Source organism: Streptomyces sp. NPDC049040 (genome assembly GCF_043197715.1).
Taxonomy (GTDB): Bacteria; Actinomycetota; Actinomycetes; order Streptomycetales; family Streptomycetaceae; genus Actinacidiphila.
This window is the reverse complement of record NZ_JBICTO010000028.1, coordinates 1-57,671: the sequence shown is the minus strand read 5'-3', so window position 1 is coordinate 57,671 and position 57,671 is coordinate 1. Positions and strand designations below refer to the sequence as shown.

39 protein-coding genes, 1 tRNA gene, 4 pseudogenes and 1 riboswitch (1 of these 45 running past the window's edge) are annotated in these 57,671 nt (G+C 72.3%); of the genes and pseudogenes, 23 read left to right on the top strand and 21 right to left on the bottom strand.

Annotated features, from left to right (window positions below; all coding sequences use genetic code 11):
• Window positions 1–949, top strand: partial view of a glycoside hydrolase family 19 protein gene (locus ACGFMP_RS35255; protein ID WP_393677868.1) — the 3' portion only. The gene continues 167 nt to the left of window position 1, outside the view; only the last 949 of its 1,116 coding nucleotides appear in the window; the start codon falls outside the window, past its left edge; the stop codon is at window positions 947–949.
• Window positions 950–1,051: 102 nt separating this feature from the next.
• Here ACGFMP_RS35255 and ACGFMP_RS35250 read toward each other — a convergent pair whose 3' ends face one another.
• A complete protein-coding gene (locus tag ACGFMP_RS35250) occupies window positions 1,052–1,507 on the bottom strand; it encodes a MarR family winged helix-turn-helix transcriptional regulator (RefSeq protein ID WP_393677866.1) in 456 nt (151 codons plus the stop codon).
• Between the two features lie 85 nt (window positions 1,508–1,592).
• Between ACGFMP_RS35250 and ACGFMP_RS35245 the strand changes: the two genes are divergently transcribed.
• Window positions 1,593–3,146: a DHA2 family efflux MFS transporter permease subunit gene (locus tag ACGFMP_RS35245; RefSeq protein ID WP_393677864.1), complete on the top strand. Its 1,554-nt coding sequence runs from the start codon at window positions 1,593–1,595 to the stop codon at window positions 3,144–3,146.
• Between the two features lie 21 nt (window positions 3,147–3,167).
• Here the strand turns inward: ACGFMP_RS35245 and ACGFMP_RS35240 are convergent, their stop codons facing one another.
• Window positions 3,168–3,854 (bottom strand): DUF4232 domain-containing protein, encoded by a 687-nt coding sequence (locus tag ACGFMP_RS35240; RefSeq protein WP_393677863.1) that lies wholly within the window; start codon window positions 3,852–3,854, stop codon window positions 3,168–3,170.
• A gap of 177 nt (window positions 3,855–4,031) precedes the next feature.
• Between ACGFMP_RS35240 and ACGFMP_RS35235 the strand changes: the two genes are divergently transcribed.
• The 4 genes from ACGFMP_RS35235 to ACGFMP_RS35220 all read left to right on the top strand — a co-directional run bounded on the left by ACGFMP_RS35235 (window position 4,032) and on the right by ACGFMP_RS35220 (window position 6,558).
• Window positions 4,032–4,397 (top strand): hypothetical protein, encoded by a 366-nt coding sequence (locus ACGFMP_RS35235; protein WP_393677861.1) that lies wholly within the window; start codon window positions 4,032–4,034, stop codon window positions 4,395–4,397.
• A gap of 64 nt (window positions 4,398–4,461) precedes the next feature.
• Window positions 4,462–4,686, top strand: a complete 225-nt coding sequence (locus ACGFMP_RS35230) for a DUF4287 domain-containing protein (protein ID WP_393677860.1) — start codon at window positions 4,462–4,464, stop codon at window positions 4,684–4,686.
• Entirely contained in the window at window positions 4,683–5,303 is a 621-nt protein-coding gene (locus tag ACGFMP_RS35225; protein WP_393677858.1) for a hypothetical protein, read from the top strand. The genes ACGFMP_RS35230 and ACGFMP_RS35225 overlap by 4 nt, the downstream gene beginning before the upstream one ends.
• A 229-nt stretch (window positions 5,304–5,532) precedes the next feature.
• Window positions 5,533–6,558, top strand: a complete 1,026-nt coding sequence (locus tag ACGFMP_RS35220; RefSeq protein ID WP_393677856.1) for an aldo/keto reductase — start codon at window positions 5,533–5,535, stop codon at window positions 6,556–6,558.
• A gap of 70 nt (window positions 6,559–6,628) precedes the next feature.
• Here the strand turns inward: ACGFMP_RS35220 and ACGFMP_RS35215 are convergent, their stop codons facing one another.
• Window positions 6,629–9,469, bottom strand: a complete 2,841-nt coding sequence (locus ACGFMP_RS35215) for a hypothetical protein (protein ID WP_393677855.1) — start codon at window positions 9,467–9,469, stop codon at window positions 6,629–6,631.
• A 358-nt stretch (window positions 9,470–9,827) separates the two neighbouring features.
• On the opposite strand from ACGFMP_RS35215, the gene ACGFMP_RS35210 reads away from it, so the two are divergent.
• Window positions 9,828–10,544: a TetR/AcrR family transcriptional regulator gene (locus ACGFMP_RS35210; RefSeq protein ID WP_393677853.1), complete on the top strand. Its 717-nt coding sequence runs from the start codon at window positions 9,828–9,830 to the stop codon at window positions 10,542–10,544.
• Window positions 10,545–10,658: 114 nt separating this feature from the next.
• Window positions 10,659–10,958, top strand: coding sequence for a putative quinol monooxygenase (locus ACGFMP_RS35205; protein ID WP_393677852.1), 300 nt, complete (start codon window positions 10,659–10,661; stop codon window positions 10,956–10,958).
• 97 nt (window positions 10,959–11,055) lie between these two features.
• On the opposite strand, the gene ACGFMP_RS35200 is transcribed toward ACGFMP_RS35205, so the two are convergent.
• The gene (locus tag ACGFMP_RS35200; RefSeq protein WP_393677850.1) at window positions 11,056–13,656 is read right to left on the bottom strand and encodes a hypothetical protein; all 2,601 of its coding nucleotides are present in this window, start codon (window positions 13,654–13,656) and stop codon (window positions 11,056–11,058) included.
• A 578-nt stretch (window positions 13,657–14,234) separates the two neighbouring features.
• On the opposite strand from ACGFMP_RS35200, the gene ACGFMP_RS35195 reads away from it, so the two are divergent.
• Entirely contained in the window at window positions 14,235–14,900 is a 666-nt protein-coding gene (locus ACGFMP_RS35195) for a DUF4240 domain-containing protein (protein ID WP_393677849.1), read from the top strand.
• A 24-nt stretch (window positions 14,901–14,924) separates the two neighbouring features.
• On the opposite strand, the gene ACGFMP_RS35190 is transcribed toward ACGFMP_RS35195, so the two are convergent.
• Window positions 14,925–15,554 (bottom strand): N-acetylmuramoyl-L-alanine amidase, encoded by a 630-nt coding sequence (locus ACGFMP_RS35190; protein ID WP_393677848.1) that lies wholly within the window; start codon window positions 15,552–15,554, stop codon window positions 14,925–14,927.
• 456 nt (window positions 15,555–16,010) lie between these two features.
• Window positions 16,011–16,170: riboswitch (cyclic di-AMP (ydaO/yuaA leader) on the top strand.
• A gap of 11 nt (window positions 16,171–16,181) precedes the next feature.
• On the opposite strand from ACGFMP_RS35190, the gene ACGFMP_RS35185 reads away from it, so the two are divergent.
• A complete protein-coding gene (locus ACGFMP_RS35185) occupies window positions 16,182–17,303 on the top strand; it encodes a M23 family metallopeptidase (RefSeq protein WP_393677846.1) in 1,122 nt (373 codons plus the stop codon).
• 231 nt (window positions 17,304–17,534) lie between these two features.
• Here ACGFMP_RS35185 and ACGFMP_RS35180 read toward each other — a convergent pair whose 3' ends face one another.
• The 8 genes from ACGFMP_RS35180 to ACGFMP_RS35145 all read right to left on the bottom strand — a co-directional run bounded on the left by ACGFMP_RS35180 (window position 17,535) and on the right by ACGFMP_RS35145 (window position 26,716).
• Window positions 17,535–18,650, bottom strand: a complete 1,116-nt coding sequence (locus ACGFMP_RS35180; RefSeq protein ID WP_393677844.1) for an MBL fold metallo-hydrolase — start codon at window positions 18,648–18,650, stop codon at window positions 17,535–17,537.
• The gene (locus tag ACGFMP_RS35175) at window positions 18,647–19,570 is read right to left on the bottom strand and encodes a hypothetical protein (protein ID WP_393677842.1); all 924 of its coding nucleotides are present in this window, start codon (window positions 19,568–19,570) and stop codon (window positions 18,647–18,649) included. The genes ACGFMP_RS35180 and ACGFMP_RS35175 overlap by 4 nt, the downstream gene beginning before the upstream one ends.
• 81 nt (window positions 19,571–19,651) lie before the next feature.
• The gene (locus ACGFMP_RS35170; RefSeq protein WP_393677841.1) at window positions 19,652–20,386 is read right to left on the bottom strand and encodes a LuxR C-terminal-related transcriptional regulator; all 735 of its coding nucleotides are present in this window, start codon (window positions 20,384–20,386) and stop codon (window positions 19,652–19,654) included.
• 345 nt (window positions 20,387–20,731) lie between these two features.
• Window positions 20,732–21,214, bottom strand: coding sequence for a nuclear transport factor 2 family protein (locus ACGFMP_RS35165; protein ID WP_393677839.1), 483 nt, complete (start codon window positions 21,212–21,214; stop codon window positions 20,732–20,734).
• 38 nt (window positions 21,215–21,252) lie between these two features.
• Window positions 21,253–22,653: a PrsW family intramembrane metalloprotease gene (locus ACGFMP_RS35160; protein ID WP_393677837.1), complete on the bottom strand. Its 1,401-nt coding sequence runs from the start codon at window positions 22,651–22,653 to the stop codon at window positions 21,253–21,255.
• A 199-nt stretch (window positions 22,654–22,852) separates the two neighbouring features.
• Window positions 22,853–23,674: a tRNA (guanosine(46)-N7)-methyltransferase TrmB gene (trmB, locus tag ACGFMP_RS35155; RefSeq protein WP_393677835.1), complete on the bottom strand. Its 822-nt coding sequence runs from the start codon at window positions 23,672–23,674 to the stop codon at window positions 22,853–22,855.
• A gap of 45 nt (window positions 23,675–23,719) precedes the next feature.
• Window positions 23,720–24,976, bottom strand: coding sequence for an L-2-hydroxyglutarate oxidase (gene lhgO / locus ACGFMP_RS35150; protein WP_393677833.1), 1,257 nt, complete (start codon window positions 24,974–24,976; stop codon window positions 23,720–23,722).
• A 324-nt stretch (window positions 24,977–25,300) separates the two neighbouring features.
• Window positions 25,301–26,716 carry an MFS transporter gene (locus tag ACGFMP_RS35145; RefSeq protein WP_393677831.1) on the bottom strand — a complete coding sequence of 472 codons (1,416 nt, stop codon included), beginning with the start codon at window positions 26,714–26,716 and terminating at the stop codon, window positions 25,301–25,303.
• 1,120 nt (window positions 26,717–27,836) lie between these two features.
• Here ACGFMP_RS35145 and ACGFMP_RS35140 point away from each other — a divergent pair.
• The 5 genes from ACGFMP_RS35140 to ACGFMP_RS35120 all read left to right on the top strand — a co-directional run bounded on the left by ACGFMP_RS35140 (window position 27,837) and on the right by ACGFMP_RS35120 (window position 35,175).
• Window positions 27,837–30,158 (top strand): asparagine synthase, encoded by a 2,322-nt coding sequence (locus tag ACGFMP_RS35140; protein ID WP_393677830.1) that lies wholly within the window; start codon window positions 27,837–27,839, stop codon window positions 30,156–30,158.
• Between the two features lie 228 nt (window positions 30,159–30,386).
• On the top strand, window positions 30,387–31,580 hold the full coding sequence (locus tag ACGFMP_RS35135; protein WP_393677829.1) for a DNA polymerase III subunit delta': 1,194 nt from the start codon (window positions 30,387–30,389) through the stop codon (window positions 31,578–31,580).
• A 530-nt stretch (window positions 31,581–32,110) separates the two neighbouring features.
• Window positions 32,111–33,262, top strand: coding sequence for a hypothetical protein (locus ACGFMP_RS35130; protein WP_393677827.1), 1,152 nt, complete (start codon window positions 32,111–32,113; stop codon window positions 33,260–33,262).
• An 87-nt stretch (window positions 33,263–33,349) separates the two neighbouring features.
• A complete protein-coding gene (locus ACGFMP_RS35125; protein ID WP_393677825.1) occupies window positions 33,350–34,996 on the top strand; it encodes an alpha/beta hydrolase in 1,647 nt (548 codons plus the stop codon).
• A gap of 102 nt (window positions 34,997–35,098) precedes the next feature.
• A tRNA-Thr gene (locus ACGFMP_RS35120) sits at window positions 35,099–35,175 on the top strand.
• A 42-nt stretch (window positions 35,176–35,217) separates the two neighbouring features.
• Here the strand turns inward: ACGFMP_RS35120 and ACGFMP_RS35115 are convergent.
• The 8 genes and pseudogenes from ACGFMP_RS35115 to ACGFMP_RS35080 all read right to left on the bottom strand — a co-directional run bounded on the left by ACGFMP_RS35115 (window position 35,218) and on the right by ACGFMP_RS35080 (window position 40,533).
• Window positions 35,218–36,603 carry a tyrosine-type recombinase/integrase gene (locus ACGFMP_RS35115; protein WP_393677823.1) on the bottom strand — a complete coding sequence of 462 codons (1,386 nt, stop codon included), beginning with the start codon at window positions 36,601–36,603 and terminating at the stop codon, window positions 35,218–35,220.
• A 58-nt stretch (window positions 36,604–36,661) separates the two neighbouring features.
• Window positions 36,662–36,862: a helix-turn-helix domain-containing protein gene (locus ACGFMP_RS35110; RefSeq protein WP_393677822.1), complete on the bottom strand. Its 201-nt coding sequence runs from the start codon at window positions 36,860–36,862 to the stop codon at window positions 36,662–36,664.
• Window positions 36,863–37,108: 246 nt separating this feature from the next.
• Window positions 37,109–38,380, bottom strand: a complete 1,272-nt coding sequence (locus ACGFMP_RS35105; RefSeq protein ID WP_393677820.1) for a DUF3631 domain-containing protein — start codon at window positions 38,378–38,380, stop codon at window positions 37,109–37,111.
• Complete coding sequence (locus ACGFMP_RS35100; RefSeq protein ID WP_393677917.1) at window positions 38,377–38,658, bottom strand: hypothetical protein; 282 nt, start codon at window positions 38,656–38,658, stop codon at window positions 38,377–38,379. Before ACGFMP_RS35100 ends, ACGFMP_RS35105 begins: the two co-directional genes overlap by 4 nt.
• A gap of 114 nt (window positions 38,659–38,772) precedes the next feature.
• Window positions 38,773–39,033 (bottom strand): annotated as a pseudogene (locus ACGFMP_RS35095) (bifunctional DNA primase/polymerase); the annotation flags it as partial.
• Window positions 38,955–39,206 (bottom strand): annotated as a pseudogene (locus ACGFMP_RS35090) (lanthionine synthetase); the annotation flags it as partial. The pseudogenes ACGFMP_RS35090 and ACGFMP_RS35095, both read right to left, overlap by 79 nt.
• Window positions 39,203–39,484, bottom strand: a pseudogene (locus ACGFMP_RS35085) (hypothetical protein); the annotation flags it as partial. The pseudogenes ACGFMP_RS35085 and ACGFMP_RS35090, both read right to left, overlap by 4 nt.
• Before the next feature lie 173 nt (window positions 39,485–39,657).
• Window positions 39,658–40,533 (bottom strand): hypothetical protein, encoded by an 876-nt coding sequence (locus ACGFMP_RS35080; protein WP_393677818.1) that lies wholly within the window; start codon window positions 40,531–40,533, stop codon window positions 39,658–39,660.
• Between the two features lie 110 nt (window positions 40,534–40,643).
• Here ACGFMP_RS35080 and ACGFMP_RS35075 point away from each other — a divergent pair, with 110 nt between their 5' ends.
• The 8 genes and pseudogenes from ACGFMP_RS35075 (at window position 40,644) to ACGFMP_RS35040 (ending at window position 57,310) form a co-directional block, all read left to right on the top strand.
• Complete coding sequence (locus ACGFMP_RS35075; RefSeq protein WP_393677816.1) at window positions 40,644–45,119, top strand: AAA family ATPase; 4,476 nt, start codon at window positions 40,644–40,646, stop codon at window positions 45,117–45,119.
• A 353-nt stretch (window positions 45,120–45,472) separates the two neighbouring features.
• Complete coding sequence (locus tag ACGFMP_RS35070; protein ID WP_393677814.1) at window positions 45,473–47,491, top strand: hypothetical protein; 2,019 nt, start codon at window positions 45,473–45,475, stop codon at window positions 47,489–47,491.
• Between the two features lie 22 nt (window positions 47,492–47,513).
• Window positions 47,514–48,443, top strand: coding sequence for a hypothetical protein (locus ACGFMP_RS35065; RefSeq protein WP_393677812.1), 930 nt, complete (start codon window positions 47,514–47,516; stop codon window positions 48,441–48,443).
• On the top strand, window positions 48,440–53,812 hold the full coding sequence (locus ACGFMP_RS35060) for a DEAD/DEAH box helicase (RefSeq protein WP_393677810.1): 5,373 nt from the start codon (window positions 48,440–48,442) through the stop codon (window positions 53,810–53,812). Before ACGFMP_RS35065 ends, ACGFMP_RS35060 begins: the two co-directional genes overlap by 4 nt.
• A 757-nt stretch (window positions 53,813–54,569) precedes the next feature.
• Entirely contained in the window at window positions 54,570–55,205 is a 636-nt protein-coding gene (locus ACGFMP_RS35055; RefSeq protein ID WP_393677809.1) for an RNA polymerase sigma factor, read from the top strand.
• Window positions 55,202–55,936, top strand: coding sequence for a hypothetical protein (locus ACGFMP_RS35050; protein ID WP_393677808.1), 735 nt, complete (start codon window positions 55,202–55,204; stop codon window positions 55,934–55,936). Before ACGFMP_RS35055 ends, ACGFMP_RS35050 begins: the two co-directional genes overlap by 4 nt.
• A gap of 433 nt (window positions 55,937–56,369) precedes the next feature.
• Window positions 56,370–56,531, top strand: a pseudogene (locus tag ACGFMP_RS35045) (cation transporter); the annotation flags it as partial.
• A 17-nt stretch (window positions 56,532–56,548) separates the two neighbouring features.
• Window positions 56,549–57,310, top strand: coding sequence for a DNA cytosine methyltransferase (locus tag ACGFMP_RS35040; protein WP_393677807.1), 762 nt, complete (start codon window positions 56,549–56,551; stop codon window positions 57,308–57,310).
• Window positions 57,311–57,671 lie beyond the last annotated feature (361 nt).

Below are 57,671 nucleotides of genomic sequence, written 5' to 3'. Positions count from 1 at the left end.
CTGGTCCGCGAAGTGGTGGACCCAGGGCGAGACGCCCGGCGCCGCCGACGTGTGGGCCGACCAGGGCACGTGTACCGGAGGTTCCGGCGGCACGGGCGGCACGACCGGCGGGTCGACCGGCGGCTGCAGCTACCCGGCCTGGGTCGCGGGCCGCGCCTACGTCACCGGCAACATCGTGCAGTACACCAACGGCCGAAACTACATCGCCACCCACGACAACCCGGGCTACGACCCGACGATCAGCACCTGGTACTGGAGCCCGTACACCTGCTCCGGGTCGGGCGGCACGACCGGCGGCACCACCGGCGGCTCCACCACCCCGCCGACCGGTGGATTCGTGGTCAGCGAGGCGCAGTTCAACCAGATGTTCCCGGGCCGGAATTCCTTCTACACCTACGCCGGCCTGACCGCGGCGCTCAGCGCGTACCCCGGCTTCGCCAACACCGGCAGCGACACGGTGAAGAAGCAGGAGGCCGCGGCCTTCCTCGCCAACGTCAGCCACGAGACCGGCGGCCTGGTCTACATCGTGGAACAGAACACCGCCAACTACCCGCACTACTGCGACGCGAGCCAGTCCTACGGCTGCCCCGCGGGCCAGTCGGCGTACTACGGCCGCGGGCCCATCCAGCTCAGCTGGAACTTCAACTACAAGGCGGCCGGCGACTCGTTGGGCATCGACCTGCTGCACAACCCCAACCTGGTCCAGACCGACTCGGCGATCGCCTGGAAGACCGGCCTGTGGTACTGGAACACCCAGTCGGGACCCGGCACGATGACCCCCCACAACGCCATGGTCAACGGCGCCGGCTTCGGTGAGACCATCCGCAGCATCAACGGCAGCATCGAGTGCAACGGCGGCAACCCCGCCCAGGTCCAGAGCCGCGTCAACGCCTACCAGCAGTTCACGTCCGTATTGGGCGTGCCGGCAGGCGGCAACCTCTCCTGCTGAGGCCGCGGGCCACGATCCGCTGAGGCGTCCCGCCCCCCGCGTCCACGGGGGCGGGGCGCCTCGCGGCGTTCAGGGGCGCTCCCGGCGGCGCGCCGGCCGCCGTCATGCCCCCGGGGGGCCCGGCGGCGCGTCGGGGACGGAGCGCGACAGCACCCCGAGCAACTCCAGCAGTTGTGCCCGCTGGCCCGCGTCCAGGCCCGCGGTCGCGGTGGACAGGGCGCTCCTGTCGATCTCCTCGGCCCTGGCGTGGACGCCGCGGCCGAGCTCGGTGAGGGCGAGCAGGTAGGCCCTGCGGTCGGTGGGATGCCGTACCCGGTCCACCAGGCCCTCCCGCTCCAGCGCGTCGACCAGCGAGGTGACCGTGCGGGCCGCGACGTTCAGCGCCTCGCCCAGGTCCCGCATGCGCAGCGGCTCGGTCGAGGTGGCGAGCGCCCTCAGCAGCCGCAGCCGCGGCACGGACAGGCCGTGGCCTCGAAGTCGGGCGTCGACGTAGGTGCGCAGCCGCACCGTCGTCCTGAAGAGGTCGTCGACCAGTACGTCGCTGCTCCGGGTCTCCATCACTGGGTCCCGCCTCACTCCTTCGGTAAGCAACACCATTGTGTGTGCACTCATAGTGAGTACACTCAGCATATCTTCTCCGCCTGTGCCCGAGCCGCTTCCGGCCGCGGTGGCGCAGGCGGGCGCCCGAGAGGTACCCGACATGCACCACCCGCCGCAGACCGCCCCGGGCGCCCGGCAGAAGAGGACCATGCCCGGCCGCGGCCTCGACCAGCGCCTGGTCGTACCCGTCATGTTCGTCGCCACGTTCTTCCTCGTGGTGATGGACGGTGCCATCACCACCGTCGCGCTGCCCTCCATCGCCCGCCAGTTCGGCGTGTCGGCGGCCGGGAGCGACAGCGTGGTCGTGGTGTACCCCGTCTGCGTGGGCATCACCATCCCGCTCTCCGGCTGGCTCGGCGACCGCTTCGGCGGGAAACCGGTGCTGCTGGTGGCGATGGGCCTGTTCACCGCCTCCTCCGCGCTCTGCGGGATGGCCGGCAGCCTCGGCCAACTCGTCGTCTGCCGGGGCCTGCAGGGCCTCGCCGGCGGCCTGCTGACCCCGGTCGTCGGCGCCATGCTCTTCCGCACCTTCACCCCGGCGGAGCGCGTCAGGACCTCCCGGATCATGACCATCCCACAGCAGGTGGCGCCGTCGGTCGCGCCCATGCTGGGCGGCGCCCTGGTCGACGGCTTCTCCTGGCGCTGGGTCTTCTACGTCAACCTGCCCTTCGGCGTGGCCGCCCTGCTCTTCGGCCTGCTCTTCCTCGACAACCCGCGCCACGGGGAACCGGGCCGCTTCGACATCCCCGGCCTGCTGCTCTCGGGGGCGGCGATGTCGCTGCTGGTCTACGGCGTCTGCGAGGGCGCCCAGCAGGGCTGGTCCTCCCCGGTGATCGCCGGCAGCCTGGCCGCGGGCGCGGCGCTGGTGGCGGCGACGGTGGTGGTCGAACTCCGCACCGCCGCCCCCATCCTGCGGCTGCGCCTGTTCAAGGACGCCCTCTTCCGCGACACGAAGGTGGTCGGCCTGATCGGCATGGTGCCGTTCATGGGCGCCATGTACGCGGCCCCGCTCTTCATCCAGGAGGCCCAGGGCGGCACCGCCCTCCAGTCCGGCAGCAGCACCTTCACCGAGGCCGTCGGCGTCCTGCTGACCGTCCAGCTGGTGGCCCGGATCTACGACAGGGTGGGCCCGCGGCTGATCATCGCCGCCGGCCTCTTCTGCGTCGCCGCCGTGCTCGCGGTGATGACCACCGTGGACGCCGGCACCGGGCCGTGGGCCTTCCGGGTCTACATGTTCCTGCTGGGGCTTGGCATGGGCGCGGTCTTCATGCCGGCCACCGTCGCCTCGTTCAGCAACGTCCCCAAGGCCGACATGGGCCAGGCCTCCACCCTCAGCAGCGTGATCAGCCAGCTCTCCATGGCCATCGCCCCCGCGCTGGTCGCGACTCTGCTGATCACCGGCACCCCCGGCACCCCCGGCACCGGCGGCATCGCGCCGCCCGCCGCCTACCGCACCGTCTACCTGGTCCTCGCCGTCATCGCCCTGGCCTCGGCCCTCTTCGCCCTCACCATCGACGACACCCCCGCCCGCCGCGACCCGCGGGGCCCGGCCGCCCCGCGCCGCAGCCGCCACCTCGCCCGCCGGGTGCGGGGTTAGCGCTGCGGCCGGGGAACGGGGTCAGCGGTCGGAGTGGACCGGGCCCACCCGGAGGTTCTGCACACCGGAGCCGACGCACTCCGAGGTGTTCCACGGGATGTTCACGGACGCGGTCTGGTTCGGCGGGTAGATCCGCAGCGCCGGCACCGGGGTGAGATCGCACTGGCCGGGGTCGTAACCGCCCTGGCCGTTGACGGTCCGCACATCGGCGTACGCGTGGGCGTTCGGGATCAGCGTCACCACGGTGGTCGCGGCGCCGGTCCTGGCGGCGGCCTTGCCGAGCTGCACGTTGTGGGCCTTCACGAAGGAGACGCCCGGGTAGCCGCGCAGGGCGCAGGGGGTGCTGCCGGTGTTCTGGAAGACCAGCTGGAAGGTGGTGCTGCCGGCGCCGCTGCTCTTGTCCGCCGCGGTGACCTTCAGCCGGCTGGTCGCGCACGCGGGCGTCGTCGAGCCGCCTGCGCCGCCCGCGGTGGCGGCCGGGGTGCCCGCGGCCGCAGGGGACGAGGGCTGCGCGGTCGTGGCGGGCGTGGAGTCCGGTGTGCCCGCCGGCGCCGAGGGTGCGGCGGACGCGGACGACGACGCGTCCGAGGTGTATCCGGCCGACCCGGCCGCGCCCGAATCATCCGAGGGGCCGCACGCCGCCAGCGCGAGCCCGGCGGTGGCGAGCAGGAGTACCGGTGCGCCGCGACGGATCTTCCTGGTGCCCATGGGGTTCTCTCTTTCCTGTGTGCCGGCAGTGACGCTCTCGGTGCCCTCCGTCATCCTGCCTCCGTCCTCTGTCCCTGAGGCCTCGCGTTACCGCTCAGCGACAGAACATCCGACCCTTGCGTACATTCGTTTCAGGGAAGGGGGCATACGCACCACGACGATCACCCAGGAGGAAGCGTGGCCGAGACCGACACGTCGACCGAGGAAGGCGGCACGGGCGCCCGTACCGACGCCCCGTACCGCGCGCAGGCGGTCCGCGACGGCGACTGCTGGCACCTGGCGGTCGAGAGCCTGGACGACCACCCCGACCGCGGCGAGGTGGACGCCCTCGTGGTGACCGTGACCCCGGAGGCCCCCGACGCCGGCTTCCCCGCGTCCGAGCTCGACCGCACCCTTGGGCGGTGCGGCTTCGGCCGCGACGGCGACTGGGCCAGGGAGCCCCGGGAGGCCGCCGAGTCCCCCGAGGGCGACAAGTGGTCGGCGCCCTGCCGCCAGACCGACCCGCAGGCGGCCCCGCACAACTCCCCGCCGCGGGAGCGATGACTTCCACGCCCCGGCACGGTCCATCCCCGCGAAGGACCATGACACCCAGCCGGAGGAGACCGAAATGGCCACGGAAGTGCGGGGCCCCGCAAGCTACTTCCCTTCCATCGAGAAGAAGTACGGCCGGCCGATCGCGGAATGGCAGGACCTCATCCGCGCCTCGCCGCTGACCCGGCACATGGAGCAGGTGAACTGGCTCAAGTCCGAGTACGGCCTCGGCCACGGCCACGCCAACGCGCTGGTCGCCCACACCCGCGCGGAGGACACGGCCCGTAGCCTCGCCGAGTGAGCTTCAACAACCTTGCACGGCAGGTCCGCGACCCCGGACTGCCGCACGGACTGCGGGTGTCGTACCTGCGGTCGTGCGTGCAGCTCTACCGGCCGATCGGCTACTTCGCGACGCTGAGCCTCCTGGAGGCCAGGGCCGGCCGCTACGGCAGGGACGAGGGCGCGCTGCTCGCGGCGCTCGACGTGCTGGAGGCGAGCAGGGCCGCGTGGCACGCGGAATTGCGGGAGTTCGACACGGCCCGGCGGGCCGCCAAGGCGCGGGGCAGGCGGCGGCCGGGCCGCGCGGAGCGGAATCCGTACCTGGAGAGGTGGTGGTCGGGCGCGCCGCGGGAGGGGGCCCTGCACGCCGTGGCGTATCTCCACGGCAGGCGGTGGGCCCGGATGACCGGCGGCACCGGCGACGACCCGGTCGCCGCCGACCTGGAGCGCTGCGTGACGGCCTGCCTGGCGGCGGGCGGCGAACTGGCCGCCGACCAGCGGCTGCTGCTCGCGGACTGCGTCCGCCGGCTCAGGGAGCGCAGGACCCGCGCCCACTGGCTCCACGATGCGGTGGAGTGGTCCAGGACCGGTGACCTGCTCTGGCTCGCCCACCATGTCGAGGTCGCGGCAGGCGGGTGAGCGGACGGGGGCGGGCGCCGCCGGTCCTGGAAGCCGCGCGGCAACTCCTCGGCATTTCCGCGGCAACCGTGCGGACTCCCTGTCCGACAGCCGTCCGGCAGCCGTCCGGCAGCCGTGCGACAGGCGTACGACGGTCGTGCGGCGGGGCGGACTTGCTTCGAGCGCACTCAAAGGTTCTAGCGTGGTAGCCGACCCCACCACCGAGTGCCGGAAGGGCCGGACAGCCATCATGAGAATCGCCATCGAACAGATCCGCAAGGTCGAACTGGGCACCGGCGGCCCCCTCGTCGGCGTCCAGGGCTTCGGGGCCATGGGCATCAGCGCCGCCTACGGGCAGACGGACGACGCGGCCGCCCGCGACACTCTCGACGCCACCGTCGAGGCGGGCGTCACCCTCATCGACACCGCCGACATGTACGGCATCGGCGCGAACGAGGAATTCCTCGCGCCCTTCGTCGCCGCGCACCGCGAACAGATCACCCTGGCCACCAAGTTCGCCATCGAGCTGCGCGCGGGCGACCCGGCCTACCGGGCCATCCGCAACGATCCCGGGTACATCAGGACGGCCGTCGAGGCGAGCCTGCGGCGGCTGCGGGTGGACGTCATCGACCTCTACTACATGCACCGCCGCGACCCCGCGATCCCGCTCGCCGAATCCGTCGGCGCCATGGCCGAACTCGTCCGCGAGGGCAAGGTCAAGTACCTCGGCCTGAGCGAGGTCACCGGCGCGGAACTCCGCGAGGCGCACGCCGTACACCCCATCACCGCACTCCAGTCGGAGTGGTCGGTCTTCAGTCGCGACGTCGAACGCAGCGCGGTCGGCGCGGCCGCCGACCTCGGCGTCGCGTTCGTCCCCTACTCGCCGCTCGGCAGGGGCTTCCTGACCGGCTCGTTCACCGACGCGGCCACGGAGCTGTCCAGCGACGACTTCCGGCAGCACCAGCCCCGCTACACCGGTGACAACGCCAAGGCCAACGCCGCGCTCCTGGAGCCGCTGCGGGCCATCGCCGCGAGCCACGGCGCCACCACGGCGCAGATCGCGCTGGCCTGGGTGCAGCAGCGTTCGCAGGTGCACGGCCTGACCGTCGTACCGATCCCCGGCACCCGCAAGCGCGGCCGCCTCCTGGAGAACGCGGCGGCCACCCGCATCGTGCTGACGGCCGACGAACTGGCGCTGCTCGAGCCGATCGCGGGCCAGGTGGCGGGCGAACGCTACTCCGACATGTCGGGGACGTCCGCCGCCCGCGAGGCGTAGGGGCACCAGGACACCGGACCCCGACCGGGCGACACGGCGATGTCGCCCGGGCGGGGCCCGGACCCGTCTCCTAGCGGCAGCCGACAGCGGAGGAGCCGTTGCCTGACGCCGCCGCAGGGTCGGTGGAGACGGTCACGCCGATGTAGGGCCGATCGGGGTTGTCCTTGAAGGTGAAGTTGGACGTGAAGACATAACTCGTCGTCCCCTTGGGGAACGTCGTGCTCTGCGGGGTCATCGTCGTCGCGCCCCGGGCACTGCCGGTGGCGTTGCGCCACCAGGTCAGGTGCAGGGTGCCCGCCGCGGTGCCGTCGTACTCCACCCGCACGACGGCCTTCGCCGTGTGGTCGTGGCGCGAGCAGGTCACCACGGTGGAGACCGCCGAGACATGCGGGCCCTGGGCCGGGTCCGCCGGGGGCTTGGTGGGGTCGGCGGAGGCCGTGGTCGGCACCGCGCCGGTGGGCGTCGCGGCCGGATGCGTCGCGGGCGGTGCGGCCGGCGGCTTCGTGGTGGACGGGGCCTTCGAGGGCGTGACGGTCGGGCCGGCCGAGGGCGTGCTCGACGCGGACGGTGTGCCGGGGGCGGTGGTCGCGGCCGGGGTGGGCGAGGAGCTGGCCGTGGGGGTGGGGTCAGCGGTGGCGGCGGCGTCGTCGCTGCCGCCGGTCGCCACCGCGGTGACGGTGAGCGCGCCCGCGACGATCACCACGGCCGCGGCGACCGCGAGGATCTTGGCCCGCCGGCCGAACCGGGCCCGAGCGGGCGGCTCTTGCGCGGGCACGAAGGACGCCGGCCTCGGCGGCACCAGCAAGTCCGCCACCGGCACGACCTCATCGGCCGGCGGCAGCAGCAACGGGCCGACGAGCGCCGCCAGTTCGTCCTGACCGCGCCGCTCCCAGTCCTCGCCGTAGGCCGCGACGGCGACAGCCTCGACCTCGGCCGCGAAGCCGGCGGCGGTCCGCGGCTGGTCCTCCGGCTCCACGGGCTCCGCGGCCAATCCCCGCGCGATCAGGGGCTGTACGGCCTCGGGTACCGGGACTCGCGCCGGTGCGGAACCGGTCAGGCAGGTGTGGAAGGCCGCCGTGGCCTTGTGGACGTCGGTGTCCGCGGTGGCCGCCTCCGCGGTACGCGGCACAAGGGCGACATCGACGAGCTTGACGGTGCCCTGGGCGGTGATCAGGACGTTCGAGGGCTGGTAGCCGCCGTGCACGAGGCCGGCCGCGTGGACCGCGGCGAGGCCCAGCAGCGAGCCCTTCAGCACGGTGAGCGCCGCCTCGGGGCCGACCGCCGGGGTGCCGTTGCCGTGCGGCAGGGCGTCCAGGCCGACGCCCTCGACCGGCTCGCGCACCACCGCGGCGTTCCGGCCGTCCTCGGCGTACTCGTACAGCCGTGCCACGTAGGGCGATTCGATCCCGCCGAGGACGCCTGCCGTACCGGGGAACTCCTCGCGGAAAGCCGGGTCGGCGGCGACCGCGGCCGAAAGGTACGTGATCGCGACCGGGGTGTCGCTCGCCTCGTGGCGCGCCGCCACCACGACGTGCCGCGACGCGTCGGCGCCGGGGTCCTGCTCGTGTACGTAACCGGGCACGCGCCACGCGCCCCGCTCGGTGCCAGCGGCCTGCGCCGCCTTCGCCCCGGCAGGACCCGCCGACTGCGCCGCCTTCGCCGCCTTGGCGCCGGGGGCCGGCTTGGTGGCCCCCGCCTTCTTCGCCGCGGGCCGCTTGGCCGCCGCTGCCTTCTTCTGCGGGGCTCCCGCGGTGGGCGCCGCCGCCTTCTTGCGCGGGGCCTGGGCGGCCGTACCCGCGGCCTTCGCCGTCCGCGCCTTCGCGGCCTGCGCCGGGGCCGCCTTCCGCGACTTCGCGCCCGCTGCGGGCGGTGCGTCGGCCGCGGTCGTGGGCGGTGCGTCAGCCGTAGGCGGTGCGGGCGGTGCGTCGGCCGCGGGCGGTGCGGGCGGTGCGTCGGCGGCGGTCGTGGGCTGTGTGTCGGGCGCGGGCGGTGCGCCCGGTGCGTCGGCGGCGGGCGGTGCGGGCGGTGTGTCGGCGGCGGTCGTGGGCGGTGCGTCAGCCGTAGGCGGTGCGGGCGGTGCGGGCGGTGTGTCGGGCGCGGGCGGTGCGGTCGGTGCGTCAGGCGCGGGCGGTGCGCCCGGTGCGTCGGCGGCGGCGGCGGTGCCCTGTGCGGGTGCCGCCTCGCCGGTGGGGGCCACTGCTTCCTGCGCGGTGGGCGCGCCCTTCGCGGCCGCCTGGGCGGTCTTGGCGCCCCGAGCGGCTGTCGTACGTGTCCTTGCGGCGGCCTTCGGCGCCGGTCCGGCGCCTGCGGGTGCACTGCCTGCGGGGGGCTGCGCGGGTGCCGGGGCCGCGTCGGCGGGGGCCTGCGCGGGTTTGGCGGGGACGTTCTTCGGCGGAGTCTGGGCGGACTTGCCGCCCCGGGCCGCGGTCGCGCGCTTGGCGGCGGGCTTCGCCGCGGGTGCCGCTGGCCCCTGCGCCTGGGGGGACTTGGTGCCTCCCGCGGCGGGCTGCCCAGCGGGCGCGGCCGGTGTCGCCTGCGCGGGCGGCAGCGGGGCCTTGGCGTTCCCCGCGGCGGGCTTCGCCGCGGGTGCCGCCTGGGCGCCCGTGGGCGGTGCGGCGGGCGGCAGGGGGACCTTGGCGCTCCCCTTGGCCGGCTTCGTTGTCGGTGCAGTCGGTGCAGTCGGTGCAGTCGGTGCAGTCGGTGCCGTCGGCGCTTCGGCAGGCGCGTTGCCGGCGGCGGCCGGATCGGCACCCGCAGGGCCGGCGGCCGGAGGCGTCGCGGGCGGCTGGGCGGGCTTGCCGCCCCGCTTGGCCGCCGGCCGCTTCCTGGCCGCGGGCGCCGCGGGCGGTTGCGCCGCCGGGGCCTTCTGCTGGTCGTCGCCGGGTATGCCCGTGCCGTCGTGGTCGTCCACCTGATCCCGTCCCTCGCGCTGCCCCTTGTGGCGGAGCCGCAGTTCGTAGCCCCTCGACGCCCGGTTCCCATGCTCGGGTTCCCGCCGGCAGCCGAGCGGATCTGCCGGGGCTCACGGTGTCCGCTCGGCCTTTCCTCCGTGGAGGGACGGGCATTCAAGACGCGGTTCGGGCCCGGGAGATGCCCAGGGGCCGGAGAGGAGGTGCCGTGAGGATCAAGAGGGTACTGCCGACCGGTGCCACCCGGGCGCTCGGGGCGGTTCGTTCCGCCCCCGGTACTGCGATCGGCGCACCGGGTGAGGAGCGTGCGCCGCCTGGGACGTATGGGCTGCCCGGCCCACTCCGATCTATGCTGGGCGCATGGACACCCCAGCCGTACCGGAGCCGCCGGGTACGGCGAGCCGCGGGCCCGCCGCCGACGGTGACGCTCCCGGCGCGGCCGCGCCGGAGCGTCGGCTCACGCCCAAGGGCCGGGCGACGCGCGAGAAGATACTCGAGGCCGCGGCCGCGCTGATCCACCGCCAGGGTGCGCACCTGACGAACAACGAGAGCGTCCGGCGTGCGGCGGGTGTGAGCGGGTCCCAGCTGATGCGGCACTTCCCGACCAAGGAGAGCCTGGTCCGCGGGGTGATCGTCTGGCAGGCCGACGCGGTGGTCGGCGCGCACCGCGAACTCGGCGTGTGCGACGGCCTTCCGGCCCTGCGGCGGTGGGCGCAGTCCTATGCCGACCGGGACGAGCCGGTCGGCGGCGGCTGCTCCTTCGGGGCGCTCGCGGGGGAGGTCCTCAAGGTCTACCCGGAGGTCAGGGAGGACGTGGCCGAGGGGTTCGCGCGCTGGGAGGAGGTCTTCCGCTCCGGGCTCCAGGCGATGGTGGACCGGGGCGAGCTCGGCCCGGACGCGGACCCCGCCCGGCTCGCGCGCCTGCTGCTGGCCGCGTTCCAGGGCGGGATGCTGCTCGACCAGGCGGCGGGCGACAGCCGGGCGCTGCCCTGCGCGCTGGACGGGGCGATCTCGTACATTGCGACCTTCACGCCGCCCGCGCGGCGCGCCGCGAAAACTGGGCTTGGCAGCCCATAAGACGGTGTTAACGTGGAAGTGGATGTCCCGCGGGAGCGCCCCGCACGGACCGGCGGGCACGCCCGGAACCCGCCCGGCGGCCCTGTCCACCGGATGGAAGCAACGGAGCACGACATGAACTACCAGGTCATCGCTCACCACCACATCGCTCCCGACGAGGACCTGGACGAGGTGCTGGCCCTCTATCCGCAGCTCGCCGAGGCGGCCAGGCAGGAGCCGGGGAACGTGTCGTTCACCGTCTTCCGGGAGCTGGACGACGAGCGGTCCCTCGTCATCATCGAGCGGTACGCCTCGCGTGAGGCCTTCGCCGAGCACGAGCGGACACCGCACTTCAAGGACATCCTGCTCGGCCGGATCGTGCCCCGGCTGCGGGACAGGTGGCGCGAGGCCTACGACGTCCCGACCGCCGGGTGACCACGGCCGCACACGGCTGAGGCCCCGCCTTCCGGTGCCGTGAGCGGCGCCGGAAGGCGGGGCCGGTGGGTGGGAGGCGGTCAGGCCCGCGCCGGCGTCAGTGCCGGTTGCCGGGCGGGACGAGGATGCACAGCAGTGAGCAGGCCACGGCCGACGACGGATCCGTGGCCGTCGGGTGGGTGCCCTGCGGGGAGTTGGCGGCGGTGAAGCTCGCCGTCGCCGTGTTCTTCATCGGCAGCGCCAGCAGGAAGGAACTGCAGTAGACCTGGCGACTGGTGCCCGCCGCGAGGGTGAAGGTGCCGCCCGCTTGCGAACACGCGGGTGTGGTGGGGTCGTTGACGGTGACGCCGGTCGCGTCGACCGGCCCCGCGTTGGTGACGGTGATCCGCCAGTAGGCGGTGCCGAGCAGCTGGAGCAGGCCGACGGGGCTGGACTTGACCCAGGTGCCCGTGCCGCCCGGTCCGCAGGCGTGGGACGAGGCCGAGGCGCAGATCTCCTTGTTGACGCTGACGTGCGGCTGGCACGCCGAGCCGGGCAGCACCGGCACGGTGACCGTGTTGGAGGTCAGGGCGCCGGTGGTGTCGCTGCCGGTGGCCGTGTTCTCGACCTGGCTGGTCGCGCAGTTCGCGGTGATCACGGTGCGCAGGCAGATCTGCGGGTCGTCGCCCTGGAAGGACGCGGTCAGCGCGGGGTGCTTGCCGGCGCCGAAGTCGCTGGTGTCGGTGAGGCTGAACTGCACGCTGACGGTGATGGACGGATGCTCGGCGGCCGGGATGCCGGACAGGTCGACGGTGCCGGACGGCGAGAGCGCCGGGGTGGCGACGACGGTGCCGTCCGGGTCGGTCACCGAGACGGTCGTGGCGGCCGGGTCGGTGTGCGCGAGGTCGAGGCCGGTCAGCCGGGCCTCGGCGTAGCCGGCGACATGTCCCGTGCCGCCGTCGCAGTAGAAGTCGGCGGGCTTGAGGGTGACGGACGCGCCGGTGTGCAGGCAGGGTGAGCCGCCGGTCGCGGGGTCCATCGAGAACAGGACGCCCGCGTCGCCGAGGCCGATCAGGCAGCGGGTGGTGGAGTCGTACGCGTAGCCGTAGTCGCGGGTCGTACCGGAGTTGACCGCGGGGTGCCCGGCGACGGCGGGGAAACCGGCGCACGGCTGGGCGTGCGTCCAGCTGTAGCAGACGGTGTCGCCCGGCAGCGGTCCGCCCCACACGGCGAAGTAACTGCGCTTGTCGCCGCCGGAGTCGACCACCTCGGGGTTGAAGACCAGTGCCCCGCCGGGCAGCGCCTGCAGCCCGGTGGCGGGTGCGGCGAGCGGACCGCCGTCGAGCGCGTAGCAGGTGGTCGACGGCGCGCCCCCGGTGCTGTCGGCGGTGCAGACGCCGTTCGGCCGGCCCGCGGTGTCGTAGGCGACGAAGGCGTTGTAGGTGTACGTGTTCGCGTCGGGCCCCGCCGGGTGGGGGGTGGTCCAGCCCGCGCAGACATCGCCGGTGGCCGGATCGAAGCAGCCGAGCGCCGGCCGGCCGGGGGCCGTCGAGCCGGACGCCATCGGTGCGGAGGACGCGTAGATCCTGCCGTCCGCGACGGCCATCGCGCCCTGGTAGAGCGCGTAGGTGTTGCCCGGCAGGTCGTGGTTGGGTGGCACGATCGCGGCGAACGGCTGGCCCGGGCAGGGCGACTGTGACGCGATGTCCAGGCACAGCACCCGGCCGGTGCTGGCGACGCCGTAGAGCTTCCCGCCCTGGGCGACGAGTCCCGCGAGCCCGTTGGCGCTGCTGGGGGAGCCGGACGCGGCGGCCAGCGGGAAGAAGCCGCAGTTGGCGCGGGCGCCGAGGTCGAGGCAGCCGGCGCCGACCGAACCCGCGGCCACCGCCGGGTAGTAGACGACGCCGGGCCGGCCCGGGTCGAGGACGTACTGCGGGGTGAGCGTCGTGTAGACGTTGCCGGTGTCCCCGGAACCCAGCGGCCCCGGCGTGGTGTTGAGCGGGCGCGGCCACGGGCCGCCGGGGCACTGCTGCCCGGAGGACAGGTCGTTGCAGACCACCAGCCGGGCGGCGGGCCCGCTGTGGTGGTAGATGTTCCAGGCCTCCACGTCACCGGAGGGGGCCCGGTAGAGGATCGGCGTGAAGCCGTCGCCGCCGGTGCTCCTCACCGCGGCCTGCACGGGCGGCAGCAGGTCGCCGCTCACCTCGGTCCCGGCGCCGGTCGCCGCCGCGTCGGTGGCCCGCACGGCGGTCGTCGCCGCGCCCTGGTCGGTGCCGGTGAAGGTGCTGCCGTCGGTGGACCACGAGGGTGCCCAGCCGGGCGGCACGTGCAGGGAACCGGGTATGTAGGTCTGCCGGGCGCCCGCGGCGCTGATCGGGTCGGTGACGGTGGCCGCGCCGGGCTCACCGGTGGTCGACCTGTTGTGGTAGGTGATCGCCCAGTTGAGGGTGTCGGAGTGCTGGGCGGGGACCCGCCCCGGGCTGGTGGCGTTCTGCACGGTCTTGACCAGGCCCGTCCCTCCGCTCGGGGGGTTCGTGCCGTGCGACTGCGCGCTCTGGGCGGAGCTGCGGGCGGCGGTCCCCTGGGCCATGACCGGAGACAGCGAGCCGGCCGCCGTCGCGAGCAGGGCCGCCGCCAGGGCGACCGACGCCCGGGCGGCGAGCCTGCGCGGTCTGGGGGCCGGGGGGTGCGCGGAAAGGGAGAGTAAGAGCCGGAGCATGAATGTCCCCATCGTCGTCTCGGAGTGCGCGGGCTCGTCACCGGGCCCCGCGCCGCCGAACAAGGTAGGCGTGAAAAAGCCTGCCAGTCACCCGGACGGGCGAAAGGAAAGGGGTGTTGAAGGCAATACTCCGGATGTTTTCGCAAAGGCGCGGAATGGGGCCGGTATCGGGACGTGTTTCCGACCGTGAATGTCCGCGGATTGGATTGCCGAGCCGGGGCGTGCGACCCCGCGCGTATAGGGACGAGTATGCGCTTCTTTTCGATGTTTGGCGGTGCCAATGATGGTTTCCGGCCGAAACGGCCGGACATGACCGGCCGGGCGCGCGACGCCGCCTCGTGACCCGGACGGGCGGTCTGCGGCGCTGGACCTGTTGCCGGTGGGATGGCCGGGGCCCAAGTGGCGCCGCGCGGCGGGCGGGTCGGCGGATGCGCCACGCCATTCCTGCGCCGGGCGGTCCGCCGGGCCCGGCTCCCGCCGGCGGTCCGCGGGACCCAGGGGCCTCCGCTGTGTCCACCAACTGAGCTTTTCGGTAGGGAAATTGGAGCGGCAAGGCGCCCCTGGCATAGTCAGTACCCATGGACACCGACTCCTTCTGGGCCCTCCTTGAGGACTCCCGGCGGCACGGAATCGGCGGCGACAAGCGCGATGTCTGGCTGCGCCACGCGCTCGCCCGGCTGCCCGCCGAAGAGATCGTGGGCTTTCAGGCCTGCCTCGAACTGGCAACCGACGAGGCTTTCACCTGGAATCTCTGGGGGGCGGCGGACCGGATCCACGGCGGCTGGTGTTCCGACGACGCATTCAGATCCTTCCAGCACTGGATGATGGGCCTGGGCCGGGCCGTCTTCGAGGCCGCAGTGAACGACCCCGACGTCCTGGCCTACGCGCCCGACGTCTTCCGGCTGGCCGGTCGCCCCAGAGCCGCCTGGTCCGCCGAGGACCGGCCGGGATGGCCGACCCTCGACACCCTCGGGCTCCAGGCGTACGAGATGGCGACCGGCCCGTCGGACGACTTCGGCGACGCCTTCTACGCCGCAGTACGTGCCGCCCAGCGCCGCGCGGAGGAAGCCGCGGGCCACGGCACCCCGCCGCACGTGCCGTCCGGCGGCCGTGACCCGTCGGGGAGCCGCTGGACCGCACGCGACGAGGAGGAGGCGGCCCGCAATCTGCCCCGGCTCAGCGTCATGTTCCCGCTGGACGACCCCGGCGGGGACGGCGGCGGGGACCCCGGCGGGGGGCGGTGACCGTGAGGGGCAGGACCCGGCCGGTCAGACCCCGTTGACCAGCCGCATGTAGCGCACCCAGTCCCAGTTGGGGCCGGGGTCGGTGTGGTCGGTGCCGGGGACCTGGGAGTGGCCGATGATGTGGTTCCGGTCCTTGGGGATGCCGTACTTGTCGCAGATCTCCGCGGTCAGCGCCGCCGACGCGTGGTAGAGCGCGGTGGTGAAGTAGGACGGCTGGTCCACCCAGCCCTCGTGCTCGATGCCGATGCTGCGGGTGTTGTAGTCCCAGTTGCCCGCGTGCCAGGCGATGTCGCGCTCCCGGACGCACTGGTCGATGGCGCCGTCGGCGGACCGGACGACGTAGTGCGACGCGGCGGCGTGGGCGGGGTTCTGGAAGAGCGAGATGGTGTCGGCGAAGGTCTCCTGGGTCACGTGGATGACCACCAGGTTGACCGGGTAGGCGGACGGCCGGCTGGAGGCGGTGTAGTTGCCGGTGCTGGCCGGCGCCCAGAGGGCTGACGGGTAGTCGACGGCGGCTGCGGGTGTGGCGGCGGCCTGGACGGCGCCTGCGGGCCGGAGGCCGGCGGCCAGGCCCGCGGTGGCGGCGGCGCCGAGGCCGAGGCCGCCGCGGATCAGCGAACGGCGGCTCGGTGGCGCGGGGTTGGTGCGGTCCATCGAGGGCTCCCTGAGGCGTCATGGTGGGGCGGGTGCATGACAAGAACATCGGGCTCGCCCATCGTGCGGTGCCTGTGCGTGGCATGCCAAGCGATTCGCCAATTGGCACAGGACCAGACCACTGGCGCGCCGGTGCCTGCCCTGCGGACATCCCCGCCCGCGCGCCCGTGCGCGCCCGCGCCCTCACCCGCGCCCCCGCCCACCCGTGCCCGCGCCCGCGTCGCTGCGCCCCGCCGTCGTCGGCTCACCGCCCGTAGCCGTGCCGGTTCCGCCGATAACGACTGGCGTACGCTCACATCACCGCCTGGCCACGCCCACTGTCCGGTTCATACGTTCTCGGTACGCCCCGTCCGATTGGTTCCCGTCCCCAACTCTCCCGTTCGGCTTGGAAAACCTCTCCGGCTCTATTAACGTTCGATAACGCAGCGCGGTCGTCATCGCCGCCGTACAGGCGGCACCGTGCGCTTGCCGAATCCCGTCCGCGGGAACCGGGGACCCGCCCTTCCGCTACCGCGGAAGGGGTCCAATGGGGTGAATCGGGCAGCCGTCAGGCCCGTAGGAGACCTTCCTGCTCCGAACCCGTCAGCTAACCCGGTAGGCGAGAGGGAAGGAAAGGAGTGCGCCCCCGTGGCGTCCAACCAGCCTGCCTACGCTCCTGCCCCGGTAGCAGAACCGACCGGGGAGTGGCCCTTCGGGGAGCGGGACGAGCTTCCGCCGTCCGCCGTCCCCGCCGACGGCCCCGCCGCCTCCCCGGCCGACGCCGGATACGACTACGGATCCGAGGCCGCGGGCCTGCGCAGCCAGCTCCGACTTCCCCGGCAGCGGGCCGGATTCCCCGCCCGCGGTGCCGCGGTGGGCTCCGCCGTGCTCGGTATCGCGGCGATGGCCGCGGTCGGCGCCGGTGGAGTGGCCGCGGCCGCCGACGCGCCCCCCGCCGCCCCCATCTCGCTGCCGGACGCACCGGGTTTCCCCGACGCGCTCCCCACGCCCGCCGTCCCGGCCGCTCAGCCGGAAGTCGAGGTCGGCACCCCGTCGTACGACCCCTCCGCTGTCGGCCGGACGGCCGCCGCCGGGGAGACGGGCGAGGACGCGGCCGCGGCCCCGGCCGTGGCCACCGATCCCGGCGAGGCGCTCCGCACCCGCATCATCGACCAGGTCACCCGGCAGCGCGAAGCCGCTGCCAGGGCCGAGCGTGAGGCGGCGGCGAAGGCCGCGGCCGAGCAGGCGGCCAAGGCGGCAGCGGCCCGCAAGGTGCGCGAGCAGGCCGCCGCCGCGAAGGCCGAAGCCGAGGCGAAGGCCAAGGCGGCCGCCGAGGCCGAGGCGAAGGCAGAGGCGGAGCGGCTCGCCCGGCTCGCCGCCTCCTACGTCAAGCCCGTGGCGTCCTACACGCTCACCACCGCCTTCGGCGAGTCCGGCAACATGTGGGCGACCCACACCGGCCAGGACTTCGCCGCCCCCACCGGCACCCCGGTGCACGCCGTCCACAGCGGCACGGTCACCTCGGCGGGCTGGGCCGGCTCGTTCGGCTATCGGGTGGTCCTCCGCCTCGATGACGGCACCGAGCTGTGGTACTGCCACCTGTCGACGATGGTCGCCACGTCCGGCCAGGTCGTCACCGGCGACACGATCGGCCGGGTCGGCGCGACCGGGAACGTACCGGGGCCGCACCTGCACCTCGAAGTACGGCCCGGCGGTGGCGCGCCGGTCGACCCGGTGCCCTGGCTCCACGGTCATGACGTCGCCATCTGAGGCACCCGCGCACCCGCGAGGCGCCCGTCCCCAGGCCCGCTAGGGCCTGCGGAAGCTGTCCACCCGCACCACCCCGCAGGCCTCACGGCCGGCCGCCCCAAGAACAGCCGGCGGCCCCGGCGTACACCCCCCCCGACGCCGGGGCCGTCGGCATGCGGGCCCGAGCCGGCAGGCAGGCCCGCCGATCGCGCAAGGCGGCCGCCCCCCGGCGCTTGCCCGCGGCCGTACCGCTCACCGCGCCGCGATGCCGCTTCCGCCGTTCGAGCCGCTGCTGTCGGCCGGGCCGCCTGCCGAACCGTCGCCGCCGTGCTCGGCCTTCCCGCCGTCCGCATCCCCGCTCGCGTCCGTGTCCCCCTCCGCGTCCGTGTCCCCGTGCTGGGCGAAACCGGCCGCGAAGCCGACCAAGGCCAGCAGGTCGGCCCGATCGGTGGCGCCGTCCAGCGCCCGGTATTCGACTGCGGCGAGGATGGCCATCCGCTCGGGCAGTCCCCAGCTCGGGCGGGGGTCTTCTGCGATCAGCTCGGCGGCGAGCACCGGCAGCGGTCGGCCCGCCTCGTGGCCACGGTGCACGGCGTCCCGCAGCTCCAGCAGGTAGTCGGCGTGACGGCGCAGGTCAGCGGGCGTCATCAGCGGCCCGTGACCGGGCACGATCACCTCGGGGTCGCAGGCAAGGATGCGCTCGCAGGCGCGGTGCACCGACTCCAGGGGGCCGGCCCAGTGCACCGGGTGGTCCTCGTTGAAGACGACGTCGCCCCCGCAGACCACGCCCTCCTCCGGCAGGTGGACGATCAGGTCGCCCGCCGTGTGCGCGGGCCCCACCTCGATCAGCCGCACCGCCACCCCGTCGACATCCAGGTCGAGTTCACCGCTGAAGGTGCGGTTCGGGTGGACTGTGGTCAGCCCGCCGAAGTCGCCGTAGCGCCCGAAGTGCCGCTTCACGTAGGCGCCGAGGGCGGTGTCCGGGTCGCTCCCGGCCACGAGGCCGGCCAGCTCGGCGGGCGCCGGCTCCGCGCACAGGTGCTCGCCGTTCGCCTTGGTGGCGATGATCTCGGCGCCGGGGAAGAGGCCGTTGCCGTACGAGTGGTCGCCGTTGCCATGGGTGTTGACGACCGTGCGCACCTCGGGTCCGGCCGTCGGGCCGTCCCCGAGGGCCGCGACGAGGCGCTGGAGGTGCCGGGTCATGTCGGCGGTGTACGGGGTGTCGACCAGGAGCGCGGCGCCGGATTCCGCGCTCCGCCCGGTCACGACGGCGCAGTTGGCCATGCCCCAGGTCGCATGGCCGTCCGGCAGCCATACGTGGACGTTCGGTGTCAGCGCCCGCAGTGCGTGCGGCAGAGGGAAGCTCATGGTGCCCCATTGTGCTGTCCGATAGGGCAGTCCGCCGTGTCGGCACCCGTGCGGGGGGCGCCGGCGGGGGGTTCCGGGTCCACGGGACCGGTCGCGGGCGCCGAGAGCACGGGCCCGTGGTGCGGCCGTTCACCCTGGTCGAACAGCACGAACATCAGCCGCCCGCCCGGCACCCCGAAAGGACCCGCCGTGCACAGCGTCGCCCACCCCGGGCCGAGTTCCGCGTGCACCACCGGCAGCGCGCTCTCCGCCCGCGGCCCGATGTACTCGGCCGTCGGCGTGTGCAGATAGCGCGCCACCACCGGGTCGCGCATCGCGTCCGCCTGGAGCTGGGCCAGTGTCCTGTTGTGCGGGTTGCCGACCACCGCCGCCCGCAGCTGCGGTACGAGCAGCGGCAGCCAGCTGCGCTCCCAGTCCCCGAGGGTGACCCGGGCCTCCGGGTCGAGCAGCATCCAGCGCATCACGTTGCCCGGCACCTCGCCGCGCTGGAAGAGACGGGTGAAGGCCGAGTTGTAGGCGACCACGTCCCAGGCGGCGTCGTTCACGTAGGCCATCTCCCGCGAGCCGCGCAGCACCCGCTCCCAGGGGCTCGGCACCGCCCGCCCCAGCTGGGGGTCGAGCCGGTAGGCGGGCGGCACCCCGGTCGCGTAGAGGACCAGTGCCTCCCACTCGTGGTCCGACAGGTGCAGGATGCGGGCGATGGGTTCCAGCAGCTCGGTCTCGATGGCCGCGAGCCGGCCGCGTTCGACGTAGCCGTACTTGTGCTCGGGCCAGCCGAGCAGCCGGGTCATGTGCTCGTGCGTGAGCCCGGCGACCTTGCGCCCCCGCGGGTCGCCGCGCGGCGCGAGGCCGAACTCGCCCGGGTCGACGCGTGCGCGGGCCCTGGCGAGCAGGGTCTGCATCGCCTCGCGGTCGCGCATCCGCCCTCACGGCTCCCTTCCGGCCCCGTCCGCCCCGGGGGCCGCCCCGCCCCGTTCTGCCGCTGCGCCTGCACCACCCGCTCACAGGTCCCGCGGGTCGACCTCGCGGGCCAGTTTGTACCCGGCCTCGAAACGACTGCCGGCGTCCAGCCGTTCCATCAGCGCGCTCATCACCGCCTGCACGTCCGGCGTCGTGATGCCGAGCTTCCTGGCGATCCTGTCATCGCTGTAGCCGTTGGTCATCAGCCGGATCACCGCCTTCTCCCGCGCCCCGAGCTGGGCGTGGTGCGGGCCTGCCGACGCCCGCGACAGCGGGGTGGCCCGCTGCCAGTACGACTCGTAGATCGCCGCGAAGGACGCGGCCAGCAGTGCGCCCCTGACCCGGACCAGCGGCGCCGCCGCCCCCGTGCGGCCCGCCGCCGGCTCCGCGGTCAGGCAGGCGGTCTGCCGGTCGAAGACCATCAGGTCGTGCGGCACATGGTCGAGCACCCGGACGCTCACCCCCGCGTCCGAGACCCGCCGCAGATGCGCGGCGTGCGGCGGCACCGCGAGCAGCGAGCGCGGGTACACCGCCCGCACCCGCACGCCGCGCCTTGCCATCCCCGCGTCCAGTGTCAGCGCCACTTCGAGGGCCGCGCCCGCCCCCTCGCCGCCTTGCCGCAGGGCGTCGGCGGAGTCCCGCACGCCGTCGCTCAGTTCGCGCAGCACCTGCTCGTGCTGCTGCGGCAGTGGATACTCCTCCACGAGCACCCGCGCCCCGCACTCCGGGGCGCCCGCCGCCGCCCCCGGCCCCGCCTCGAACACGGCACCGGGCACCCGGCAGAACCATCCGGCGCCCGGCATCCTCCCGGCCCTCGCATCTGGCTGCACAGCCCCGGTCCTCCTCGCTCGCGTCGGCGTCCACCGGGCGGCCTGCCGCTCACCGCCGGGACCCGTACGAGCGCCCCCGTGCGCAGCTGTCGACCCGTCAGATACAGAGTGTTACAGGGGTGTCACGCGTTTTCCAGGTCGAATCCGTCGAGGAAATCAACCGGCGGAAACCGCCCGATTGCGGACGTCCCGCTGGTCGCCGCGCCGCCCCGACCCCTCACCCGGCCCAGGACGGCGCCACGGACAAGCCACCGGCATATGCCGGTTTTTCGCCGCCGCCGGCCCTGGGGCTCACATCTGCTCGACGAGCCGGGCCCGCCACTCCTGCGACGGCTCCCCGCCGACCGTCGTCCAGTACTCCGTGCCGCGCACGATCAGGCCGTCTCTGACCGTCCAGAACGACGCGGCCCGGAAGAGCCCCGCCTCCACGTGCGGCACCTCGACCTCGGAGACGACCTGGTCGCCTTCTCCCAGGATCCGCAGCACGCGTATCGACCAGCCCTGCGGATACTCCCGGTTCACCGCGACGTAGTTCGCCCTCCCGACGATCCGCTCCCGGGTGATCGGCCACTCCACGACGGCGTCCTCGGCGAGCAGCGCTCCGACGCCCTCCCAGTCCCGCGCCTGAACACGCGCCCACAGGGCCTCGACCACACCGACCGCGTCCAGGCCCGCCCCGTTCAGGCCCGCCGCGTCGAGCTCCACTGCACCGACCGCCACTGCATCGACGGCCACCGCATCGACAGGCACCGCGTCCACGTCCACTGCATCCATGACCACCACAGTGCCACCCCCCTCTGACACTCCCCGCCCTACAAGTGCTTCGGCCGCGGTGGGTTGTAGGAGGCGGGGGTGTACGCGGCCGGGGTGTACGCGGCGGGGGCGTACGAGCCTGGGGCGGTCTGGGCGTACTGCGGCCAGTAGGGATACGGGCGGGGGCCGGGGAAGGGCGGGGGCCAGGGGAGGGGGGCGGCCTGGAGGAGGGCGGGCTGCGCCAGCGGGCGGTCCCGCCAGAGGTGGTGCAGGAGTTCGGACTCGCGGGCCGCGAAGTCGGGCGGTGCCAGGCCGCGCGTCGCGGCGGCGCGGAGGAAGGCGAGGTGGGTGGCGTAGCCGGCGTAGTCCCGTACCGCTCGGGCGCCCGCGTCACCGTGGTGGCGGCGGGCGGTGTCGCGGGCGTCCGCGCGGGTCCCCATGGACGCCAGGGCGACCGGTTCGCGCGGGGTCAGCCAGCCTGCGGTGGCGTAGACGGCGAGGTGGGTGCGGATGGTGCGCAGCTGGCTCGACCTGGCCCAGAAGGCGAGCCAGACGACCAGGCCGAAGACCGGGATCATCACGGTGACGTAGATCGTGAGGAAGCCGGTGGGCGACAGGTTCGCGGAGCCGTTCCAGGCGCCGTGCAGGACCATCGCCAGCAGCCAGCCGCCGATGGGCGCCAGCCAGCGCCAGGGGCGGCCGGGGCGGGTGGTCGCCGCGATGGCGAAACCGATGCCGGTCATGGAGGTGAAGAGCGGGTGCGCGAAGGGTGTCATCAGCACCCGGACGAAGAAGGTCGCCGCCGTGGTCGAGTCCAGGACCCCGGCGCCCACCGCCTTGTCCTCGCCGAAGGCGGAGCCGAGGTAGAGGATGTTCTCGGTGAAGGCGAAGCCGGTGGCGACCAGGCCGCTGAGCACGATGCCGTCGAGCAGCGACTCCATGTGCCGCCGCCGGAAGAGGAAGAGCAGCAGGATCGCGGTGCCCTTCGCGGTCTCCTCGACGAGCGGTGCCACGAAGGTCGCACCCCACCGGTCGGACTGGGTCTGTGTCGCGGACAGCGTCGTGGCCAGCAGTTTGGCGCCGTACTCGTTGGCGAACAGCGCGACCAGGGTGGCGGCGCAGGCGCCCCACGAGAAGGCGAACACGACGTTCTGCCAGGGGCTGGGCGCGACCCGGTCGAGCCACAGGAAGGCCCCCAGCAGCAGCGGCACCGGCAGGACGGCGAGCGCGAGGCCGACGAGGAACGGCTCGGTGCCTATGTGCTGCCGCACCAGCGCCAGGATGACGACCCCGCACACCGCGAGCGCGGTGAACAGCGCACCGGTGCGTACCGCCCGGCTCTCCCAGAACGGCCGCCGCGGGGCGTAGTGCCAGGAGGTGGCGGGCGCCGGTACGTACATCCGCTCGTCGGACAACCGGCCGTCGGGATGGGAGTCGGGCGAGGACGAGTACGTGGCCACCAGTCGACAGTACGGGGCTTGTGCCCTGATCCGCGAGGGTGCGGGGGAGGCGGATACGTGTGCCCCAGGACGTGCGGGGGCGCACCGGGCAGGCGGTGCGGGGACGTTCGGGGGCGCACCGGGCAGGCGTTCCTGGGACGCCCGGCGGGCCGAGCGCGGTCGTGCGGGGGCGTGCCGGGCGGGCGGGAGCGGGGCGGCCTCAGACCCGGGTGAAGAGGAGGTCGCGCACCACGTGGCCCTTGGCGAGCCCCTGCCGCTCGAATTTCGTCATCGGCCGGAAGTCGGGCCTGGGCGCGAAACCCTCCGCCGGGTGGACGTTGGCCAGACCAGGCGCGGCGCCGAGCACATCGAGCATCTGCTCCGCGTACGGCTCCCAGTCCGTAGCGCAGTGCACGACCGCGCCGGGCCGCAGCAGCGGCAGGACCAGATCGAGGAACGACGACTGGATCAGCCGGCGCTTGTTGTGCTTGGCCTTGGGCCACGGGTCGGGGAAATACACCCGCAGGCCGGACAGCGACCCGGGCGGCAGCATGTCGCGCAGCAGGACGACGGCGTCGCCGTTGGCCACCCGCACGTTGGTCAGCCCCGCCCGGTCGGCGAGCGCGAGCAGATTTCCCTGGCCGGGGGTGTGGACGTCGACGGCGAGTATCCCGGTGGCCGGGTCGGCGGCGGCCATCCGCGCGGTCGCGTCGCCCATCCCGAAGCCGATCTCCAGCACCACCGGCATATCGGCCGAGCCGAAGAGCGCCGCCAGGTCCAGCGGGCTGCCGTCCAGCTCGACACCCCACGCGTCCCAGTGCCGGTCGATCGCGGCGGCCTGCGCCTGCGTGACACGGCCCCGGCGGGCGTGGAAGGAGCGGATGCGGTGCTCGCCGCGCGAACCCGCCGGGTCTGCGGCGGGCCCGTCGGGGAAGCGGGCGCCGGGGACCGGGACAGCGTCCGACCCGGCGGCGGGCACCGGGGCGGAGGCGGACGCGGGCACCTGGGCGGAGGCGGCGGCGGCAAGGGGTGGCGTGGACACAGTGCGTCCGATTCTACGGGACCTGCGCCGATGGCCCGGCGCAGGTCACAGCGCCGCCAGCGCCCGGCGGGCCACCTCGCGGCCGATCGGCAGCGCGGCCGTCGCGGCGGGGGAGGGGGCGTTGAGCACATGCACGAAAGGGGGCGAGCCGGCGAAGCGGAAGTCGTCGACGAGGGTGCCGTCGGGCAGCACCGCCTGGGCGCGCACCCCGGCGGGCGCGGGCCGCAGGTCGGCCGGGCTGAGGGCGGGCAGCAGGCGGCGGGCGTTCGCCGTGAAGGCCCGCTTCGACAGCGAGCGCAGCACCTCGCCCGACTCCTGCCGCCAGTGCCTGCGGGCGATCCGCCAGGTGCCGGGGTACGCGGCGGTGCCCGCCAGGTCGCGCGGGCGCACGGTCCACCGCCCGTACCCCTCCCTGGCCAGCGCGGGCACCGCGTTCGGGCCGAGGTGCACACCGCCGTGGACGTCGCGGGTGAGGTGCACGCCCAGGAAGGGGAAGTCGGGGTCGGGCACCGGGTAGACCAGGCCGCGCACCAGGCCCCGGCGGGCGGGCGCCAGTTCGTAGAACTCGCCGCGGAAGGGCACGATGCGCATTCCCGGGTCGTCGCCCGCGAGGCGGGCGACCCGGTCGCTGTACAGGCCGGCGCAGTTGACCAGCACCCTGGTGCGCAGGGCGGCCCTGGTGCGGGTGCTGTCGGCGGAGACCGCGGTGACGGCGACGGCGCCGTCCGCGGTGCGGCCGATCGCGGTGACCCGCGTCCCGTAGCGGATCGTGCAGCCGGCGTCCGCCGCGAGCCCGGCCAGGGCCTCGGCGACGGCCCCGAAGTCGCAGATCCCGGTCGAGCCCACGTGGATCGCCGCGAGCCCGGCGACCGCCGGCTCCCGCTCGGCGATCTGGGCGGGCCCCAGCTCGCGCACCGGGATGCCGTGCTCGCGGCCGCGCTGCACGAGGCTGTGCAGCCGGGGCAGCTCCGCCTGCTCGGTGGCGACGATGAGCTTGCCGGTGACCGCGTACGGGATGCCGTGCGCTGCGCAGAACTCCGGCGTCTCCGCGCACCCCGCCAGTGCGTAGCGGGCCTTGAGCGAGCCGGGGCGGTAGTAGATGCCGCTGTGGATGACCCCGCTGTTGCGCCCCGTCTGGTGCCGCCCGGGGCCGGACTCCTTCTCGATCACCGCCACGCGCAGGGCGGGCGCGGCCCGGGTGAGCGCGTAGGCGGTGGAGAGGCCGACGATGCCGGCGCCGACGACGGTGACGTCGTACGGCTCCGGGCGTGCGGGTGCGGCGGTGCCGCCGGTGGGGGTCATGGCGCCTCCTCCCGTGCCGGGCGCTCGTGATCAACTTAGCGGCTTCCCCTTGCGGGGGCGCCCCCTGACGGGGGGTGAGCGGACCGCTCCGGCCGGGGCGCGGGTCGCCGACGGCCGAAACTGCGCGGTCCGGTTCCTGTAGCTCGCCACCCGCCGGTGGGTGGCCGGCCGCGCGCTTCCCCGAGCCCCCTGCGGCCGGGCAGCTCCTTGCGGCGGAGGCGCGGCCGGGGACCCGGCGGTGGGGGACCCCGGCGCCGGGGCTACGCGCCGGCCTTACGTGGGGACCTGCGGCCGGGACGTCCGCCCGGGACGTCCGTCGGGCGCTTATGCGGGGGCGGCCAGCAGCGGCCTCGCCCGCTCGCGGAGGTCGAGCACGCGCGGCTCGTCGTTGTACGGCTCCAGGCGGTGCAGCAGGTCGCGGACGTATTCCGTGGTGCGGGCCGAGGAGATGCGCCCGGCGACCTCGACGGCCTTCACACCGGCGTCGCACGCGGCGTCCAGGTTGCCGGACTCCAGTTCGGCGACGGCGGACACGACGAGTCGCAGCCCGTGCGAGCGGACGAACTCCTCGGTCGGCTTGGCCAGGGCGTGCGCGGTGAAGCGCTGGACCTGGCGCGGTATGCGCAGGTCGCGGTAGCACTCGGCGGCGTCGGCGGCGAGCCGGTCGTAGGAGTAGAAGCCGAGCCAGCTGGGGTCGGTGTCGCCCTCCCTGGCCCTTTCCAGCAGCGCCTCGGCGGCGGCGAGCGAGGCCCCGCAGGCCGCCGCCTCGCCGGCCTTGGCGTGCGCGCGGGCCTCGACCAGGTGGAAGAAGCTCATGGTGCGGGCGGTTGCCAGGCCGCGGTTGCGCTCGAGGGCGGCCTGGGCGAGGTCGACGCCCTCGTCGGCGAAGTTGCGGTAGGTGGCCTGAAGCGACATCGACGCGAGGACGTACCCGCCGAGCGGCACGTCAGCGGCGGCGCGGGCGAGCCGCAGCGCCTGGATGTAATACCGCTGGGCGGCCTCCTGCTGGCCGGTGTCGAAGGCCATCCAGCCCGCCAGCCGGGTGAGTTCCGCGGTGGCGCCGAAGAGCGCGCGGCCGACGTCGTCGCTGTACGAACCGAGCAGCAGCGGCGCCGCCTCGACCCGCAGGCACTCCGGCACCATGCCGGAACGCCAGTCGCCGCCGCCGTACTTGGAGTCCCAGCGGCGGGCGTCCTCCGCGGCCTCGCGGAGCTTGGAGACATCGGTGTGCCCGACGTGCGCCATGCCCGGCGCGGGCGCGTCACGGGCCACCGTCGCGTCCGCAGGAGTGATCAGCCAGCGCGACGCGGGGGTCACGTAAGCGCTCACTGCGAAAGATCCGGCCAAACTCTGCCAGATTCCGGAACCGGTGGGGCCGCGCCGCCCTGCGAGGTCCAGCCGCCACAGATCGGTGGCCGATTTCACCGCCTCGCCGACATCCCGGGGGAAGGCGAGACCCACCTCGGGCGCGGGATCGGCGTCGGCCAGCCCTATCTCGTGCAGCGGCACCGGGCGGCCGAGCTTGCTGCCGATCGCCGCGGCGATCAGATGGGGCGCCGCGCCCTGCGGCACCATGCCCTTGGCGACCCAGCGGGCGACCGAGGTCTTGTCATAACGCAGCGTCAGACCACGTTGCGCGCCCAGGTCGTTGACCCGGCGCGCGAGTCCGGCGTTGGAGATGCCGGCCAGACCGAGAAGGGTGCCGAGTTTCTCGTTCGGCCCGCGGTGTTCTCTGTTCACTGCGGTTCACCTCGTGATGCCGCTGGGGCAGGCCGGCGGGCCTGGTCTGTCGTCGGGGGTGCGGGGGTCACCCTCCCCTTGAGCCCGATTCAGCCACAGCGGGGGCCTGTCGGCGGAGACCGCGGTGCCTGTTCCGGATATCCGAGCCGCACGTACGGGTGCGAACCGGATGCACCCAGCGTAGTTCGCCGCCTCCCGACCGTTAAGTGTCTCGTGTCGGATGGCGCGAATCCAGCCCCTTACCCGAACGCTCCCATGGCGCGGAAAGTGCCCCGGCCGAACGCCCCGCGGGGATCCGATGATTCGCGTCCCGAAGCCCTCCCGGGAGGACCTGCCGACGGCAGGCGGCGCGTGCTCCCGGTATATGTGGCCGTGCGCCCGCCTGTGCGCTCTGTGCCGAACCGGCTGCGGGCGGTTGCATGGTGAGCCGTGGGTCGGCCCGCGCTTCCGCCAGGCGGCTATGGCGGGGTGCGGCGGGCCAGCGAGTTCCGCTGCCACAATCCCCGCGGGTGGCGGACCGGCCCGGGGGGCGTTGAGCCGTCTCCCGGGCCGTGTGTCGTGCGCGGGCCGCCCACTCGGCCGGGCCCCGGCAGCCCCGATCCGGCTGCCGGGAGCGGCGGCCAGCGGCACGCAGGGTGCGCCCCGGTGCGCCGCCGCGGTCGTCGCGCGAGTCGTTCGGGGGCCCGCCGGCGGTCGATCGGCGGCGCCCCGGGCGGCGGCGGCCGGAAGATCGGCGGCGGAAAACGATCGCCGTCAAGCGACTGTGCTGCCCGGCATATCACCCCCGGCATGTGCCGCGGCCGCGCCAAAACTTTGGCGCGAACCCGACGTTTCGGCCGAGCGGCGACTTCGGTGTGATGTCGCTGTCCGCAACGCCCCGATTACGCACCACCGACGACTGCCGGCAGACGCCGATCGGGCGCCCCACGCGTACCGGTGACGGACCGTCCGGCGCGCGAACCGGCGCACCCGGGAGCACCCGTGCGCCTCCTTGCGCGCGTCCACGTGGCAGCATGGTCTTTCGGACGTCAGACGTGGTGGCACGGCGGGGCGAGGCGCGCGCGAGCAATGCGATGGGTCGAGTCTGCGCATCGGCTGTCCACAGCCTGTGGAGGCGACGATGCGGTGGTTGGTGGGGTGGAGCAGTGCCACCGCGGGTCCCGTTCCCGGCGACGGCGGCCGGACCCTGCTGCCGGTCGGTGCGCAGCTGCTGTGGGGTGACCTCGATCCGCTGTGGGCGGTCGGCGACTGGCGCCCCGACGAGGTCCGGGTGGTGCACGCGGACCCGGCGGGCGCTGGCGGCACCTACGGGGGCTCCGGCTACGGGGGTTCGGGCTACGGCGGGTCGGGGTACGGGGCCTCCGGCCACCGGGGCTCCGGCACGAACGGGAGCGCCTACGGATCCGGCTCCGCCTACGGATCGGGCGCCGGGTACGGGTCGGGCGCCGGGTACGGCTCCGGCTCGCGCGGCAACGGGACCAACGGCAGCGGATCGCAAGGGATCGCCCGGCTCGCGGTGCTCGGGCGGTGCGGGGCGAGCGACGCGGAGCTGCGGCTCGGCCTCGTCGCCGCCCGCGGCGGCGCGCTGCGCCATGTGACCGCCTGGCCTGGCAGCTACACCGCAGTCCTCCAACTGGGCCGCCGCATCACCGTGCTCGGCGACCTCGCCGGCGCCAGGCCGGTCTTCCACACCCGCTTCTCCCGCGGCACCGCCTACGCCACCGCCGCACTGCCGCTCGCCGACCTCATCGAGGCCGGACTCGACGTCACCCACCTCGCCGCGATCCTCGCCTGCCCCGACGCGCCGGAGGCGCTCGGCGACGGCACGCCCTACCTCGGGGTGCGACGGGTCCCGCCAGGACACGCCCTGACCCTCCGCGACGGCGCCCCCGAGATCACCGGCTACGAGCCCACCGCCTCGCTGGCCGTCGGCCACCAGCCCGCCACCGCGGCCGACGCGGACGCGGCGATCGCCGCCATACGCGACGCCCTCGTGGAGTCGGTACGGGCGCGCCTGTCCCAGCCGCGATTCGTCCCCGACCCGGGAGCCGGGCCTGAAGGCATGGGCGGCGGTGCGATGCCCGCGCCCGGCATCGGCGCCGACCTGTCCGGCGGCAGTGCCTCCGCCACCCTCGCGCTGCTCGCCGCGGGACTGCCCGGCATGCCCGGCACGCTCCCGGGCGCCCCCGGTTCGCTGGCCGGCGAACGCCTCCTCGCCGTCACCTTCAACGACCTCACCGCAGGCGGACTCCCGCTGCGGGAAGGCGAGCTGGCCCGCGCCGGCGAGCTGGCCGCCGACCCGCGGCTGCGGCACGTCGTCGTCGCGGGCGGTGAAGAGGCGCTGCCCTACGCCGACCTGACCGGCGGCCCGTCCGTACCGCTCACCGACGAGCCGGGCCCCTCGCTGATCGTCGCGGAACGCCACCGTCGCCGCCTCGCCGCGGGCGGCGCCGACCACCTCATCGGCTTCGGAGCCCGGCAGGTGCTCGACGCGCACCCGGCGCGGCTCGCCGACCTGCTCATGGACCGGCGCCGCCGCCATCTCGTACGCCCCGTCGCCGCCCTGACCCGGGCAGGCGGCTCCGCCGCGGCGGGCCCGGCCGTCCTGGTCCCCTTCACCGTGCCGATCACCGTCTACCGCGCCGCGCGGCGGCTGGCCCGCACCCCTTATCAACAGGGTGTGGAGGACGCGGCCGCCCGCCTGCTGCGGTACGCCTCCGGCGCCGCGGCCCCCGGCGGCTCCCTCGGCGGCTCCGACGGCCCGATCGGGGCCTCGCTTGCCGCGATGGCCTGGGTGCGGCCGGGACCCGCCGCCCGATGGCTCACCGGCGAGGCGCTCGCCGAGGTGTCGGTACGCCTCCAGGACGCGGCCAGGCGCCCCTGGCCCATCGAGCGGCCGGGGGAGCGGCGGGCCCGCGCCGCGCTCGCCCGGCACGCCGCCGACTTCCGCGTCCTGGAGCAGGCGGCCGCCGTCCCGAGCCAGCGGCTGCACGCCCCCTACCTCGACAACGCCGTCGTCCGCGCCGCCCGCGCCCTCCCCGGCGCCCTGCGGGTACGGCCCGGCGCCCGCGCCGACATCCTGCGTGACGTGCTCGGCAGCGCCGGGGTGCGCGAACTGCCTGCCGGCTGGGGCGCCGCCTCGCACTCCTCGGCGTCCGCCGCTGCCGCCAGGGTCGGGTTGCGCTCGGCGATCGACCCTCTGGTCGAGCTGTTCGAGGCGCCGCTGCTCGCGGACGCGGGCCTGGTCGACGCGCGTGTCGTGCGGGACGCGCTGCGGGTCGCGGCCACCGCACCCGGGGCCCCGCTCGACGGCCTGGGGGAACTGGTGGCCGTGGAGCTGTGGCTGCGTCGACTGCTGGCCCGGCGGGGATCCTGCTGGACCGGCACGGAATCGCCCGGCCGCCGGGCCGTCTCCGGCGGGGTGCAGCGCCTCTCCCTGTGAGGGTGCCGCTTCGTGGGTGCGGCCGTGGTGGGGCGGGTGTCCCGGTGGGGGCGGGTGTGGGGCTGCTGGTTGGGTGGTGGGCCGTCCGCGGTGCAGGGGGTGTCCCGGTGCGGGCGCGCCGGTGTGGGTGCGGTCGTGGTGGGGCGGGTGGCCTGGTGACCGCAGGTGGACGGCCGCGCTGACACTGCCATGCCGCACAATGGACGCCGGTGGCGAAGGGAGTACGCGGTGACCGTATGGGACGACGTGGTCGGCCAGACTCATGTGGTGGCCGAGCTGTCCGCGGCCGCGGCGGACGCCGACGCCCTCGTGACGTCCGGCGGCGCCGGGCTGCGTATGACCCACGCCTGGCTCTTCACCGGCCCCCCCGGCTCCGGCCGCTCGACCGCCGCCCGTGCCTTCGCCGCCGCACTCCAGTGCGTGAGCCCGGACCGGGCGCTGGGCGCCGCACCCGGATGCGGCTTCTGCGAAGGCTGCCACACGACGCTGATCGGCACGCACGCCGACGTCGAGTTCGTCCGCACCGACCTGCTGTCCATCGGCGTCAAGGACACCCGCGACCTGGTGCGGCGCGCCTCGCTGTCGCCTGCGGTCGGCCGCTGGCAGGTGATCGTCCTGGAGGACGCCGACCGGCTGACCGAGGGCGCGGCCAACGTGCTGCTCAAGGCGGTCGAGGAACCGGCGCCGCGCACGGTGTGGCTGCTCTGCACGCCCTCGGTCGAGGACGCCCTGCCGACGATCCGCTCGCGGTGCCGGCTGCTCAGCCTGCGCACACCCTCCGACGAGGCGGTCGCGGACGTGCTGACCCGCCGGGACGGCATCGACCCCGCGCTCGCCGCGGAGGTGGCGCGGGCCACCCAGGGCCACATCGGCCGGGCGCGGCGGCTGGCCACCGACGAGTCGGCGCGGGAGCGCCGGGCGGCGGTGCTGCGGCTGCCGATGCGGGTCACCGACGTCGGCGGCTGCCTGCGCGCGGCACAGGAACTGGTCGACGCGGCGGCCGAGGACGCCAAGGCCGTCGCCGAAGGCACGGACGCGAAGGAGACCGAGGAGCTTCGGGTCGCCCTCGGCGCGGCGGCGGGCGGGGGCAGCCGGATGCCACGTGGCACGGCAGGCGCCATGAAGGAACTCGCCGACCGCCAGAAGCGCCGCTCCACCCGTACCCAACGTGACTCCCTCGACCTCGCACTCACCGACCTCGCCGCCTTCTACCGCGATGTGCTCACCGTCCAATTCGGCAAGGGCGAGCGCATCGCGAACACGGAGGTCGCCGAGGGCATCCGGCAGATCGCCGCGACCTCCCGGCCCGAGCACAGCCTGCGGCGCATCGAGGCCGTGCTCGCCTGCCGCGACGCCCTCGACCGCAACGTCGCCCCCCTCCTGGCCGTCGAGGCTCTGACCCTGGCCCTCCGCACCCCCTGAACATCGCCTCCTGCGGTTTGCCTGTGTCGCCCCGGGCGACGCCGCTGCTGTGCCGCGGCCGACTCGCGGCTTGCCGCACATCGCCACCGGCCCGAGGGGCTGCTCCTCCCGTTGCGTCCGGACCATCGGCCGGTGGTCGGCTGAGCCCGCAGTTCCCCGCACCCCTGCCCGGGTGGGCACCCGGGCCGGTCCCGGCACCCCCGCCTCGGTGGGTACCCGGGTGGGCACACCCGGGCCCCGGGCGGCACCCCGGCAGGTCCCGGCACCCCCGCGCCCCCGGCCGGGTGGGCACCTCGGCCCCGGGGAGGCACCCGGGTAGGTCCCGGCCCCCGCCTCGGTGGGCAGCCGGGCCGGCTTGCCCGGGTCCTTCCACCCTCGGCCCCCGGGCCGCAATGCGGCGTTCGGGTGATCGCGGGCCCGTGAGCGCGACGGCAGCCGGGCCTGAGCCGCTCGCCGTTGCAAGGTGCAGGCAGTGGTCCTTGCCTGCCTGCGTGTCCCCGCGGGGCCGCAGTCGTCCCGAAGGGGTTGCCGTGGCTGACGTCGTGCGGTCCGTGACGATCGTGCTGGCCGGTGCCGCGGCCCTGCTGCTCGGGCACCGTGCGCTGCGGCATTGGTGGGCAGAGCGGGCCGGGCGCGCCTACGAACTGCCCGTGGACCGTACCGGTACCGCCCTGCGTGCGGGCGCCGCCGGAATCGCGGCACTGCTGGCCGCGGCGCTGGCCGTCCCGCTCATCGGCACCGGCGGACAGGCAGCCGTCGGCACCCAGGCGGCCGCACCCGTACCCGCACCCGTATCCCCGGCCGTACCGCCGCCTCCCGCCCGTACGCCCGAACCGGCCCCGCCGCCACCCGAGGTGCACACCCTCGGGCACCCGTCGGGCGGCACCCTCGACCAGTTGCGGGACGGCACCCTGGTGTGGCTTCCACCGCGCTACACCACGCCGAAGGCGTCCGGGATCGGCTACCCCGTCGTCGTCGCCCACCTGACCGCCGCCGCGAACGCGGACCTCTACGCCGGCTTCGCCCTGGCCCTGCACCGCAGGCACGCCGACCCCTTCGTCCTCGTACTGCCCGTCGGCTGCGACCACGACTCCGCCGCGATCACCGAAGCCGCACGCCGCTACCGCGTACTGGTCGCCCGCAAGGACACCGGCGTCATCGGAGTCGGTGCCGACGCCCCCTGCGCCGTACGCGAAGCACTCGCCACCAAGGGCCGCTACGCCGCCGCCGTCGGGATCTCCGGTCTGTATCCACCCCTTGCCCCCTCTCCACTGCCGCACCCCTCCTTGCTGCTCGCCACCACCCCCGGCGAGACGGCCACAGGCGCCGCCGCACTGCGACTTCGCCGCGCCCTCCACCCGCACGGCGACGAAGTGCGCGTCATCGACGGCGTCGCCGCCCACCGCGAACTCTTCGCCCTGGTCGCCGGCTACCTGACGGAGAAACTCGACGGCCCCGCGAAGACCGTCACACCGCCACCGGCCGCCGTATCCCCCAAGCCCCCCAGGCTCCCGAAGACCTCCAGGGCCCCCAAGACCTCCAAGGTCCCCCCTGCTTCCACGCCCTCCGCATCTCCCACACCCCCCGCTCGCCTGGTCGCCCGCACCCCCTCAGCGGACCCACATGCTGCCTACCCACCCCACATCGCACCTCAATCCCGCAAACCAGGTCAAAGCCCGTAATCACTCATTAGGGGACACCGTTCCCCGCTGTCGCCGCGCGCCGCCAGCTACGCTCGCATTCATCCGACGGGAGGACCTGAGCCGCCGATGCACCCGAAGCACCCCGTGCGCCCGCTCCGTTTCCCGGCCACCGTGATCGCGGTGACCGGGCTGCTGCTGTCCGCCCTGTCCGCCTGCTCCGGCGGCGCCGACCACGGGACGGCCGTCTCCGCACCGACCACGGCCGCCTCCGGCCCGGCTGCCGCGCCCGCCCCGTCCGACACGGCGTCCCCCGGCGCGAAGCCCACCACCACGGCCACCCTCGCGCCGCTGCCGGCCCGCACGCCCGCCGACCTCACGCCGTACTACAAGCAGAAGCTGTCCTGGCGCTCCTGCGGCGTACCGGAGTTCGAGTGCGCCTCCATGAAGGTCCCGCTCGACTACGCCCACCCCGTGGCCGCGGACGACCTCCAACTCGCCGTCGCCCGCAAGAAGGCCACCGGGCCCGGCAGCCGCCTCGGCTCACTGCTGGTCAACCCCGGCGGCCCCGGCGGCTCCGCCATCGACTACCTCCAGTACGCGTCCACCGGCTACCCCGCCGAGGTCACCTCCCGCTACGACATGGCCGCCGTCGACCCGCGCGGCGTCGCCCGCAGCGAGCCCGTCAAGTGCCTCAGCGACAAGCAGATGGACACGTACACGTCCGTCGACGCCACCCCGGACAACAAGTCCGAGGTGAACAAGATCGCCGCCGCCGACCGCACCTTCGCCGCCGGCTGCAAGAAGATGTCCACCGACCTCATCGGCCACGTCTCGACCGTCGACTCCGCCCGTGACATGGACGTCCTGCGCCAGCTGCTCGGCGACCCCAAGCTCAACTACGTCGGCAAGTCCTACGGCACCTTCCTCGGCGCCACCTACGCCGGCCTCTTCCCGCAGCGCGTCGGCCGCCTCGTGCTCGACGGCGCCATGGACCCCTCCGTGGACGCCGAGGAAAGCAGCCGCGCGCAGGCCGGCGGCTTCGAGATCGCCTTCGGCGCCTTCGCCCGCGACTGCGTCAAGCGCTCCGACTGCCCCCTCGGCCGCACCTCCGCCGCCGACGCGGGCAAGCGCCTCGACGCCCTCTTCGCCGGCCTCGACAAGCACCCGCTGCCCACCGGCACCGACCGCCCCCTCACCGAGGCCCTCGGCACCACGGGCGTGATCGCCGCGATGTACGACCAGGACGCCTGGCCCGCCCTGCGCGGCGCCCTGATCAGCGCCAACAAGGGCGACGGCGCCCCGCTCCTCAAACTCTCCGACAGCTACTACGAGCGCGACGACGCCGGCAAGTACAGCAACCTGATGTACGCCAACGCCGCCGTGAACTGCCTCGACCTCCCGCCGGCCTTCCGCTCCCCGGCCGACGTCACCAAGGCACTCCCGGCCTTCCGCGCCGCCTCCCCCCACTTCGGCACCGCCCTGGCCTGGTCCTCCCTGGTCTGCGGCTACTGGACCCTCCCCGCCACCGGCCACCCGGAACGCATCCAGGCCAAGGGCGCCGCCCCGATCCTGGTCGTCGGCACCATCCGCGACCCCGCCACCCCCTACGCCTGGGCCCAGTCCCTCGCCGCCCAGCTCTCCTCCGGCCACCTCCTCACCTACGACGGCGACGGCCACACCGCCTACGCCCGCGGCTCCACCTGCATCGACACCGCCGTGAACGCCTACCTGCTGTCCGGCACCGTCCCCCCGGCCCACAAGAAGTGCGCCTGACCTGCACCCTTCCAAGATCCGCGCCCGGTCATGACCACCCCCCACAACCCTGTAGACTTGGCGCCGCTGCGCCTGCCAGTCTTGGCCTTGAGCGCGCAGCACGCCGCCTTAGCTCAGTTGGCCAGAGCAACGCACTCGTAATGCGTAGGTCTCGGGTTCGAATCCCGAAGGCGGCTCCACCGAAGCCCAGCCCAGACAGTGTCTGGGCTGGGCTTTTTCGTTCAGCGGATGCGGCGTCGGCGCTGTGCGCGTGCCGATTTGCTACCGGTGGTCTCAGTCTTGGTCTCAGTAGGGGTCACGGCCGGCGGCATGAAGGTGTCGCCCATCCGGCTCATGGCGTCCTTGGACAGGTGCGAGCGCCCCTTGACGTACCGGCGCGTCTGGCTGATCTGCGTGTGCCGCAGGATCTCCATCACGGTCACGATGTCCACCCCCAGCTCATTCAGGATCGTGCCTGCCGTGTGCCTGCTCCCGTCGTACAGGCGGCGGTCATCGATCCCCGCCTCAGCTAGCAGTTCCTTAAACTCTTCCCAGTCCGCTCGCGGGTCCAGCGGGCGACCGTCCGGCCGGGTGAACACCGCACCGCACTCTTGCCAGGCATCCCCTTCCGCAGACCGCATCCGTTCCTGCTGAGCCTTGTGATCTCGCAGATGAGGGATGAACGGCGGGGGAATCGGCACGGCGTTCCGGCTCTTCTTCGTCTTCGGACGCGTGAACACGAGACCACCGCCCTTGCGCTCGGGGCAGGCACTCGCGTGCCTCGCGCACGTCTTCGGGCAGGGCTTGGGGCAGCCACGGGTGTAGCCCTTGTGCGCGATGCAGTCGGGCGGGCAGGCGTCGAATCGGTGCAGCCGCTTGCCGCATGCGTGGGGGTCAGTACAGCCGTGCCGCCAGGTGAGCCGCTGGAGCTGCCATTGCGGGTGGAACAGCTCGGCTTCGAGGTCTACGTACGGCCAGCGGAGACCGAGGCATTCCCCCTGCCGGAATCCCATGCCAACGCCGACAACCCACCGCATGAAAGTGGGCCGCCTCGCGGCGGCCGCGAGGAAGGCTTTCGCCTCTTCGATAGTGAAGGGATTCGCCTCGGTTTCATCGACGGTCGGCGGATCCACGAGGGTGGCGACGTTCTCCACGATCATCCGGCGGCGGTGCGCGATTTTCAGCGCGCGCGACAGGATGCGGTGCACCTTGAGCACGTGCGAGGGGGCGTGTCCGGCGTCGAGTAGTGCCCGGTACATGTGCTCAAGGTGCTCGGGGGCGAGCTTGTCGAGGCGGTGCTGGCCTACTCCCGGGATGATGTCGTTTCGGGTCTTGGACCAGTAGTCGTCCAGGGAACGGGGCTTGAGTTTCAGGCTGGCGATGTCGGTGAGATAGGTCTCCATCCACGTCGCCACCGTCGGCTTGCGGCCCGCTTTCGGGGCGCGTCCTCTCTCGCGCAGGGCTTCAAGGTCCTTGACCTTGCGCTTAATTTCCGTCTCGGTCCTGGCCCTGCGGTGGCGCCGGTCGGGGCTGCCGTCGCTCTTGACTCCCATGGTGACGCGGCCGTGCCACCAGCCGTCACCACCGAAGTAGATGGACGATTCCATGTTGGGTTTGCGAGGTGCCATGGTTCCTCCACGCGAAGAGGCGGGCCGATGTCATCGGCCCGCCTCAGGTGCGCTTTGCTCAGTGGGATTGGTCGGTCAGGCTCGCGGCGAAGCGCTCAAGCTCGTTGTGGTGGATGCGGCGGGAACGCCCGCGCTTGACGAACCGCAGGGTGCCTTCCGCCATGAGTTCGTAGATGGTGGATCGACCCAAGGAGAGCGCTTCGGCGGCTTCTTCGGGGCGGTAGAGGATTCGCGGGATCGGCGCGGCGGCGGTGCTCATGTAGGTGGCTCCTAGGTGAGCGGGGGCGCGGCCCCCTCTTCTGCCAGGTCCGCTACTTCCGCTACCTCCGCTACCGCCCTGGTCAGGGCCTTGATCAGGTAGCGGACAGGGGTAGCGGTAGCGGATGGATCCGCTACCGGGGTGTGTCGCGCGGTAGCGGGTGTGGGGTGTTGGTAGCGGATGGGTAGCGGATGCGCGGGGCCTATCCGCTACCGGGTTCGTGCAGCTCAGCGGGTGTTTTGAAGATCAGGTAGCGGAGGTAGCGGACTTTCCGGGGGTGAGGGGGCAGTACCGCGTCCAGGCGTCGGTCAGGTCGGCGGCGTAGTAGCCCTTGGCGACGCCGTCGCCGGTCTTGATGTTGCGGGCTTTGATCGGCTCGTTGTCGGCGGTGACGTACTCGGCGAGGCGCTTGGCCAGACCGCGGGCGTCCAGCGGCCGGCCGCCGATATCGGCCCACGGCGAGTCGTCCAGGGCGTTGAGGCTGGCCAGGATGTGCGCGGTGGGCATCCTGTGCGCGCCGTCGAGGGCGTCGCGCAGGTCGCAGAGCAGCTTGATACCGACGCTGGCCTTGTCGTCCTTCTTCGCGGCGGTGACCAGTTCCAGGCAGGCGGCGCGGGCACGCTCGGGCCACTGCCCGCCCGCCGCGTCGGCGACGGCAAGCAGGGGCTCCCACACGTCCGCGGGGCGGTCGCTGACTCCCTCGGGCATCTCGGGGATGGTCTCGGCGACACGCTCTCGCACGACAGCGGCCCACTTGGACAGCCGGTCGCGCAGGGCGTGGCCCTGACGCTCGTGGATGCGCAGGCGCCAGGCTTCGACGCTCTCGTTGGGAGCGCGGCGCCGCATGCGAACGATGACGGAGCGGGTCAAGATCGTGTCGGGCAGGCTGCCGAGTCCGGCCATGGCCACCGCGCAGAACGACGGGAATTCGGTCGGCGTCTGGATGCTGCCTTCACCAACGCACCGCAGGGTGCCCGCGCCGCGGCGGTGCCCGGCGTTGATGAACGCCCGAAGCTGCTCATCCCCGCCCGCGGCGGGTCCGAAGATGGCATCGACCTCGTCGAAGAGGATCGTCGGACGGCCCTCGGGTGCGGAGACTGCCCGGACCACCGCGTTGGTGGTGGCATTGGCGGCCATCAGCCGGTGGGGAACCAGGGTCTCCATGACCTCCAGCGCGCGGGACTTGCCCGATCCCGGTTCGGGGCTCAGGAACGCGATACGGGGAGTGGAGTCGAAGCACTCGATCAGGTGCGCGTGCGCGTCCCAGAGCGCCACGGCGACGTAGGCGGACTCCAGCGGGAAGATGTTGAAGCGCCGGTGGAACGCCTCGACTTCCGCCAGCAGTGCGGCGCCGTCGATCGCCTGCGGGCCAGGGCCAACAGCAGAAAGGGCGCCCTGTCGGGCGGCGACCTTCGGCGCACCACTGCCGGTGGGAGTGCCGGCCGGTTCGGCGAGGCCGGTCTGATCGCGGGTGGGAGTAGGGCTTTTCAGGCCGGGGCGGGGTTCGGTGCTGGTCATGCGCTCTCCCGGGTGCGGGCGGTACGGATCGACCAGTCCAGTGCGCTGCGGATCGTCGTCCGGCACTCGGCCGCCGGCAGTCCGGCCGACTCGCCCGCGGCCTGAAAAGCCATCTCCACGGCGGTGCGGTCGAGGTCTGCCCATGCCACGAACCGGCCCACTGCGCGGACCGCGTGGAGCAACTCGGCATTCCGGCCGCCCTCACCGGTCCCGGCGACCGCGGCCACTTCGCGTTCAAGCACCGCGGCGGCGAGCCGGGTGCCGTTACGTGTGGGCATGAGCCGGATTACGGCTGTACGCGATCTCTGATGGGCCGTCAGGGCGTTGTGGAGCCACCGGGGTAGGTCTGCAACGGGTGCGTCGCTCTCAACGGCGTACAGGCCCGTTCGGGTGACGCTGCCAGGGGCGACGACCTGTCCGCCCCATGCGCGCGTGTCGACCCTCGGCGCGAGGGTACCCGCGGTGTTGTGCAGCCGCACACCGGACGGTGCGGTGAAGTACAGGTGGCGCCCGCCGCTGGGGGTCCGAACCCGGTAGGTATCGGGGACGGCCTGCCCGGCGCGCTCGCAGAGCGCCAGAACGGGTGGCAGTCCGGGCCGCTGGTGAGCGGCTGCCGACTGGCGGCGGCGAGCCAGGCGTGGGCGCGGTGCCACGGGCCGAGGCCGCTCGCTGCCCGCTCGATGTGCAGGAGCGCGATTCCGGGCGGGCCGTATGCAAGGTGCTGCCGGTCCGAGGACAGCGTCCTGGAGCTGAGAGGCATGGTGTCGGGGTCGGCGAGTTGGGTGGCGATGGCGTTGACCAGGCCGAGCGCGGTGTGAGTGGTCACGAGGCACTCCTCCTGATGCGGGCGGTCCAGGCCAGGGCGGCGGCGCGCGCCAGGTAGAGGCACACCTCTTCCTCCGGGAAGTTCACGGTGACGTGGCGCACGAGGTGGACGCGCAGCAGGGAGGTGAGGATGTCGTCGACGGCGATGCCCTGGGTGGCCGGGCCGGGCAGATGCGGCCGGTACGCGGCGAGTGCCGCTTCACGGTCGGCCCATCCTGACACGATGGCGTCACGGCCCGGAACGCTGCGCAGGGCTGCCCAGTCGGTGCTCGGGTCCTCCGGAGCCCGGCGGGACGCTACAGCGGCCGGTCGTTGAGCAGGTCTGTGATTGCGCCCTCCAGACGGCGGGCGCGGTCCCCGGGTGAAGGATGGCGTCGTCCAATCGAACGAGCCACTGTGACAAATTGTCAGGTTCGCCCTTTCAGCGAACAGCGGTTGCGCCAGTCCCCCGTTCAGGCAATACCTGCCTTGGCAATGACCTCGGCGAGCGCTGGCTTGTCGAGGTAGCGGTGGACGTCGTGGGAGGGCGGGAACGCGCCGTTGTTCACCTCGATGTCTGTGACACCCGCCGCGAGGTGGGACAGGCCGACGCATCCGGTCACGAAGTCCTTCGAGGCATACAAGTTCGTCCACTCCACGCCGACGGGGACCGTGAGCCGCTCGCCCTCCGAGCGGATGCCCTTGCGGCCGGCCAGCCAGCCCAGCGGGGATCCGCACGTCACCAGCATGGTCACGTACGGGGCCTCACCGCGACTGAGCATGTCGTAGACCACCACACTGCCCAGGGAGTGGGCGACGACCATGCGCGCGCCCGTCTCGGTCAGGGCCTCGGCGACCGCTGCGCGTACGAGGACGGCCGTCTCCTCCTTGTGCAGGTAGGTATGGGCCTCGCGGACGAACCACAGGAGGCGGCCCGTCACTCCCTTGCCCATCTTCCGGTCCACGGCTTGGATCCGGCGCACGATCCGGGGTGTGAGTGGGCCTTCTCCGAGGGTCAGGCCCGCCTCGGGCGATTCCTCCTCAACGGCGGAGGGAGCGTAGGCGGCCAGTGCACTGAGGATGAAGTCCTCTTCCTCCTCATCGATGGGCCTGTCATCCGACAGGAGCCCCGCCCCCGGGCCGCCGAGTCGTACATACCGGGTGGGTGTCTGCGGGAAAACAGCTTGGTAAGACGGGACGGTGACCACGGCCCCGACCTCAGCCCCGCTGGCCGGAGCAGCAGCTAGCGTCTCGTCGATCGTCGCCTGCCAGCTGGCACTCAACCCTGCCGTCGTCGCGTCCGAGCCCTGCTTGATTCCGTGCACCCCGACGATCTGTAGCGCGCCCATGCTTCCCCCGTTCGCCGTCCTCTGACTGCCAGTTGGCTGATCGTAGCCAGCGCCCGCGACGGTCCGTACAGCCCGGGTTAGGCTGACGTCGCCGAGCGGGGGGGAACGGATTGAGCGCGGAAGAACTGGACGGCATCGTCCGCAGGCGGCTGGTTGTCATCGCGGTCGACGGCTACGAGGACGGGCAAGAAGGCTTCAAAGAGGGCATCGCCGCCCAGGTGGAACGGATCACCGGGTGGCTGGCGGATCCTGAACTCGGGGACGACCGGCGCTTCGAGGTGGTGCGGGCGGAACACTCGCTGCGGTCCGTGGACGATCTGCGCGCCTTCCTACACGGCCAGAACCTGGCAGCGGCCAGCTACAAGGAAGCCGTCGTCGTCTACATCACCGGCCACGGGATGCGCCGCCTCGCGCAGCGCCACTACCTGATGCTTCCGAAGACGGAAAAAGAACGGCTGCTGGCGACCGCGTTCCCCACGAGTGAGCTCATCAGCGCGGTCCTGGACAGCCGGTCCGAGCACGTCATGGTGCTCGTCGACTCGTGCCACTCCGGTACCCTCCGCGCCGAGCTCGGCAGCCTGTTCCAGGACCTGTCCGATGAACGCCACAGACACAAGGGAACCGCCGTCATCACCGCCGGCGACCACTTCGAGAAGCCTCTGGTGGGCTCCTTCACCCGGCGCGTCGCCCTGGCCTGCGAGCGGATGCGGGACGAGGCCTCCGGCTACACCAGATCCCACCTGTCGTTCGCGGAGTGGGAGCAGCTCCTGCACCAGGTGGGCCTGAACGAAGGGGGCGTGGAGAAGGAGCTGGTCAGCGCCGAGTGGATCGTGCCTCACTCGCCGGGCCGCGCCCGGAGCGCCTGCCTGCCCAACCCGCGCTACAAGCCGTTGGAGAGTGCGACGAGTCCGGCGCTGCGTCAGCTCATGCTGGGTTCCGGCTCGCTGGAGGAGTTCTGGTTGGAGCGGGCCTCGGGACGGGCCGGGGCTGACGATCCCGGATGGTACTTCAGCGGGCGGGCCGAGCCGATGGCGCGCGTGGTCGACTTCGTCCGCGAGGGCGCTGGTGCTCTCGTGGTGACCGGAGCCGCAGGCTCGGGAAAGTCGGCTCTCCTGGCGCGGCTGGTGACCCTGGCCGACGCGGGCTTCGCGGCCGACCCGAAGTACACGGCCGTGATGGCGGGCATCCCGGACAGGTTGCGACCGGGCCTCGGCGCCGTCGATGTCGCCGTCCTGGCCCGGAACAAAACCGCGCGGGTGGTGGTCGAAGAGCTGCTCTCCGCGCTCGGCGGCGCTCCCGACGGCCGCGAACTCCCCTTGCAGACCCTGCTACGCCTGCTGGCCGAGCGGTCTTCCTCCGGCGCCGCCAGCCCCGTCAATGTCGTCATCGACGCACTGGACGAGGCCGAGGACCCGCTCGCCTGCGTAGGCGACCTCATCGTCCCGCTGTCCCGGCTGACCACCGCCGACGGCACCGAACGGGCCGTCCGCCTCGTGATCGGCGTCCGCAGCTCCCCCACCACCTTGTACTCGTCCGGGACGGCCCTGCACGACGAATGGGCCGACCATCTGCTCCGAAAGCTGGCCGACGCACTGCGCACGGAGGACGCGGCAGTACAGATCCTGCGCACTGACGGCCCCGACTGCTCCGCTGACATCGCCGCCTACACCGCCACCCTGCTGTGCGCCCCGCAGACCAGCCCGTATCACGGGGCGCCGGAGGCCGCCGAGGCGGCAGCACGCCACATCGCGGAAGCGGTCGCGCCTTCCTTCCTCGACGCCCGGATCGCCGCCAATCAGCTGAGGACGGCTGCGGTCCGCCAGAACCTCGACGAGGCGGGCTGGCTGAGGCGCCTCGCCGACGGCACCACCGGCCTCCTGCGCGAGGATGTTCAAGCGGTAGCCACCGCTACGGGAGTCAGCGCCGGCCTGCTGGTCACCGCGTTGCGCGCGACGGCGTTCGCACCGGGGGCCGGACTGCCGTGGGCGGAGGTCTGGCCTGCCGTCACGGCCGCGCTGGCCTCCGCGGCGTACGGTCCGGGCTACGCTGACCTTGACGCGGCCGACCACGCGATCCGCACGCTCCGATCCGGCCGTCTCACCGGCTACCTCGCCACCGCCGAAGAGGATGCCCGTATCGTCTACCGCCCCGTGCACCAGCGGCTGACCGACCTACTGCTGACCGGCCACGACTGGCGTCCGGCCCCAGCGGCGACTGTGGACGGGCCTCGCACGCACACGGCGGCGCAGGTCGCCATCACCCGCGCCCTCGCAGGCCTGGTGGAGCGCGCCCGGCCGCACCTGGCGCATCCGTACGTCCGCAGGCACTTCCTGCACCACGCGGCAGCTGGCGGCATCCTGACCGACCGTGAGGTGCCGTTGGATCTCCTCGCCCAGGAGACCTCCGGGACCCTGCGTGCCCGCCTCGCGCTGCCCCTTCCCGCCGGGGATCCTGAGCGGCGGAACCTGACGGCGGCGGCCCTGATCGAGCCGTACGCCGATGCCAGCACCGACAACGCCTCGCGTTTGGGCAGCATCGCCTTCCACCGCGGCGTACGGGGACCCGGCGGGACGGACGAAATGTGGGCCAGCACGCTGGGTGGCCTGCCCGTGACGCCGGCTTGGGGGCGTTGGGCAGCGCGCGTGAACGTACTGGCGCCCGCGCCGGGTCAGACGAACGCCCTATGTGTGGTGCCGACGCTGGACGGGCGCCAGCTGGTCGCCGTCGCGGCAGAGGCCGGTGGTGTCCGGATCTGGGATGCCAGGACGGGCCAACATGTCGCGGACCTGGACACGGGGCCGGTGCACCGCCTGCGCACCATCCTGGCGACCGGCGGGCGCACCTTCCTGGTCACGCTGGGGCAGCATGATGTGTGGATCTACGACCCTGTCTCCGGGCAGCCCATCGCGCAGACGCCGCTTCCCCGCACCCATGACGTGCATGTCCTGGCAGATGGTCCCGCGTTGTGGAGGCTGTGCGTCCTGACCAGCCGCGGTGCCTTCGTGTGGAGGCCGCGTGCGAACAAGCTGTTCGAGGCTTCCGGGTTCCCGCACGACATCACCCGGGAGTACGACCGCGGACGGGCGCCTTTCCTCCGGCTGACGGCGGTGGTCCGCCGGAGGAGCGGCGAGGCCCTGGTCGCCGTTTGCTGCGAGGACGGAATCCGTTTGTGGGACCCGGTGTCGGGCATGACAGTGGGGCCTTCCTTCGGAGGCGGCCAGGTGTCGGGCGTGGTGGGTGTCGCCCGGCCGGACAACGCTGACGACGACCTGCTGATCGCCGAGTCCCCCAATCCCCTGGTACCCCTGCAAGTGTGGAACCCCTTCACCGCTCAGCCGGTGGCGCGTACTCGGGAAGGCGGCAGCACGGCGGTGGCGGGACCCGAAGGGACGGCATTCGCCTACGTCGCACGCGGCCGCATCGTGCTGCAGGGCGTTGGCACGGATTCAGCTCGTTCGTTCGATGCTGACATCAAGTCCGTGGACGCCCTCGCGGTCCTTGAAGATCCCGCCGGTCCGCGAGTGGTGTCGGCTGGTCCGCAGGGCATCAGGATCTGGGATCCTGGCTTCGACGGGCCGCTCTACGAGGACGGGTTGACGGAGTCGGTGTACCGGGGACCCTCGTTGGAGCAGCACCGGCGGCGTGCACCCACGTGGTCCGTGTGCAGGTCGCTTCTGTCCGCCACCGGTGAAGCTACGGGTGGAGATGTCCTCGTCCTCGCCACCCGAAGCGGGATCGACGTCCACAGCGCCACGACGGGAACCCTGCTGAAGCGCATCGGGACCGGGCTCGTCAGTCAGGTCCTGCCGCTCGTCCCCGCTGGGACACGAGTGGCAGTCAGCGACCCGAAGGGCGACCTGTCCATCTGGGATCTCATCTCGGGACAGATGGTGATGACGAGTCGCAAGGATCTGTCCCGGTCCATCCTGTCCTCATGCGTCGCCTGGACGGCCGCAGGCCTGCCGATGTCCGTTTCCATGGGTGCCACGGGCCACATCAGAGACCTCACATCAGTGGTCCTGGACCCCGAGGCCGAGCAGTCCACCGCGAGTACGGTCCCGCTCAGCGCCGAAATCGGCGAATCCCCCGTCCAGTTGCTGGGAGCCCTGCCTCCCTCGTCCTCCGGCGATGTCGTCGTCGTGGCGGGCGTCGGCCAGGAGGTCGTGCTCATCGAAGTGGCATCGGGACGCCGTACCGGTGCGCTGCCGCGCTGGGACCACAGAGGGGGGCACGGCAGCGTCTTGTACATCCTGGAGGGCGATGGCGACCCGCTCCTGGTGATGTCGAACGGGACACACGTCGGTGTCTGGGACGTGGCCACCCGGACCCGGATCACCGCCTGGGAGTCCCAGGACACCTTCGCCCTGACCGGCCTGCCCGCACCCGACGACCGCACGCTGCTCGTCTCAGGAGGCGCCAGCGGTGTCCGGATCTGGGACCCGCGGACGGGCCACCTCGTCCACACCGTTCTGACCGGCGCCCCGGTCCACGGCATCGCCATGGGCGAAGGGCCCTCGGGCATCGTGCTCCACCTGTACGGCCCTGCGGGCCTGGCGACCCTGTCGGTCGACGTCAGGCTGCTGTGACGGGCCGTTGACTGGATGCACCTCTCAAGGGTGGCGTGACTTCTTACTGACGGCCGAGCCGGAAAGCCCCTGCAGAGCTAAAGAAATCCTCTTATCATCCATCGGCGCGGTGACATCCGCAGGCCTTTTGAACAATCACACAAGCAGCCTGGCGTCACCTCCCACCCAGAAACCCGGTAACTATGGAACCGACAGCTGCGAGGTGATAAATCTGTGGCGTGCTGTCTGCTCATCAGCACGGTTTCGTGAGGTGGGGGGCTGTTCATGCACGTGCGCATGGTTGTTGTGCTGCCTGCGCGAAGCCGGGCGGCAGGTTCAGCCGCCGGGGCCGGCCCCCGTCACGGAGCAGGCCGATGAGTGCGCGGTCCGGCAATCACCCTTCGAGTTACTGGGCTGCATTCGAATGGTGGCAGGCCCGCCTGGCCAGTGTGTTCTTCGGCGAGCACCGGAGGGGTACTCCGGTCCTTTTCTTCATCGACAAAGCAGAGCTACTCACCCTCCGGGGGGAAGATGAGGTCGAAGAGCTCGGCACCGCAGTGAGCTCCGCACTCGCCTGGCACGGGAACCCGTACACGCCAGTCGTCGACCGCTGCCGAACCTGGAGGCTTGGGAAGCGCGAGGATCCACCCCCCTGCCTGCCGCTCCTCGCGGCGGCAGTCCTGGCAGCTGCAAACATGCAGCGGAACGAACGGGGAGTCGGGGCTCCCGCGTACTACGCGCGCCTCGCTGAAGTGCTCCAGCCCCCCTGGGGCGGCGATCGGCACCGGAAGCCACTTGAGAACTACTACAGCGCCGTCGTTGACCAGTGGGGCTACCTGGACGAATGGCTCCGGGAGCAGGCCGGGGGGCGTGGTCTCAGCACGATCAAAGAGAACCCCACGCCCCGGAAGATTGGCTACGCCCAGTCCCAGGCGCTGGTCAGGGCCTCCGATCACGCGGCCCTGATCCGGTTTTTCCAGGCATCCCACGTGTCCCCCGGGCAGCCGGCGGACGGCGCGTGGCTGCTGGAGAAGCTCAAGGGGTGGAGCGTCATCAACCCAAAGGGCCTGTCCCAGAGGCTTCGCCAGGCGCTTGATTCCCAGACCGAGGGCCGTCTCCTGGAGCCTTTGCTGGCCACGCTGCTGGAGGGCTGGGACGGAACCGCCGCGCACGGCTGTATCGACGGCGGCCTGCTCCCCGTGTCCTTGCGCGTGGTGCTCGAAGAGGACTTCATGGGGTGGGAGGTGCGCTGGCACGCGGAGGCCGTGGACGGCGTGGACCGCGACTCCCTCCAGCACCCCGGCGGAACGCTGGAACTCGCTTCGGGTGCCTCGGATCAGGCGTACGCGCTCTCAGGGGCGGTACCCGGTGTGGCACAGGCTCTCCAGCACGGGTTCACCGCACGAGGGGCGAAGACGGCCGTGCGGATCGAACGTGGCCGCGATGTCCTGGCCCTGCGCGAAGACCCGGTCGCCGGAGGCTGGACGGATACGGACGTGCTGACCGTCTTCGAGCCCTACACATTCCTGTTCACCAAATCCGGCCAGAGTCGGCTTCAGAGGCTCCTGGCTGATACGGGCCATCGGTGGTACCAGCCTGGAGCCGCCCCGCTTCAGGGCTGGCACATCACTCCCGAGCTGCAGTTCACCGACGAGTCGGTGCTGACAGCCGCTCTGTCACGATCCGGTATTCAGAACATCCGCCATGTCCTGGGCCACCGGCTGAGCCTGCGCAACGGACTGCGCGTGCAAAAGGAATGGAACCACCGTTCGCTGTTCCTGCTGGGCGGGGAGCCCGATGTGATGGTCCCCCAGGAGTTCCGCGAGCCCGGACTGGTCACTCTGGACGGCCAGCCCCTGCTCGTCCCCGCCGACGGCCTGGTGGTGTTGCGCGGTAAAGACCTGGCTCCAGGCCGGCATGTGCTCACCGCCGGCGGCGCGGAGGCTGACTTCTACCTGGAGCAGGGGGCGGAGCCACAGGCAGGCCATCCGGTCGGCTCTGCTTCCGGTACGCCCTCCGGCAGCGTTACCGTCCCGCTGGACGGAGACGCGCGCTTCCTTACGGCGCGAGGACACTTCCTCACTATCCGGCGTCCGCAGGAGCCCGCGTGGTGGAAGGATCGCGCGCCGGTCCTCGGCGGCGGCGGGACAGCACGCGTACCCGTCCCTCCCGAGGCCGTGTGGCTGGTGGTCATTTCCGAGACCGGGGCACCTGCCGTCACGTTGCTGCGGTCACAGGATCCGGACTTCGGAACCCTGAGCCGGGCCGCCAAGGACTTCTGGAGCAAGATCGCTCTGTTCGGCCTGACAGGGGTCCCCCACGCCACCTTGTGGAAGCGCTACAGGGAAGCCGCCCTGAGTCAGTTCCCGCGAGGGGGATTCACGCGTGTTTGAGCCGGACTTCTTCATTTCCTGGATGGCGGAGCAAGGCACCGGATCCCTTCGCACGCTCATCCGTGACGCGTCATGGGCCAGCGGCCACGAGAGGAAGCCCGTCACCCAGTGGCTCAGCCGCATCGAGGCGCTCGGCACCGTCACCATCGACTGGCGCGGCGACCAGTGGCGCACGAACCCCTGCGAGGTCACCGACCTGCCCGGGAACACCCAGACCGCCGTGCTCACCGGCGCCCGGCCCGCCGACCCGGACTTCTACAGGAAGCACGGGGCGGTGGCCATGCCGCAACAGCATGAGCAGTCCGGGATACCGCTGCCAGCGGCCCTGTGGCTGCAGTACACGGAGCCGTCCCACCTCCACGAGTTCGCCGTGGCCGTCAGCGCTACGGTCGTCCCTTGCGCGGCTGAGTCTGCTTCCCGGTCCCTCAGCGCGTTCGCCCCGGGGACGGAGATGGCTCCGCCGGCACCCGACAACGTGGCCGAACTGCTCGATCCCCTCACCGGCCGGTTCCGCCCCGTGGGTCTCCTCGGCCGCAGGCCCGTATCCGGCCTGTACAAGTACAAGCAGTTCGGCCGGATGGACCGCTACGCGCTCCTGTGCGAGCCTCCCCGCCAGGCGGCGCCGGGCCTCCATACCCGCGTCCCTCCCCCGGAACGGACCTGGCATAGCGTCGACCGCAGGGCCGGCATCCACCACGCCCTCCGTCCGTCAGTACTCCCCCTGCGGTGGAAGGCTGATCATCCCGTTCGGGGGCAGGCAGGACGCAATGCTCTGGGACGCCTGACCGCCGATCGCAAGACTTCCCTGCCCTTGGCTCAGGAACGCACAGCCGTCCTGTGCACAGGGCTCGCGAGCCTGCGTACGGCGAACACGGAGCACTACGACGGAGTCCCCTTCTTCATCGCCGAGCGCATCGCCCACACTCTGCACCGCCGCCTGGAGACCGCATGAGCATGCCCCTGTCTGGCCTGGACGCCTTCGCCACGCACAAAGCCCTGGTCGACGCCTACCTGCGCTACTACGACACCGCCTTCCGGCTCCGCGACGACGCCCTCCAGGCCGAGCGCCGGGCCCTGCTCGACCAGCCCGGCGGTGTCTTCGCCGACCCGTTCGTCGAGCTCCGGCCCGAGTACGCCCTCACGGGGCACAGCACTGCCGAGTCGGCCAAGGCCGCCGGCGCCCCCGCCGAACTGGCGGGATTCGCCGAGCGCGGGCTCTTCGAGGAGGGCATGCAGCTCTACACCCACCAGGAACGGGCTCTGGCGAGCACGATGGCCGCCGGGCGGAACGCGGTGATCACTGCGGGCACTGGATCCGGGAAGACCGAAGCGTTCCTCCTGCCCATTCTGGCCGATCTGCTGCGCGAGTCAGTGGATTGGAAGGGGGCCCCCGCCGTACTCAACCGGTGGTGGGAGCGGGCTTCTACGGACTACCGCCCGCAGCGGGAGGGCGAGACCGGGCACGCCCCCGCGGTCCGGGCGATGATCCTCTACCCGATGAACGCACTCGTCGACGACCAGCTCGTCAGGCTCAGGCGCGCCCTGGACAGCGACATGGTCCGCGAGTGGCTTGAAGAGCACCGGCAGGGCCACCGCTTCTACTTCGGGCGCTTCACCGGCAGCACCCCCGTCACCGGAGGCCCGGACCAGCGCTTCGCCGTCGACGAGCTACGCACCTACCTAAAGACCACCGCCGCCCGCAGCGAGCGAGCCCGCAAGGCCGCCGAGGAGAGCGGCAAGGAGGACGTCCGCTACTTCGCCCCCCGCCTGGACGGAGCGGAGATGCGCAGCCGGTGGGACATGTACCACGCGTCCCCCGACATCTTGATCACGAACTACTCCATGCTCAACGTGATGCTCCAGCGCAGCCGCGACGAGGACTTCTTCCGCAGCACCGAACAGTGGCTGGACTCGTACGACGACGCCCGGTTCACCCTGGTGTTGGACGAGCTCCACATGTACCGCGGGACGCAGGGCACCGAGACCGCGTACCTGATCCGCAATCTCGTGCACCGGCTCGGCCTGAGCCGACGTCCCGAGAAGCTCCGCATCCTCGCCGCATCCGCCTCGCTGGACGAGACCCGCGATACGGACCGCCTCTTCCTCCAGGAGTTCTTCGCCGCGGACGAAGGCTCCTTCCACTTCATCCCCGGAGAGGCCGCGCCCCGCGCCCAGGGCCCCGAGAACATCTCCGCGGCGGCCGCCCAGCTGGCGGAGTACTCCCGTACAAAACCCGATCCAGCTGAGGCCGCCCAGATGCTCGCCACGACCCGCGCGGCGGACGCGCTGGCCAGCGCGCTTGGCGCCGGATCGAGCGCGCCCTCCGCCCCGTCGATGGCCGCCGCCTCCCTGGCCAGGAAGCTCTTCCCCGCCAACAGCAGGGAGGAAGCCGACCTGGCCCTGCACGGCACGGCGACCGCCATCCGCGCTGCGGCGGCTGCCGGAGCCAGTAGTCTGCCCCGGATCCGTATCCACCTCTTCTTCCGCAACGTCGCGGGAATGTGGGCCTGCACCGACCGCCAGTGCCCTGAGGTTCCCAACTCGCTCATGCACTCCGAACGATCCGTCGGCAGGATCTACTCCGTCCCGCGCGCGTCCTGCGACTGCGGCGCCCGTGTCCTGGAGCTGCTCTACTGCCAGTCCTGCGGTGAGGCGATGTTCGGCGGCTACGCCCCTCAGAACGCCACCGGAAGCAATCTCTTCAATTCTGTCCTGCTCCCCGACAGCCCCGACCTCTCCCGGGTTCCCGACCAGACGGGCAAGGAGCGCACGGCGGCCAACTACGTCGTCTACTGGCCGTCCACGAAGCCCCAGCGCGCTGACGACGACGCCGAGTGGAGCGCGGACAAGGGCAGTGTCACCTTCGCCTTCCGGCGCAGCGTTTACGATCCGGCCAGCGGGCACCTGCGCAACCGGGAAGCCGGCTTCACCGGCTGGACCTTCCATGTGAGCACTCCTACGGACAAGAAGACCGGCCAGTCCAGGCTCGCCCTCTCCTCCCTCCCGCCCTTCCCCACCCGCAGCCCCTGCTGCGGAGCCGACTGGGAGCGCCGCTACGCCAAGGACCGCACGCGCAGGCCCATCACGGACCCCGTACGGCTGACCTCGCCCGTACGGACGATGAGGACCGGTTTCGAGAAGATCAACCAGGTGCTGTCGGACGAGCTGGCTGAGCAGTTCACCGACCCCGCCGAACGCAAGCTGATCGTCTTCACCGACAGTCGGCAGGACGCCGCGAAGCTCTCTGCGGGCATGGAGCTGCGCCACTACCAGGACCTCGTCCGTCTCCTCGCCCTGGACGAACTCGGAAAGTCCGCCGCCATCGCCGAGGACGTCGCCGCCGTCCGTGATGCGGGAGGAGCACAGTCCCCAGACATTGCCGACGCCATCGAGCGCCTCCGCACGCGGAACAAGAACGATCTGAGTGCCCTGCGTCTGGCACTGATGGACGGCGACGAACACGCCGCAGCCGCGGCGGGAGAACGGCTCTCCTCCCCTCCGACGCTTGACTCCCTGGCCAAGGTGCACGTCAACACGCGCCTGCTCTCCCTGGGAGTCAACCCCGCCGGCCCGAAACCGAGTGTGCAGCGTGTCCAGAACCAGCCCTGGCACGAGCTCTTCGACTGGGAGCAGCAGCCTCCCGCACTCCAGGTGAACACCTCGGACGCGGCGCAGGCCGCCCTCAGCTCTGAAGACGGCCTCCTGGAGAACACCCTCGAAGCGTTGTTCTCCGGCGCTGGCCGCGACATCGAGTCGCTCGGCCTGGGCTCGGTCACCCCTGCGCCAGCCACACCGGACCGCGACGGCCTCGGCCGAGCGAGCCTTCGGATCCTCGCCGAACTCCGCCGCTTCACCAGTCTCCGCGAAGGCAGGGACAAGCCCCCGCCACGGCTCAAGGAATTCTGGGCAGGCGTCGCCGAACGTCAGGGCATGCACCCCGACGACGTACAGGCTGCGGCGGAAGCCGCCTGGGGCAGCGGCACCGTACGCGACTACCTCATCGACCCGAGGAAGACGGCTGTACAGCCCTCTCCTGGCCACTCCTGGACGTGCACCTACTGCGGGCGCCGTCACCTCACGCCGAGCGCCGGAACGTGCACGCGGTGCCGCAGCCAGCTCCCCACCCAGTCAGCGCCCGACGCAAACCCCGAGGCGAGCGACTACTACGCCTGGAAGGCCGCCAGCGGCCGCGCCGCCTTCCGCCTGAACTGCGCCGAGCTGACGGGGCAGACCGATCGCCTCGATGCCCAGTCACGCCAGGCCCGCTTCCAGCAGGTCTTCCTCAACGACCCGCCTGAGGTTCCGCTCGTGCACGGGATCGACCTTCTGTCGGTCACCACCACGATGGAAGCCGGCGTAGACATCGGGCCGCTCTCCGCAGTCCTGATGGCCAACATGCCGCCGAGCCGCTTCAACTACCAGCAGCGGGTCGGACGCGCGGGCCGCCGCTCCTCTCCCGTGGCGGCCGCCCTCACGGTCTGCCGGGGACGCAGCCACGACGAGCACTATTTCGCGAACCCGTCGTCCATCACCAACGACCCCACGCCCCCGCCCTATCTCACCCTCGAGCGTCCGGAGATCCTGGAACGGGCCATGGCCGCCGAGGTTCTGCGCCTCGCGTTCCGCGGCCTTGACACCCATGGCGGCTCGGGCAGCGTGCACGGCGAGTTCGGCAAGGCCAGGGACTGGGCCGCCGCCCTGCCTGACGTACGGGACTGGCTCGACCAGCAGAGCAGCGTTCTGGCCGCGACGGCACAGGCCCTCACCGCGTTCACCCCGCTCCAGTCCGCCGACCTCCTCGGAAGCCAGTGGCGGGAAAAGCTGCTGCGCCGCATCACCGAGGTGGCCGCTATGCCCACGGGCGCCGAGGAGCTCAGCGAGCGGCTGGCGCATGCGGGCGTGCTGCCCATGTTCGGCTTCCCGACCCGCGTCCGGCAGCTCTACCTGGACGTCCCGCAGAAGAGGTTCCCGTGGCCGCCCGGCAACACCATCGACCGTGACATTGCCATGTCCGTCTCACAGTTCGCACCGGGCAGCGAGGTGGTCAAGGACGGCAAGGTTTACACCGTCACCGGCATCACCGATTTCGAGCCCATGCCCAGGGGCGTGAGGCCCGTCGCGGAACCACTGGAACACCCCCGGACCGTGGGCCTGTGCCGCGTTTGCAACCACGTCGAGAAGACGCCGTCCAGCAGCGAGGGCACCTGCCCGACCTGCGAGGCCGACGACTATGACGTCGTTGACCTGCGGGAACCCGCCGGGTTCCGGGCCAGTGCTCCGCGAGACTTCGACGGAGTCTTCGCCTGGACTCCGAACACGGTCTCGTCCCGGGCAGCCGCGAACCTCTTGACCCTCCGCTTCGCCTCCTGGGAGGAAGCACACGTCTACTCCGGACCGGGCGAGCGGTACATCATCAACGACAACAACGGCGACCTGTTCTCATTGCGCCGCGCAGCGGGCCCCTGGGGCGGGTACCTCGCTACAGGAATGAACACCGGCGACCAGCTGCAGGTGGCCCTGGGTGCCGTTCTGCCCACGGACTTCTTCTTCCTCGGCCCGGTTTCCGCTGTCGACGAGGCCCACAGCTACCGCCTCAACCTCACCCCTACTGCCCCCGCCTACGGCGGCGACATCAGCCAGGGCAGGCGGGCCGCCTGGTACTCGCTCGCGTTCCTCCTGCGCAGCGCTGCCGCCCAGTTCCTCGATGTCGGCCGACAGGAACTGCTGGCCGGAATCCACGCCGGACCGCACCCAGACGGCCCTGTCGCCTACGCCTTCCTGGCCGATGCCCTGGAGAACGGCGCGGGCTTCAGCACGCACCTCGGCAGCCCGCAGGTAATCGCCGAGTTCATGCAGGCCGTCCATACCTACCTGGACGCGCTGAGGCAGACCGAGCACGCGGGAATCTGCACCTCCTCGTGCCCCCGCTGCCTGCGCGACTACTCGAACATGGCCTACCACTCCCTACTCGACTGGCGGCTCGCCGGTGACCTGCTGACCGTCCTGTCAGGCGGTCTCGCCAGCACCTCCGCCGACCGTGCCCGCCGGTCCCTGACCGGCCTCCAGAAGATGTTGAAGGGCACCCTCCTCAACGGGGATCTGCCCGGACTGGCCTTCGCCTCGGGCGGGGGCCTGCGCCACGCCGTGGTGGCGAAGCATCCGCTCCACATGTGCGAAATGGACGCGGTGAGCACCGACCTCCAGCCCGCGCTGGATGCCGCGCTTGAGTACACGCAAGACGCGGGTCGGATCGTCGTCGCAGACTGGTTCACTTTGGAGAAGAGCCCCATGCAGATCATCGAGCAGCTCCAGGGACTCTGAACGGTCCAGCTCCGGACATCTTGAACGCAGAGGGACACCTGGCCGCCACCGGGGGCCTGATGACCGAGCTGGAGCCGCGAGGGTGCGTCGCCCTGCTGTGAACCTGAAGCTGCGGCTCGCAGGCCCGCCATGCGTGAGCCATGCGTGAGCGGACGGCGCGGCACGGGCCGTCACAGGATGGATTGCCTGTCGAGCTGTACGTCGCTGACCAGGAAAAAACGAACCGCAAAGCATCGCTCGGCATCACTCGTCACGATCTTGCAGGCCTCGTAATGCGTAGGTCTCGGGTTCGAATCCCGAAGGCGGCTCCGGAAGACCCCAGGACTCACTCGCCGTGACCTGGGGCTTTTCCTTGTCTACGGCCTTTCGGCCGCCCGGTTACCCCTCGCGGAACGCCGTTCACGGACTTCCGGTGGACAGCCGGTGGACAAGCGTGCAGAGTGCGTTCGCGGACAGCGCCGTTCACCGGGCTGAGCCCGCGGTAGTCCGCGTATGGTTTCGGCAGTTTCCAGGCGGGTGCCGTCGCCACGGTCACGTTCCCCGACTGCGCTTTCGGAGACGAGTGCTCCTGCTTACCGCGCCGTCACGACCATCCAGTAGCGGCGGCCCCTCGAGCCGGACGGCACACTGGCTTCCCGGCACACGTCCGCAGGACCGTCCGCCGGGGAGCCTCATGCAGCCGATCCCAGCGGCGTATGTGATGCAGATCACTGGGATGCCTGCGAGTCGTCGGACAAGACAGGGTGTGGATTTTTCTATGCACTCCCGGATCCGGGCAGGCGACGTCGAGGCGTTCAGGGAGATGTTCCAGGAGCACGCCCAGGTGGTGTACCGCCATGCGATGCGGTTGACCGGTGACTGGACGTTGGCCCAGGACATCGTCTCGCTGACGTTTCTCGAGGCGTGGAGGCTTCGGGGAAAGCTGCGTGACGAAGGGGAGACCCCGCGGCCCTGGCTGATGGGCATAGCCACGAATGTCCTGCGCAATACCGCGCGCGCCGGGCGGCGGCAGGACCGTGCTCTGGCCCGTCTACCGGCACGGGAGACCACGTCGGACTTCGCCGACGAGGTGGTGGGCCGAATGGCGGACGCCGAGCAACTTACCGCGGCGCAGGCGGTGCTGGCACGGCTTCGCCGATCGGAACGGGAAGTGTTCACCCTGTGCGTCTGGTCCGGTCTCACCTATACAGAGGCGGCACAGGCCCTGGGCGTTCCCGTGGGGACGGTGCGCTCCCGGCTTGCCCGTGCACGGTCCAGGCTCCGCAAGCTCGCGGACGAGGAGCTGAAGAGGAGACGGGCCGGACGGGGAGAAGTGGAACCGCAGCACGGGACCGGACAAGTACGAGGAGGCCGCACCGAAGCGGCTCGGTCGAACCAGGAGACACACCGATGACCCTCAATCCGTGGCGGCGTCAGGAACCGCTGGACCAGCTGGAGCTCGTACGGCTGCTCCCGCCGCCCGGCGATCCGGTTCTCTCGGACGACCGCCAACGCCTTCTTGAGGAACACCTGATGAGCAATGTCACCGAGGATTCCCGGCGCGCCGGCTCGCGCCGCAGCCTAGCCCTGCGTGTGGCGGTGCCAGTGGCACTGGTCGCCGCCCTGGCCGGAACCGCGCTCGCCGTCAACCGGACCACCGCACACACCGACGCGCCGACCCCGGCAGCCGGGGCCCCCCAGCACATTTCCACCGTCGCCTACACCCTCGACCGCGAGAAGCAGGGGACCGTCACCGTCACCATCCTCAAGGCAGGAGTCGCACAGCCGGACGCACCGCACCTTCAACGCGACCTCGAGCGAATGGGCGTGCCCGCGCGCGTCTACGTGGCCGACCCCTCCTGCCCACCGGAGGACGGGGTCCCGGACAACCCGGTGATCGACGACGCCATACGGAACTCGATCAGGATCTCCCACCGCAACGGAGCGTACTTCGCCACCATCAGCCCCGCCGGGTTCCCCGCTGGAACCCATCTGGAACTCGCTTTCGGAGTGACCGCAGTGAGCTCGGACCCCGACATCGAAATCGGCCTACGCGAGGGCGCCGGCCCCGCCTGTGTCCACGCTTTCACGACCGACCTTCCTCCCATGCCCACTCCCGACACAGCCACCCCCGACCACAGCTGACACCTGCCCCCATCAGGTGGAAGAAGCCGGGCCACCGCTGTGCGCCGACGCCGTCGGATATGGAAGGGCACCGACGGCGTCGGCACGTTCGTCATGGTGAGCGCCGCTCGGTACGCAGAAGCGCGCGGCTCGACGCGGGTGGAGGTCGCCGAGGGCACGTTGGGCTCGGCGACCTCCGTACGGCTGGCTGCCTTGTTGCGGCCCGCTTTCATCGACTCGACACTGTTGCCGGGCAGTCCGAGGCGGGCGACGAGTTCGGCGGTCGGGACGAGGCAGTATTCCTCCCAGGTGACGACACCCGCGATGGCGTGCCGCTCGGCCAGGGCTAGACCGGCCGCGACAACGGCGGCTGGGTCGCGGGTGTCGGCGACCTCGTGGTCGATGACCAGGTCCCTGGAACTGCTGATGGGGGACACCCGCGCCGAAAGACTCATCCGTCGTCTCGCTCGGGATCGCATTCGTTATCGGACGACGTGCAGCCAATCGCCGCTACACCCACGGCTACGGACGAGCCGAAGATCTGGCGGGCACCGTCATCGTGCTGACCATCGCCGCCTCCTCCGCACTGGCCGCTTATGAAGCCGTCAACCGCCTGCCCTGGAAGCCAAGGTCGTGGATGCCGCCGGCTACGGGGTGCCCCAGCACCGCCGCCGGGCGATTGGCATCGCCTACCGGGACCCGGTCACCGTCCGGTTGCCCGAGGCCACTCACACCGGCCTGCCAGTCCGGGCCTGGGATGCCCTGTGTGACCTTGAGGAGGAAGAGATGCCCCCGGCCACGGGTCAGTGGGCCCGACTGCTGCCCTCTATCCCCGAAGGCGGCAACTACCTGTACCTGACGGCGCGTGGTGAGGGCGCGGAACCCTTTGGCTGGCGTACACGCTACTGGTCGTTCCTGCTCAAGCTGGCGAGGGACCGGGCGTCCTGGACCCTGCCGGCTTCTCCAGGTCCCAGCACGGGGCCCTTTCACTGGGACAACCGGCCGTTGTCGGTTCGGGAGCAGATGCGTCTTCAGACCTTCCCGGACGACTGGGTAATAGACCAGCCGTTCCGTGTGGGGCGAAGGCTGGTGGGCAACGCCACGCCGCCGGTGCCGAGGCGTAGGGCACTGAGCGGCGACGTCGCCCAGCCTGCGGGGGCGAGCCCGGCGCTCGTCCGGGCGGCGAGGGTATTGCTCGTTGCACCACAAGCTCTTCGAGAGTTTTCTGGGCGCTGGCCGCAGGCTTTTCTCTCCTGCGTCTCGCAGCGCTTCGTCGGCTGGTCGATTTTGGGCTCACAGGCCGGCCTGCCGCCGGTCGCCAGCCGGATCGCGAGTGGTATCCCCGGCGGGTTTTCCACGGTGATCTCAGCATGCTGGCGGAACGGCCTGTGCTGACTAGGTGACTGGGTGACTGGGTGACTGGTGAATGGGCTGGGCAACGTATGCGTCAGCGATGCGTGAGCGGACGGCGCGGTAGCCGCTGGACCCAGCACCACGCCGACGCGGTCATCAAGCCCCTGACCAGCCCAGACAGGACCCGCCGCCCCCACCCGGCACCCCTCACTACGACCTCACCATCCCTCGTAATGCGTACGTCTCGCGTTCGAATCCCGAAGGCGGCTTCACAGAAGCCCAGCCCAGACACTGTCTGGGCTGGGCTTAGAAGCTGTTGCGCTATCGGGTGTGGTGAGCGTGGGTTCGAGTGTGGTTTCTCGGTCGGGTGATCTCCGGTCGGGGTGCGCATGGAGACAGGGCC

What these genes read in the sequence shown, in the direction of transcription:
- ACGFMP_RS35180 (WP_393677844.1), bottom strand. Translation starts at nt 18,650, where the DNA reads ATGAGCTTCCCTCTGCCGCACGCACTGCGGGCGCTGACACCGAACGTC.
- ACGFMP_RS35055 (WP_393677809.1), top strand. Translation starts at nt 54,570, where the DNA reads ATGCACTCCCGGATCCGGGCAGGCGACGTCGAGGCGTTCAGGGAGATG.
- ACGFMP_RS35115 (WP_393677823.1), bottom strand. Translation starts at nt 36,603, where the DNA reads ATGGCACCTCGCAAACCCAACATGGAATCGTCCATCTACTTCGGTGGT.
- ACGFMP_RS35220 (WP_393677856.1), top strand. Translation starts at nt 5,533, where the DNA reads ATGAGAATCGCCATCGAACAGATCCGCAAGGTCGAACTGGGCACCGGC.
- ACGFMP_RS35240 (WP_393677863.1), bottom strand. Translation starts at nt 3,854, where the DNA reads ATGGGCACCAGGAAGATCCGTCGCGGCGCACCGGTACTCCTGCTCGCC.
- ACGFMP_RS35105 (WP_393677820.1), bottom strand. Translation starts at nt 38,380, where the DNA reads ATGACCAGCACCGAACCCCGCCCCGGCCTGAAAAGCCCTACTCCCACC.
- ACGFMP_RS35125 (WP_393677825.1), top strand. Translation starts at nt 33,350, where the DNA reads ATGCACCCGAAGCACCCCGTGCGCCCGCTCCGTTTCCCGGCCACCGTG.
- ACGFMP_RS35200 (WP_393677850.1), bottom strand. Translation starts at nt 13,656, where the DNA reads ATGCTCCGGCTCTTACTCTCCCTTTCCGCGCACCCCCCGGCCCCCAGA.
- ACGFMP_RS35205 (WP_393677852.1), top strand. Translation starts at nt 10,659, where the DNA reads ATGAACTACCAGGTCATCGCTCACCACCACATCGCTCCCGACGAGGAC.
- ACGFMP_RS35050 (WP_393677808.1), top strand. Translation starts at nt 55,202, where the DNA reads ATGACCCTCAATCCGTGGCGGCGTCAGGAACCGCTGGACCAGCTGGAG.
- ACGFMP_RS35070 (WP_393677814.1), top strand. Translation starts at nt 45,473, where the DNA reads ATGAGTGCGCGGTCCGGCAATCACCCTTCGAGTTACTGGGCTGCATTC.
- ACGFMP_RS35065 (WP_393677812.1), top strand. Translation starts at nt 47,514, where the DNA reads ATGGCGGAGCAAGGCACCGGATCCCTTCGCACGCTCATCCGTGACGCG.
- ACGFMP_RS35210 (WP_393677853.1), top strand. Translation starts at nt 9,828, where the DNA reads ATGGACACCCCAGCCGTACCGGAGCCGCCGGGTACGGCGAGCCGCGGG.
- ACGFMP_RS35100 (WP_393677917.1), bottom strand. Translation starts at nt 38,658, where the DNA reads ATGCCCACACGTAACGGCACCCGGCTCGCCGCCGCGGTGCTTGAACGC.
- ACGFMP_RS35195 (WP_393677849.1), top strand. Translation starts at nt 14,235, where the DNA reads ATGGACACCGACTCCTTCTGGGCCCTCCTTGAGGACTCCCGGCGGCAC.
- ACGFMP_RS35190 (WP_393677848.1), bottom strand. Translation starts at nt 15,554, where the DNA reads ATGGACCGCACCAACCCCGCGCCACCGAGCCGCCGTTCGCTGATCCGC.
- ACGFMP_RS35060 (WP_393677810.1), top strand. Translation starts at nt 48,440, where the DNA reads ATGAGCATGCCCCTGTCTGGCCTGGACGCCTTCGCCACGCACAAAGCC.
- ACGFMP_RS35175 (WP_393677842.1), bottom strand. Translation starts at nt 19,570, where the DNA reads ATGCGCGACCGCGAGGCGATGCAGACCCTGCTCGCCAGGGCCCGCGCA.
- lhgO (WP_393677833.1), bottom strand. Translation starts at nt 24,976, where the DNA reads ATGACCCCCACCGGCGGCACCGCCGCACCCGCACGCCCGGAGCCGTAC.
- ACGFMP_RS35250 (WP_393677866.1), bottom strand. Translation starts at nt 1,507, where the DNA reads ATGGAGACCCGGAGCAGCGACGTACTGGTCGACGACCTCTTCAGGACG.
- ACGFMP_RS35080 (WP_393677818.1), bottom strand. Translation starts at nt 40,533, where the DNA reads ATGGGCGCGCTACAGATCGTCGGGGTGCACGGAATCAAGCAGGGCTCG.
- ACGFMP_RS35110 (WP_393677822.1), bottom strand. Translation starts at nt 36,862, where the DNA reads ATGAGCACCGCCGCCGCGCCGATCCCGCGAATCCTCTACCGCCCCGAA.
- ACGFMP_RS35140 (WP_393677830.1), top strand. Translation starts at nt 27,837, where the DNA reads ATGCGGTGGTTGGTGGGGTGGAGCAGTGCCACCGCGGGTCCCGTTCCC.
- ACGFMP_RS35230 (WP_393677860.1), top strand. Translation starts at nt 4,462, where the DNA reads ATGGCCACGGAAGTGCGGGGCCCCGCAAGCTACTTCCCTTCCATCGAG.
- ACGFMP_RS35165 (WP_393677839.1), bottom strand. Translation starts at nt 21,214, where the DNA reads ATGGATGCAGTGGACGTGGACGCGGTGCCTGTCGATGCGGTGGCCGTC.